General features: G+C 57.1%; 46 protein-coding genes (1 of these 46 only partly in view). 24 read left to right on the top strand and 22 right to left on the bottom strand.

Features of this window, described 5'->3' with window-relative positions; genetic code table 11:
- The 3 genes in view from fabF to JNL86_10520 are tightly spaced (at most 31 nt apart) and all read left to right on the top strand, a layout consistent with a single transcriptional unit that may run on beyond the window.
- Window positions 1-307, top strand: the end of a protein-coding gene (gene fabF / locus JNL86_10530) for a beta-ketoacyl-ACP synthase II (protein ID MBL8043339.1). It extends 944 nt beyond the left edge of the window; 307 of the gene's 1,251 nt are visible here — the last part of the coding sequence; its start codon lies off the left edge, out of view; its stop codon occupies window positions 305-307.
- Window positions 308-333: 26 nt separating this feature from the next.
- Complete coding sequence (gene rnc, locus JNL86_10525) at window positions 334-1,041, top strand: ribonuclease III (protein ID MBL8043338.1); 708 nt, start codon at window positions 334-336, stop codon at window positions 1,039-1,041.
- A 31-nt stretch (window positions 1,042-1,072) separates the two neighbouring features.
- Window positions 1,073-1,729, top strand: coding sequence for a peptidylprolyl isomerase (locus JNL86_10520; protein MBL8043337.1), 657 nt, complete (start codon window positions 1,073-1,075; stop codon window positions 1,727-1,729).
- A 67-nt stretch (window positions 1,730-1,796) separates the two neighbouring features.
- On the opposite strand, the gene JNL86_10515 is transcribed toward JNL86_10520, so the two are convergent.
- The 8 genes from JNL86_10515 to JNL86_10480 form a co-directional block, all read right to left on the bottom strand.
- A complete protein-coding gene (locus JNL86_10515) occupies window positions 1,797-2,375 on the bottom strand; it encodes a hypothetical protein (GenBank protein ID MBL8043336.1) in 579 nt (192 codons plus the stop codon).
- Between the two features lie 143 nt (window positions 2,376-2,518).
- Complete coding sequence (locus JNL86_10510; protein MBL8043335.1) at window positions 2,519-3,412, bottom strand: DUF3473 domain-containing protein; 894 nt, start codon at window positions 3,410-3,412, stop codon at window positions 2,519-2,521.
- 314 nt (window positions 3,413-3,726) lie between these two features.
- The gene (locus tag JNL86_10505) at window positions 3,727-4,974 is read right to left on the bottom strand and encodes a response regulator (GenBank protein MBL8043334.1); all 1,248 of its coding nucleotides are present in this window, start codon (window positions 4,972-4,974) and stop codon (window positions 3,727-3,729) included.
- The gene (locus JNL86_10500) at window positions 4,971-8,609 is read right to left on the bottom strand and encodes a PAS domain S-box protein (GenBank protein ID MBL8043333.1); all 3,639 of its coding nucleotides are present in this window, start codon (window positions 8,607-8,609) and stop codon (window positions 4,971-4,973) included. Before JNL86_10500 ends, JNL86_10505 begins: the two co-directional genes overlap by 4 nt.
- A 5-nt stretch (window positions 8,610-8,614) precedes the next feature.
- Window positions 8,615-9,763, bottom strand: a complete 1,149-nt coding sequence (locus tag JNL86_10495; protein ID MBL8043332.1) for an FIST C-terminal domain-containing protein — start codon at window positions 9,761-9,763, stop codon at window positions 8,615-8,617.
- Window positions 9,764-9,777: 14 nt separating this feature from the next.
- Complete coding sequence (locus tag JNL86_10490; GenBank protein ID MBL8043331.1) at window positions 9,778-11,514, bottom strand: PAS domain S-box protein; 1,737 nt, start codon at window positions 11,512-11,514, stop codon at window positions 9,778-9,780.
- A 193-nt stretch (window positions 11,515-11,707) separates the two neighbouring features.
- Window positions 11,708-12,409, bottom strand: coding sequence for a hypothetical protein (locus JNL86_10485; GenBank protein ID MBL8043330.1), 702 nt, complete (start codon window positions 12,407-12,409; stop codon window positions 11,708-11,710).
- Complete coding sequence (locus JNL86_10480; GenBank protein ID MBL8043329.1) at window positions 12,406-13,428, bottom strand: hypothetical protein; 1,023 nt, start codon at window positions 13,426-13,428, stop codon at window positions 12,406-12,408. The genes JNL86_10485 and JNL86_10480 overlap by 4 nt, the downstream gene beginning before the upstream one ends.
- 278 nt (window positions 13,429-13,706) lie before the next feature.
- On the opposite strand from JNL86_10480, the gene folD reads away from it, so the two are divergent.
- From folD to panB, 3 genes are all read left to right on the top strand, one after another.
- On the top strand, window positions 13,707-14,555 hold the full coding sequence (gene folD, locus JNL86_10475; GenBank protein MBL8043328.1) for a bifunctional methylenetetrahydrofolate dehydrogenase/methenyltetrahydrofolate cyclohydrolase FolD: 849 nt from the start codon (window positions 13,707-13,709) through the stop codon (window positions 14,553-14,555).
- 142 nt (window positions 14,556-14,697) lie between these two features.
- A complete protein-coding gene (locus JNL86_10470) occupies window positions 14,698-15,588 on the top strand; it encodes a methylenetetrahydrofolate reductase (GenBank protein ID MBL8043327.1) in 891 nt (296 codons plus the stop codon).
- Window positions 15,588-16,376 (top strand): 3-methyl-2-oxobutanoate hydroxymethyltransferase, encoded by a 789-nt coding sequence (gene panB / locus JNL86_10465; GenBank protein MBL8043326.1) that lies wholly within the window; start codon window positions 15,588-15,590, stop codon window positions 16,374-16,376. Before JNL86_10470 ends, panB begins: the two co-directional genes overlap by 1 nt.
- A gap of 22 nt (window positions 16,377-16,398) precedes the next feature.
- Here panB and JNL86_10460 read toward each other — a convergent pair whose 3' ends face one another.
- The 12 genes from JNL86_10460 to JNL86_10405 all read right to left on the bottom strand — a co-directional run bounded on the left by JNL86_10460 (window position 16,399) and on the right by JNL86_10405 (window position 33,594).
- The gene (locus tag JNL86_10460; protein ID MBL8043325.1) at window positions 16,399-16,758 is read right to left on the bottom strand and encodes a DUF309 domain-containing protein; all 360 of its coding nucleotides are present in this window, start codon (window positions 16,756-16,758) and stop codon (window positions 16,399-16,401) included.
- Window positions 16,759-16,915: 157 nt separating this feature from the next.
- Window positions 16,916-17,734: a symmetrical bis(5'-nucleosyl)-tetraphosphatase gene (locus JNL86_10455; protein MBL8043324.1), complete on the bottom strand. Its 819-nt coding sequence runs from the start codon at window positions 17,732-17,734 to the stop codon at window positions 16,916-16,918.
- Between the two features lie 66 nt (window positions 17,735-17,800).
- The gene (locus JNL86_10450) at window positions 17,801-20,638 is read right to left on the bottom strand and encodes a response regulator (protein MBL8043323.1); all 2,838 of its coding nucleotides are present in this window, start codon (window positions 20,636-20,638) and stop codon (window positions 17,801-17,803) included.
- A 21-nt stretch (window positions 20,639-20,659) separates the two neighbouring features.
- Window positions 20,660-21,187 carry a YfiR family protein gene (locus JNL86_10445; protein ID MBL8043322.1) on the bottom strand — a complete coding sequence of 176 codons (528 nt, stop codon included), beginning with the start codon at window positions 21,185-21,187 and terminating at the stop codon, window positions 20,660-20,662.
- 242 nt (window positions 21,188-21,429) lie between these two features.
- Complete coding sequence (locus JNL86_10440) at window positions 21,430-23,454, bottom strand: TonB-dependent receptor (GenBank protein ID MBL8043321.1); 2,025 nt, start codon at window positions 23,452-23,454, stop codon at window positions 21,430-21,432.
- A 358-nt stretch (window positions 23,455-23,812) separates the two neighbouring features.
- Window positions 23,813-26,746, bottom strand: a complete 2,934-nt coding sequence (locus tag JNL86_10435) for a response regulator (protein MBL8043320.1) — start codon at window positions 26,744-26,746, stop codon at window positions 23,813-23,815.
- The gene (locus JNL86_10430; protein MBL8043319.1) at window positions 26,743-29,691 is read right to left on the bottom strand and encodes a response regulator; all 2,949 of its coding nucleotides are present in this window, start codon (window positions 29,689-29,691) and stop codon (window positions 26,743-26,745) included. Before JNL86_10430 ends, JNL86_10435 begins: the two co-directional genes overlap by 4 nt.
- Window positions 29,669-30,388, bottom strand: coding sequence for a hypothetical protein (locus tag JNL86_10425; GenBank protein ID MBL8043318.1), 720 nt, complete (start codon window positions 30,386-30,388; stop codon window positions 29,669-29,671). The genes JNL86_10430 and JNL86_10425 overlap by 23 nt, the downstream gene beginning before the upstream one ends.
- A gap of 78 nt (window positions 30,389-30,466) precedes the next feature.
- Window positions 30,467-31,240 (bottom strand): c-type cytochrome, encoded by a 774-nt coding sequence (locus JNL86_10420; protein ID MBL8043317.1) that lies wholly within the window; start codon window positions 31,238-31,240, stop codon window positions 30,467-30,469.
- A 21-nt stretch (window positions 31,241-31,261) separates the two neighbouring features.
- Window positions 31,262-32,599 (bottom strand): hypothetical protein, encoded by a 1,338-nt coding sequence (locus JNL86_10415; GenBank protein MBL8043316.1) that lies wholly within the window; start codon window positions 32,597-32,599, stop codon window positions 31,262-31,264.
- Between the two features lie 290 nt (window positions 32,600-32,889).
- Window positions 32,890-33,309, bottom strand: a complete 420-nt coding sequence (gene queF / locus JNL86_10410; protein MBL8043315.1) for an NADPH-dependent 7-cyano-7-deazaguanine reductase QueF — start codon at window positions 33,307-33,309, stop codon at window positions 32,890-32,892.
- A gap of 36 nt (window positions 33,310-33,345) precedes the next feature.
- A complete protein-coding gene (locus JNL86_10405) occupies window positions 33,346-33,594 on the bottom strand; it encodes a methylenetetrahydrofolate reductase C-terminal domain-containing protein (GenBank protein MBL8043314.1) in 249 nt (82 codons plus the stop codon).
- Between the two features lie 465 nt (window positions 33,595-34,059).
- On the opposite strand from JNL86_10405, the gene JNL86_10400 reads away from it, so the two are divergent.
- Genes JNL86_10400 through JNL86_10380 form a run of 5 tightly spaced genes read left to right on the top strand, consistent with a single transcriptional unit; the run spans window position 34,060 to window position 38,220 of the window.
- A complete protein-coding gene (locus JNL86_10400; GenBank protein MBL8043313.1) occupies window positions 34,060-34,959 on the top strand; it encodes a ferredoxin oxidoreductase in 900 nt (299 codons plus the stop codon).
- A 27-nt stretch (window positions 34,960-34,986) separates the two neighbouring features.
- The gene (locus JNL86_10395; protein ID MBL8043312.1) at window positions 34,987-35,706 is read left to right on the top strand and encodes a 2-oxoacid:acceptor oxidoreductase family protein; all 720 of its coding nucleotides are present in this window, start codon (window positions 34,987-34,989) and stop codon (window positions 35,704-35,706) included.
- Window positions 35,707-35,726: 20 nt separating this feature from the next.
- The gene (locus JNL86_10390; protein ID MBL8043311.1) at window positions 35,727-36,050 is read left to right on the top strand and encodes a hypothetical protein; all 324 of its coding nucleotides are present in this window, start codon (window positions 35,727-35,729) and stop codon (window positions 36,048-36,050) included.
- A 21-nt stretch (window positions 36,051-36,071) separates the two neighbouring features.
- The gene (locus JNL86_10385) at window positions 36,072-36,836 is read left to right on the top strand and encodes a 2-oxoglutarate:ferredoxin oxidoreductase (protein MBL8043310.1); all 765 of its coding nucleotides are present in this window, start codon (window positions 36,072-36,074) and stop codon (window positions 36,834-36,836) included.
- 37 nt (window positions 36,837-36,873) lie between these two features.
- Entirely contained in the window at window positions 36,874-38,220 is a 1,347-nt protein-coding gene (locus JNL86_10380; protein MBL8043309.1) for a ferredoxin oxidoreductase, read from the top strand.
- Window positions 38,221-38,302: 82 nt separating this feature from the next.
- Here the strand turns inward: JNL86_10380 and JNL86_10375 are convergent, their stop codons facing one another.
- The gene (locus JNL86_10375; GenBank protein ID MBL8043308.1) at window positions 38,303-38,551 is read right to left on the bottom strand and encodes a hypothetical protein; all 249 of its coding nucleotides are present in this window, start codon (window positions 38,549-38,551) and stop codon (window positions 38,303-38,305) included.
- A gap of 70 nt (window positions 38,552-38,621) precedes the next feature.
- Between JNL86_10375 and JNL86_10370 the strand changes: the two genes are divergently transcribed.
- On the top strand, window positions 38,622-39,827 hold the full coding sequence (locus tag JNL86_10370) for a hypothetical protein (GenBank protein MBL8043307.1): 1,206 nt from the start codon (window positions 38,622-38,624) through the stop codon (window positions 39,825-39,827).
- Between the two features lie 235 nt (window positions 39,828-40,062).
- Here the strand turns inward: JNL86_10370 and JNL86_10365 are convergent, their stop codons facing one another.
- Window positions 40,063-40,422 (bottom strand): hypothetical protein, encoded by a 360-nt coding sequence (locus tag JNL86_10365; protein MBL8043306.1) that lies wholly within the window; start codon window positions 40,420-40,422, stop codon window positions 40,063-40,065.
- A 128-nt stretch (window positions 40,423-40,550) separates the two neighbouring features.
- On the opposite strand from JNL86_10365, the gene JNL86_10360 reads away from it, so the two are divergent.
- From JNL86_10360 to JNL86_10305, 12 genes are all read left to right on the top strand, one after another.
- Entirely contained in the window at window positions 40,551-40,982 is a 432-nt protein-coding gene (locus JNL86_10360) for a dual specificity protein phosphatase family protein (protein ID MBL8043305.1), read from the top strand.
- A gap of 183 nt (window positions 40,983-41,165) precedes the next feature.
- Window positions 41,166-42,011 (top strand): bifunctional DNA-formamidopyrimidine glycosylase/DNA-(apurinic or apyrimidinic site) lyase, encoded by an 846-nt coding sequence (mutM, locus tag JNL86_10355; protein MBL8043304.1) that lies wholly within the window; start codon window positions 41,166-41,168, stop codon window positions 42,009-42,011.
- A 200-nt stretch (window positions 42,012-42,211) separates the two neighbouring features.
- Entirely contained in the window at window positions 42,212-43,411 is a 1,200-nt protein-coding gene (locus JNL86_10350; protein MBL8043303.1) for an ATP citrate lyase, read from the top strand.
- A 106-nt stretch (window positions 43,412-43,517) separates the two neighbouring features.
- On the top strand, window positions 43,518-45,338 hold the full coding sequence (locus tag JNL86_10345) for an ATP citrate lyase (GenBank protein MBL8043302.1): 1,821 nt from the start codon (window positions 43,518-43,520) through the stop codon (window positions 45,336-45,338).
- 106 nt (window positions 45,339-45,444) lie between these two features.
- Complete coding sequence (locus JNL86_10340) at window positions 45,445-47,688, top strand: aconitate hydratase (GenBank protein ID MBL8043301.1); 2,244 nt, start codon at window positions 45,445-45,447, stop codon at window positions 47,686-47,688.
- A gap of 28 nt (window positions 47,689-47,716) precedes the next feature.
- A complete protein-coding gene (locus tag JNL86_10335; GenBank protein ID MBL8043300.1) occupies window positions 47,717-49,945 on the top strand; it encodes an NADP-dependent isocitrate dehydrogenase in 2,229 nt (742 codons plus the stop codon).
- Between the two features lie 84 nt (window positions 49,946-50,029).
- Window positions 50,030-50,740, top strand: coding sequence for a (2Fe-2S)-binding protein (locus JNL86_10330; GenBank protein ID MBL8043299.1), 711 nt, complete (start codon window positions 50,030-50,032; stop codon window positions 50,738-50,740).
- Window positions 50,741-50,808: 68 nt separating this feature from the next.
- Window positions 50,809-52,410, top strand: a complete 1,602-nt coding sequence (locus JNL86_10325) for an FAD-binding protein (GenBank protein ID MBL8043298.1) — start codon at window positions 50,809-50,811, stop codon at window positions 52,408-52,410.
- An 87-nt stretch (window positions 52,411-52,497) separates the two neighbouring features.
- A complete protein-coding gene (gene sucC / locus JNL86_10320) occupies window positions 52,498-53,676 on the top strand; it encodes an ADP-forming succinate--CoA ligase subunit beta (protein MBL8043297.1) in 1,179 nt (392 codons plus the stop codon).
- A gap of 157 nt (window positions 53,677-53,833) precedes the next feature.
- Entirely contained in the window at window positions 53,834-54,706 is an 873-nt protein-coding gene (gene sucD / locus JNL86_10315) for a succinate--CoA ligase subunit alpha (protein ID MBL8043296.1), read from the top strand.
- A gap of 137 nt (window positions 54,707-54,843) precedes the next feature.
- Window positions 54,844-55,701, top strand: a complete 858-nt coding sequence (locus JNL86_10310) for a metal-dependent hydrolase (protein MBL8043295.1) — start codon at window positions 54,844-54,846, stop codon at window positions 55,699-55,701.
- 129 nt (window positions 55,702-55,830) lie between these two features.
- On the top strand, window positions 55,831-57,465 hold the full coding sequence (locus tag JNL86_10305; protein ID MBL8043294.1) for a B12-binding domain-containing radical SAM protein: 1,635 nt from the start codon (window positions 55,831-55,833) through the stop codon (window positions 57,463-57,465).
- Window positions 57,466-57,671 lie beyond the last annotated feature (206 nt).

Here is a 57,671-nt window from a genome sequence, read left to right as displayed (position 1 = left end):
CATTGAGACGAAGGCCATTAAGCATGTGTTTGGGGAGCAGGCCTACCGTATTCCCGTCAGTTCGACGAAGTCCATGACCGGGCATTTACTCGGTGCCGCCGGCGGAATTGAGGCTGTGTTCAGCATTCTTGCATTGCACCATGGCATCCTGCCTCCGACCATCAACCTTGATCATCCTGATCCCGCCTGCGATCTTGATTACGTGCCCAATCAGGCTCGTCCAGCTCAGGTCCAGGTGGCCCTTTCGAATTCGTTCGGTTTCGGCGGGGTCAATGCCTGCCTGATCTTTCGCAGGTGTGATCAGTAATCCTTCCAGGGTGTGAGCCAGGTGGTATGACGCCCGCAACGTCAATTGAGGCGGTCCAGCGCCTGTTGGGCTACCATTTCCATCAGCCGCGGCTCTTGGAAGAAGCCCTGACCCACAAATCGTATTCCAACGAGCGGCGCACTAAAGAGCGCACCCAGAACGAGCGTCTCGAGTTTCTCGGGGATGCCGTCCTATCTCTGGTCATGAGCGAATATCTCGCGACGGAATTCCCGGGGAGCAATGAAGGGGGGCTTTCCAAGCTGAAAGCGCATCTCGTCAGTGAGGCTTCGCTGGCTAAGGCCGCCAGACGCATGAAGCTGGGCCGACTCTTGCGCTTGGGAAAAGGCGAAGAGCTGTCGAAGGGACGAGAAAAACATTCCTTGTTGGCCGATGCGCTCGAAGCATTGATCGCGGCCGTCTATCTCGACGGGGGGCTCGAGGCGAGCCGAGCCTTCACCTTGCGGGTGTTGGAAGAAGAGTTGCTGGCAGCGCGTGCGGAACGGGCTCGCCCGGGGATGGACGATTACAAAACGCAGCTGCAGGAGTTGTGTCAAAAGCGCTTCGATAGTCTGCCGCAGTACGCGACGGTGCGGGAATCGGGGCCGGACCACGAAAAGGTGTTTGAAGTTGAGCTGACGATTTTGGGCGTGATGCGGGGAATTGGCTGTGGGCATAGCAAAAAAGAGGCAGAACAGATGGCCGCGAAGGAAGCGCTGGCACAGTTAACGGCCTAGCACGGCCGGCCGTGGATGGTTGAAAGGAGGCATGATGGCACGAGGACAATGGTGCAACCGGTTGAGACTTGCGGGAATGTTCGGTGTGGTGCTGGCAGTCGGCCTAGGGGGGAACGGTTGGGCCGCCGACCCTGCCCCGTCATCGGGTGGCGAAGTCACAAATGCGGGTAACATGCGTGCGGTGATCAAGACCAAGTTTGGAGACATTGAGATCAAGTTCCTGCCCGATGTGGCGCCGAAGCATGTTGACAACTTCATCAAGTTGGCCAAAACCGGATTCTACAACGGTACGATTTTTCACCGTGTGATCCCGGGGTTCATGATTCAGGGGGGAGATCCGAACACCAAGGATTCCCTGAAAAAGGGGGCCTATGGTCAAGGCGGTCCTGGGCAGAACGTCAAAGCCGAGTTCAGCGATCTGCCGCACAAACGAGGTGTGGTGTCGATGGCACGCGCGCAAGACCCGGATAGTGCGGGATCACAATTCTTTATCGTCGTGGAAGACTCACGATTTTTAGACCGGAAATATACGATTTTCGGAGAAGTCGTCAAAGGTATCGGCGTGGCCGACAAAATCGTGGCCTTGCCCAGAGTTATGTGTCAGGCCGGAGCACCGAGTCCTGCAGACAAAGGACCCTGTGACAATCCGATTGATCGGGTTGAGATGACGGTGACGCTTCTCGAATGAAGTGGTGGGGCAACAGTTCGAGTCGATCGTGTGAGGATCGGCCGACTCGGACTCATCGACAATCAATTTAGAATGGTTGATTCTGCTGTTGTGCTCGCACCAGACTGAGAAGGTGGGAGAGTGCTTTGGTCATGCGTTCCGCATGGGACGCAGAACGGAACAGCAATGTATCTTCCGCGAATTGCGCCTCAAGCGAAGCCACGGCGCCAGTGCAAAAGGTGGCTTTCATGATGCAGGGGCCGGTACTCGTGCAGGCGAGCCGTACGCCGTAGAGGACCAGATTGTTGTCCCGCGTGTCCTGACCTTGATACTCGATCGTTTGGATATCGTGCAGATCGAAATGGGTGAAGCCGGTGTTGACCTCATCATGCCCATGATTCAGTTCGACGGTACCGAGTCTTGTGCCAGTGGGAATTACGCTGTATATCTCAGTGATTTTCGTCGGTTTCCCTGCTTTGGGATTCCGACAACTGAGACTGCGGACAAAGCCGTGCGTATTCGCCATGTCGCTGATGAACTGCACGGTGTCCTCGAGCGTCTGGCTCAGACTCGGCGAAGGGAAGAGAAGTAGCGCCGTGGATACGAAGGCCAGACCGGCCATGAGCAACAGGTGCCGTTGAAGAATAGTCCGTTGCGTTTCCATCATGTGCCCCCCTCACCTCCCGCGTCGATCCTACCGTACTAAAATCGTCCAGTCACTACACGCATACTCGTTCGGCTCAACGTGTTGCCGATATGGCGTACCATATTTCGTGAACGATGGAGGCGCAGGCTTGCCGGGGAGCAGGGTCAAGCCACGTCCTGAGCGATCTCCGCCGGGGGGACGGCCGGAAAGGCTGTTGGCTCGAGGGGGAGAATCGGGGAGAGGTCAATCTGTTCGGAAATAGGACCAAACCGGAAGCTCGTGAGGAGGGTGGTAATCCGCGATTCCATCTTGTCCAGGTTCAGGTAGTGCGCGAGTTGTGAGAAAAATGGTCCTTCCATTCGAGGCTGCTGAGGGTCAAGCTCCCACGGATGGAAATACATCACCAACGGGCGGCCTTTGGCTTCGATGCGGCGCATCTGCCCGCAGAGCGCCGCAAAGGGGAGCAGCCGGAAGTAGCTTCCCCCCGCGATGGGAATACGAACTCCTCCAAGATTGACGGTGGAGGGAGGCACTTCCCAAATGGGGCCGGACGAAGTCTGCTTCAAATGGTGCCAGGGGTCGGATCCAGGGAGTCCACAGTGCTCGTGCCGGATGGGAACAAGGCTGGAGTCGTACGTGTACCCTTCTTCCGCAAGAATCGGAAGCGCCCAAAGCGTTTCTCGAGTGATCGTGAAGCCAGGAGCACGGTACCCTAGAATCGGCGATCCTGTCAGATCTTCAAGGAGCTGCTTGGACTTCCTGACGTCGGCTCGAAATAGTTCCGGTGTTTGGGCGGTGACCAATTCATGCCCATACCCGTGGGACGCGATTTCATGACCACACTCGGCAATTTGCTTGATGAGGCCGGGGTGCCGCTCCGCTACCCAACCGAGTACGAAGAACGTCGCTCTGGTTTGATGTCTGGCAAGCAGCTCCAAGACCTTGCAGGTGTTGGCCGTCACTCGGCTTTCAAATGCTCCCCAGTGCCGACGACGGATCGGGGAATCAAATCGCGAAACCTGAAAATGTTCTTCAATATCGAATGTGAGGCAATGCAATGTCGCGTTCCTTATGTGTAGGGTTTTGCCTACAAAGCCGGAAGGGGCGAGGGTGATTGTGTTGACAGTGGAGGGAAATCCACAGCGGCTGCCCTTTTCGACGTGCTTTGTATACTATGAGCGCGCGACGAAGTAAAGCAAAGTTTGAGCCATTCACTTTGCCTTGTAATATCAGTATGATGAGGGTACTTTTGCTGTTGATTTCAGGTGACTGTATCGAAGAATTTGCCAAGATGTATCCTGCTGGATACACCCATCTGGGCGGGCCCAGATGTCAGGGGGCACGTCAAGCAGTGGCGGTGAGAAGCATGTCGTCAGGCGGCTTGTTGTTTTCCGTTGATGTCAGCTTGGGGAAGTTGGAGTGGTACGGTAAAACGAAATATCGAGCCGACACCGGGTTCGCTTTCTGCTCCGATGTGTCCCCCCATCAATTCCACGAGCTGTTTGCAGATCGCCAATCCCAGGCCAGTCCCTCCATATTTTCTGGTCGTGGAACCGTCGGCCTGGACGAACGGCTGAAACAGTTTGCTGAAGGCGCCGGGAGCAATGCCTATCCCATTATCGACGACGGAAAACCGGACATGAGTCACCGGTGACTGATCCGCCGCCGATTCATTGTACGTGGTGGCAGGAAACTCCAGGCGCTGCTCCGGAGGTCGTTGATCAAGATCGACCAGCACGGAGACCGTGCCGCGCTCACTGAATTTAATCGCGTTTGCCAGCAGATTGCTCAGGACTTGTTGCAGTCGGTTCGGGTCTCCGCACAACAGGGGTGGGACATCCTCCGCAATGCGTGAACTCAGGACCAGCCCTTTGCGTTGTGCCCGCTCACCAAACAAGGCCATGACACGATCGAGAAACACTGGAAGTTCGAAATCCAACAACTCGAGTGAGAGTTTCCCCGACTCGATCTTCGAGAAATCTAAAATATCGTTGATGATGACCATCAACGCATCTCCTGAAGACCGTATTGTTTGAGCACAATCCAGCTGCTCCGGCGTCAAATCGGTCTCTAACAGCCAATCGGCCATTCCCAGTACACCATTCATGGGCGTGCGAATTTCGTGGCTCATGGTCGCCAGGAATTCCGATTTGAGTCTGGTGCCCTCGATCGCGGCATCTCGGGCCTGCGTAAGTGTCGCCTGGCTGGACCGGAGCTCTTGCAGGACCTGGTTTGCCCGAACCATATAACGGATACGATGAGTCAGAAGCATTGCGTTCAGCGGTTTGACGATAAAATCCGTCGCGCCCGCATCGTAGGCCTTCGTGATGGATTCGAAGTCATCAAGTCCGGTCATAATCAGAATGGGGGTATGTTCCCCGCCCGGGAGACGTCGCAGTGCCGCACAGGTAGCGAAGCCATCCATCTCCGGCATCATCACGTCCAGCAACACCACGTCGGGTGTCCGCTTCTCGAATGCGATGCAGGCTTCTCGTCCATTCTCCGCCTCTTCCACCTCCCATCCCACTTGCTCCAGGGCTTCGCGGGCAAACATGCGGATGATGATGTCGTCATCCGTGATCAAGGCATAGGGCGATTGACCGGGTAAGAGAGTGTTCATGCTTGTTTCTCCTTGGCGATCTCATTTCGAAAGACCGTACAGGCGTTGGCATACTCACTTTGCAATGCTGCAAGCGTTCGATCGGCATCGACGAGATTCTTGGTGGCCCCCATCAACTCCAGTTCTTTGCAGCGGGCGGCAAGGGCAATGGCACCTAGCTGCGCGCTGCTTGATTTGAGTCGGTGCGCGACAGCTTGAAGTCCGGCCGGATCATTGGCACGGAGGGCGTCGCGGAGTGCGTCGACACTGTCTCGGGAATTGTCCAGGTATTTGCGAAGCACGGAGGCCAGCACGGCCGGCCTATTGGGACGCTGTAACGCACGAATGGCGTCCAAGGCTTTGAGGTCGATGGTATGTCCGGTGCCTGTAGTGGCTGACTCGGAAGTGGCCTGCGCGACGTGCGTGGCGACCCCGGGGTCAGTTGCTGCCTGGTTGTTTGTGACTGATGCGGGCACGAGGGGGTTCCGTTTGCTCAGCCATTTCTGGATGATCTCGCGCAGTTGCATTTGCGTATACGGCTTCGTGAGGTAGTCATCCATCCCGGCCGAGAGGCACAGTTCGCGATCACCCTGCATGGCATTGGCCGTGAGCGCGATGATGGGCAATCTGCTTCGCCCGGCCTCGGTTTCACGTTGGCGAATTTCTGAGGTGGCGGTGAGACCGTCCATCTCAGGCATCTGACAATCCATGAGTATCAGATCGAAATGAGCATGCTCCGTCGCCAGGAGCGCCTGCCGTCCGTTCTCGGCGATTTCCACCTGATAGCCGAGTTGTTCGAGCATGCCGACGGCCACTTCTCGGTTCACCGGACTGTCTTCTGCCAACAAAATGCATCCGGCGGCTTGTCCGTCCGGCTGAGCATCCGCTTGAGAGGGTGAGCCGAGTGGATGCGTCGAGCCCCCGGCGTGGTCAGGCACAAGGTACGAATGAGGAGGCGGCGAATAGCATGCGACGGTTGTGTCGGATCCTGTGCTTAGTGGTTGCAACTCGAATTGGGCGGAAAATGCGAACGTGGAGCCTCGCCCCGGTTCGCTTTCTACGGTGATCGCTCCACCCATCAGTGCGACCAGCTGCTTGGCGATGGACAGGCCGAGTCCGGTCCCACCGAATCGCCTGGTGGTCGACCCGTCCGCCTGGGAAAAGGCGTCGAATATGCGCAACTTGGCTGCGGCAGGAATTCCGATTCCGGTATCGGAGACGGCAAAGCGCAACAGTGCGTGGGTGGTCGTGCCACTCAAGAATTCAGCGACTAGGGTGATGCCGCCGGTCTCCGTGAACTTGATGGCATTGCTCAGAAGATTCATGAGAATCTGGCGAAAGCGCACCGGGTCGCCTTTCAGGTAGCGTGGAACCCGCTCATCGATCTGTTGGGTGAGTTCAAGCTTCTTGCGTCGGCCCGCCTCCATGAACAGTTCGAGTGATTCTTCGAGCACCTGTAGCAGGTCGAAACCGACACACTCCAGATCGAGTTTGCCCGCCTCGATTTTTGAAAAATCCAGAATGTCATTGATGATCGCAAGCAGTGTACGACCCGACCGATGCACCGTCGAAGCCAGATGGCGCTGTTTGTCCGTCAGCGCGCTATTGAGCAGAAGTTCGGTCGTGCCCAGCACGCCGTTCATGGGGGTGCGAATTTCATGGCTCATATTGGCCAGGAATTCGCTCTTGGCCTTGCTGGCCGCTTCGGCCGATTCCTTGGCCGCGCGGAGTTCTTCCTCGCTTCGCTTTCGTTCGGTGGTATCGATATGGATGCCGACCATGCGCGACGCCACGCCGTAGACGTCCCGGATGACGCTGCCGCGAGAGAGGATCCACCGGTAGTTGCCGTCTTGATGGTGCAGACGGTGTTCGATCTCGAAGTGCGACTGGTCGCCATCAAGGCAGGATTGAATGGTCTTATGAACAAATGGCTGGTCCTCCGGATGAATGCGCATTCGCCATTCCTCGAATGCGTTGGTGAGTGTGTGGTCGTCATGGCCGAGCTGGCTTTTCCATTGCGGAGAGAAATAGATCGAGCCGGTCGTGAGGTTCCAGTCCCAGATCCCGATGTGAGATCCCTGCACCGTCATCATGAGGCGGGCTTCGCTGGTGCGCAAGGCTTCTTCCGCTTGTTTGCGCTCTGAAATATCCACGACGAAAGCCGTGAACGAATACGCATTTTCTAGACGAAGCGGAGTGACGGCCAACTCAATGGGAAATTCTGTGCCGTCGCGGCGCAAGGCAGTGGTTTCGATCCGTTTGTTCATGACCTGGCCCTCACCGGTCTTGATGAACCGCTCAAGCCCTTGTTGATGGGCTTCGCGATGAGCGTACGGAATGATGGTCTCTGTCATCATCCGGCCGATCGCTTCCCGGCGAGTCCACCCGAATGTCTGTTCGGCCTGCGCATTCCATCCGATAATGCGTCCCTGCTCATCCATGCTGATGACCGCACTCAGCGCCGTGTCGATGATCAGCCTGGTTCGGCCTTCGCTTTTGCGCAATGCACCTTCAGCATGGAGGCGCTCGACGGCTTCGAGCGCCAGTGAGACTTGCGAGCCGATTGCGTGACCGAACTGCTGTTCCTCCAGCATCCACGCGCGAGGCGGTCCCACATGCTCATTGCAGAGCACCCCGACCAGTTTCCCTTTGAAACGAATCGGAATATCGAGCATGGCGCCGATACCCAGCGGGGTTAGGTAGGCGTCGGTGAATTCGGACGTGCGGGGATCGGTCCGCGCGTCGGTCGCGTCGATGACGCGTTCGGAGAGAACCTCGCCGAAATAGCTCGGGAAGTCCCGTGCAAGGAGCTCCATTCCTGAAGAATGGAGCTGGTTGTCTGCATCATAGAGATCTTTGCAGTGCAGGGCGGCAGAGGCTTCTTGTAGCAGCCAGACGCTGCACCGGCGCACCTTCAGTGTCGCCGCTGCGACGCGGGTGATCTCACGAAGGGCTGGCTCGAGTACACCGCTCTGGATGACGCTGTTGCTCGTCAACTCGAATAGGGCGGTTTGCTGTTGTCGGAGCAGGTGTTCGGTTTCTCGACGACGATCTTCAATGTGTTTGCGTTCGGTGATATCGCGAAAGACCAGGACGGCACCGACTGGGTGATTGTCTCGCACGATGGGGGCGAGGACGCAGGCGACGGGAAACGATCGGCCGGTGGTCGCGGTGAGAACGCCGTCGTCGGTACGGAAGGATTGTCCCTGTGTCGATGCGCTCTGAAGTAGCTCGGCGAACAGTGTCTCCCCGGAATGTGTTCTTGACGACACCGAAATTGTGTCATGAAGCCGTCGACCGACAACCTCGTGTTCGGACAGGCCGCAGAGTCGCGCGGCTTCGGGATTAAGCAACACGATGTCCCAGTTGGCATCCACCACGCAGAGTCCGTCTCCCATCGAGCGAAGCACGGTCTGAAGCTTATCCCGTTCCTCAGTCAGCCGGCTCTCCGAGGTGCGACGCAATTGTTCGTTCAACGCCTGCATTTCCGTGGCGGACAGCGCGATCGAACGTTCGAGGAGTTCGCGGCCCTGGTCGGATTCCAGATAGCTGCGGCTCACCCGTTCGAGCAGCTGTTGCCAGATCTCGGGGGAGTGAGGGGCGGAGACGTCGTCCAGCCCCAGTCGCTTCAGTTGTCGTTTCAGCAGCGGATGCATCGGTGTTAGTGTTCGGTAATGGTCGTCAACGTCATGGTTTGGTTATGGAGATCGCAGGCACCGCTCTTATACGGCGAGATTTCGCCATAGGAGTAGAATCCGACCTGACTGCTGCCCTTTGGCAGAATATCCAACGCGGCTTCGATTTCCTCTTCCGTCCGTTCCCCGAGGACCAGTCGTCGCCCCACGCAACTGATGGCAATAGAGAGTGTGGGCGAGGGGCTGGACGTATCGTCCCGGCCGTTGACCGCAAGCGTGGCTGCATCTGATGCGCCCTGCACCAATCGATCAAAATTCGCGCGCATCAATTGGGCGAGGACACCTTCCGGCAGATCACCCGCGAAGGTCATGGATTGAGCAGCCTCGTCGACGGCCAGGATGGTGCGAACCAGGATTTTCCCGTCCGTGTTCGAGCTTCTGATCGCGAGGGGGAAAAGTAGGCCTGTGGCCGGAAGACCGGCGGCGCGGTCACCGAGATATTCTTTGTACAACTGCAGTGCAGGGCGACCGTCCAACTCGTACAGGATGTTCCCCTTGGACTTGGTGACCAACCGCTCCGGTCCGAACTTATCCCATCCGCCCTTGGAGCCGTGTCCGAGCTTAACGTGGTCACCATAGAAGCCGATGGCCGTGACATAGCCGCCGATCGGCATCCGATCTTTGATGACCCATGTCCGCTTGAAGTCGGTCCCGTCTCCGGCCAGGCCACCGGTGACCACGACCGCTCCTCCCAGCGTATCGTTGAGGCCCTTCACGAGCTCGCTCCCGTTGACGTTCAGTCCGTCCGAGAGCACAAACACGCCTCGAAGTGAGGAGTGTGTGAGTTGCTCGGCGATGGTACATCCCGCGGTATAGGAGTCCGTTGGCGCCTGGACGGTGGCTTGGGCGGTGCGAAGAGCGGTGTGGTCGAACCGTGCGGCCGCCACGACCAGACTGTCGTCCGAGATCTCGCATCCGTGAATTTCTCCGGCGGTGGAGCAGCCCATCACATGGCTGCGAGGACATGCGTCCAACACCTGCTGGATGAGCGCCGGACGGTCAATCAAGCGTGAGCCTCCGAACAGCAACAGGAGGCTGGTCTCCGAATCCAGGGCGGTCAGTTCAGCAGGTATTCCGGACTGGCCGGTTTTGAGACAGGTGGTCGCGACATGCATGAGGTCATCTCCTTTTAGGAATGTGGGCGCGGCAGCGTCTCCGTGGAAGCCATGGATTGGTCCGAAGCAGTCGATCCTGTTGCGGTGGCATACGCGGAGATCGTAAACCAGAAGGTGGAACCCTCTCCGGACACACTGTTCAGCCCCATGTGCCCGCCCATCAGGCCGACTAATTGCTTCACAATGGCGAGGCCAAGGCCGGTCCCGCCGTATTTTCTCGTGGTTGATCCGTCGGCCTGCGCAAAGCAATCGAAGATTCGATCCTGCGCGTCGCGCGGGATGCCGATCCCCGTGTCGGCCACGTCGATGCGCACGTGACCGGGGTGGTCCTCCTCCATGGCGGCTGAGACTGTAATACGTCCGGTGGCCGTGAATTTGAGGGCATTGCTGATGAGGTTGGTCAGGATCTGGCGGAGTCGGTGAGGGTCTCCGTAGAGGCTGACGGGAATGTCGTGGGCGACGGTGACGGTGAACGTCAGACCTTTTTTGAGCGCCTGTTCCTGAAAAATTGTTGAGGTCTCGGTCAGGAGCGTCCGGAAGTCGAAAGGGATGTGTTCCAGGACTAAACGGCCGGCTTCGATCTTCGAAAAATCCAGGATGTCATTGATGATGTGCAGGAGGTTGGTTCCGGACGTGTGGACGGTATCGGCATAGCGTCGTTGTCTGTCGTTGAGCGGGGTCGCCAGGAGCAGTTCCGTCATGCCGAGCACACCGTTCATCGGGGTTCTGATCTCGTGACTCATGTTGGCCAGGAATTGGGACTTGGCCTGACTGGCCGCTTCGGCGGCGTCCTTGGCCTGGCGAAGGGCTTGTTCATGCTGCTTGCGCTCGGAAATGTCCTGTATGAACGTGGTGAACTGCTGAGAACCCGCGATGGCCAGGCAACTGGTGGCGATTTCGACGGGAAATTCCTGGCCGGAACCGCTCCGACCGATGCTGTCGACACGGCGGTTGAGAATCGCTCCAGGCACGAGCCCGGAACGCGCCAGGCCGGCGGCGGCCACGGAAGGAGCATGACCGCTGGTGAGGTAGGTCGTCAGGGGTTGTCCGATGGCGTCGGTGCGGGGAATGTCAAACATGATTTCCGCCTGGGTATTCCAGTCGGTAATGATTCCCGAGGCGTTGGTTGTGACCACCGCGTCGAGGGCGGTTTCGATGATCATTCGAGTGCGGGCCTCACTCTGCAGGGCTTCCTCGCGGGCCAGCTCATTCACGCGCCAAAAGTAGAGCAGGGCTGCGCATTGAGCCAAAATGAAGCTGCCGTGAATCAGTGCCCAGGTCCATGGGTGCGTCTGCCCTTCGGCATGGACGTACACCATGCTCGGCAGGAGGGTGCCTATAATCCCATGATCGATGACGATGAACAGCAGTCCGACCAGAAACGGCAGCCAATCCTGGTACAACACGATCACGGACATCATGACAAAGAAATGGAAGTGCAGCTCGATGCGTCCGCCCGAGAGATGCACCAGCAGCGCCGAGGCCATCACCAATCCATAGGTGGCAATGGCGGCTTGAATCCGACGGCCGATGGCGGGAAGCTGTGCGGCGATGGCGATGGCTCCGAGAAGGGCTCCGCTGCCGAGGTAGAGGCCTAGCTCGGCACCCATATAGGCGCCATAGAGGGGAACACCCAGTACGTGTAACCAAAGGACGTACAAAATACCCCGGTGACGGACGGCCCAGGCCGGCTCGTCCAGTGCATCTCCCTTCGGCAAAGCGGCTAAAAGATTACTGAAAAATGAGTGCATGAAATTTCAACGGGTTGCGCGTGCAGTCCGGCTTCAGCTTCTTGCGCAGGTGAAAGTCCTGACCCGCCTGTATCGGCAGAAGCGCGTTATAACTAAAGAGAAAACTGGGAAAAACGAGCGTGGAGACGAGTGGTGGACCGTCTATCGGAAGGGGTCGTGAGAGCCAGGAGGTCTTGTGGCTAGCGTCGTGAGGTCAGTGGTGGTGATGTTGGCATCCGGGGCCGTGAACATGGGGGGCCGGTTCCTGGGGGGGCGGAGTGAGCTGGCCGGGAAGCACAATTCGACCGGCTTCGTGCTGCTTGGTTAGATGTTCTGCAATTTCGGGATGGAAAGTTTTGACATAGCCGATCATGCCCAGAAGAAACCGGCGTGATTGGAATCCCTGTCCGGAGAATTCCGTCAGGATCGCCAATGCGCGATCCAGAATTTCAGGGGCCGAGCCGGCGTCGGCGATCTGCTGAGGTTGCTGTTTGACGAACGTGTCATATTCCTTCTTGAGACGTTCCGCAAAGACCGGCATCGGAGCAGCCGGCACATGGAGCGGGCTGAGCGTGCGGCGCAACGCTTGGATGGCCGCAAACACTTCGGCGTCCTGACCGTCCCGCCGGTCATGGAAATAGCCGAATGTGACGACCTCGATCAGGTTGAACAGCGCCGCCGCTTTTTCGCCGCCGGCCACGCTGAGCTGTCGGTAGAGTTCACGCCGGACGGGGGCGAATTGTTCGCCTAGGCGCTTTTGCTGGTAGTCGCTGCCGGTATCGAGATATTCGCAGTCGGGAGGGCAGGTGATGCGTGCCAGGCGATGCTCTCCGCAACATTGGCTGCAAATCAGTCCGGTTAGAGCGGGACAGGAACGTTTCCCTTTGCGTTGCTTGCAATAGACACACTGGCTCATTTTCTCGGTGATCCTTCCTTGTCAGATTTTTTCGGCTCCACAAACCCATAGTCTGCCAGCGTGCGTTTGGCGCGGTCACCCGTCGAGACGGTGGGAGACTCAAGGCCGTTGACTTCGGCGGCGTTGGAGTCCTGGTAGGGAACCAGAATCAGATGGTTCACACGGTCAATGCCCAGGTCCGAGGGGCCTGGGAGGTATTCTGCGATCACCTGGAACTTGTTATTGGGGAGCATCCGCCAGATTTTCCCCTTCGTCACATCGGAGACATACATGCTGCCCCATCGGTCGAAATCCACCCCGCTGAGGTTTTGGAAACGTCCGGTAAAAAATCCGTTGGAGGCCAGCTCGGTGAGCGCTCCTTCCGGAGTGATGTCGAAGATCTTCCCCGAGTCATAACTGACCACGGCCAAGTGCCCCGTCTTAGGATTCACGGCGATACCCGACGGTCCCGCCAACTGCGCTCCGGAAAGCACGAGCGCAAGGGTCGGCGTCGGTGTGAGATCGACCCGGTAAATTGCGTTGCCGCCTTGGTCGGCCAGATAGAGACGGCCTTGCCCGTCCGGTGCGACGTCCACGAGCGACTGGGTGGTCTTGCCGTCGGCGGGGCGGGGAAGCAGCAGGCTTGTGAGAAGTTTTCCACTCGTCTTGTCGAAAGCGTGCAGCGTATCCAAGTCTGTGACGTACAGGACCTGATCGACGACGGCCATGCCCTTGGGGGCATGGAGGGTGACGCCATCCCGGCCCCCTTCGATGAACTTGAAGGCGGTGATCCGGCCATCGTCGCTGAGTTTGGTGATGAAGCCATTATTGTCGCGGGCGTCGGTTTCGCCATTGATGTTCGAAATAAAATACGACCGTGACGCGGGATCGGCCAGAAAGCTGTGCGGCGATTCTAATCCGCTGACTTGCAGGGCCCAGGCCCATGACGAGGTCAGCGACAGCCCTACGGCCCAGGCGAGAGCCAGTCCAAGGTTGCCGCGGCGTTGCAGCCGCTCGGGGAAGAAGGACAAGATGGTCATGGAAATCATCAACGAAGATGTCGCACAGAAGATTGTTCTGGTGCATCGTAGCCAAGGGTCTCGAAGACTGTCAAGGAAGCCGCCGAATCACACGCGAGAGGCGGCCAACAGACCTGATACATAAGCAGCCGGATGATCGTGTGAGGACCCTCTTGCGTCGAGGGCTTCCAGCAGGAGTTTCTCACCGCCTCCAGCGTTGACTTGTTGAAAAATTGCCTGCTATGGTGCCCTCACTTTTCGCTTCTATTCAGGCCAGGGAGGATATTGTGGCGGCACGAATGATCGATGGGAAAGCGTTAGCACAGCAGGTCCGGGAACGGCTGGCCGTAGACTCGGCCGCGGTGCTGGCCAAAACGGGAGTCAAACCGGGACTGGCGACGATTTTGGTGGGAGACGATCCTGCGTCGCACGTCTACGTCAGGAATAAACAGAAGGCCTGCGAATTGGCAGGGATTTATGTCGACGATCACAAGCTGCCGGCCAGCACAACACAGGCGGAGCTGTTGGCGTTGATCGAAAAGAAAAATGCGGATCCGAAGATTCATGGCATTTTGGTTCAGCTGCCGCTGCCCAAACACATCGAGAGTCGCGTGGTGTTGGAGGCGGTGTCGCCGAATAAGGATGCCGACGGGTTTCACCCCTATAATTTCGGCCGGTTGGTCGAAGGCAACCCGGTCTTCGAAGCCTGTACGCCGAAAGGGGTCATCAAGATGATCGAATCGGCAGGCGTGTCCATCGAGGGCAAGCGCGCCGTGGTCGTCGGGAGGAGTAATATCGTGGGCAAGCCGCTGGCCTTGATGCTGCTTCAGCGGAATGCGACCGTCACGATTTGTCACTCGAAGACCAAGGACCTCGCGGCCGTCTGCCGTGAGGCCGATCTCTTGTTGGTGGCGATCGGAAAGGCGAAGTTTGTGACGGCAGATATGGTTCGAGAGGGTGCGGTGGTCATCGATGTGGGCACCAACAAGGGGCCGGACGGCAAGCTGTGCGGCGATGTGGATTTTGAACCGGTGAGCCACAAGGCCGGATGGATCAGCCCGGTGCCGGGCGGAGTCGGGCCGATGACGATTGCGATGTTGCTCGACAATACCGTTGAATCTGCTAAGAGAATGGCAGGGATGAAGTAACAGCGTCAGGCGGCATCCTCCTGTTGCTCGCGCAACGCGCGGCCTCCGAAGGCCCTCGTTGGACGCGCGCAGTCAGGAGCACGCCGCCTGACCGCTGCAATTCATGGGGGTGAGAGAGGATGGACAGAAAGAGGAGACTCGTATGAGCCGGGAGCCGCGGCGACTGAAGGATGTGCTGGCGCAGGGGCAGTTCGCCGTGACGGTGGAGTATAACCCGCCGAAGGGCACGAACCTCACCCATGTGGTCGAGAGCGCAAAATCGCTCGTGGGCCGTGTGCATGGGGTCAACGTCACGGATAACACTGCGGCGATCGTGCGGGCCGGATCCTTGCCCGTGTGCCGGGTCTTGTATGAACTGGGCCATGATCCGGTCATGCAGTTGACCTGCCGGGACCGCAATCGTATCGCGATGCAATCCGACCTCATGGGCGCACACATGCTGGGCATCCGGAACATTCTTTGCCTGACCGGCGACTATCCCACGGTTGGCGACCATAAGGACGCAAAGCCGGTGTATGACCTGGATTCCGTGCAAGTCATGCAGCTGGTGACGGGGTTGAACGGCGGCAAGGACTATGCGGGGAACAAGCTCGACGGATCGACCGACTTCACGATCGGCGGCGCCGTCACGCCGGAGGCGGATCCGCTGGGGCCGATGCTGGTCAAGTTCGAAGTCAAGGTGCGCGCCGGGGCGCAGTTTTTCCAAACCCAAGCGATTTATCAGCCGGACCAGTTCAAGACGTTCATGGAAGCGGTGCGTCCGTTAAAGGTGAAGGTGCTCGCGGGGATTCTGCTGCTGCGCAATGCCAAGATGGCCGAGTTCATGAACGCCAACATCCCCGGCGTCTGTGTGCCGCAGGAGATGATCGACGAGATGCGTGCGGCCGGTGACAAACGCGCGCTCGATGCGGGCGTCGAGATTGCGGTACGGACGATCAAGGCGGTGCGTCCCTACTGCGACGGGGTCCACATCATGGCCATCAAATCCACGGAACGGCTGCCGGAAATTCTCACGAAAGCCGAGCTCGGGTGATGACGGTCCCGGACTTGCAGAAGTGCAAGCGCGATGGACGGAAGATTGCGGTGGCGACGGCCTACGATGCGCTGTTTGCGCGTATCGTGGAGCAGGCAGGGATCGACGTTATCTTGGTGGGCGATTCGTTGGGCGTGGTGGTGCAAGGCAAGCCGAATACGCTCGCCGTCACCATGGAGGACATGCTCTACCACACCAAGCTCGTGGCAGGCGCAGTCCAGCGCTCATTGGTCATCGGCGACATGCCGTTTCTCTCCTATCAGGTCAGCCAGGAAGAGGCGCTTCGCAATGCCGGGCGCTTCCTTCAAGTCGGAGCCCATGCGGTGAAGCTGGAAGGGGGCGCGGCGATGGTCGACCGTGTGACGGCGATGGCGAACGTCGGCATTCCTGTCATCGGCCATCTCGGCATGACCCCTCAATCAGTCCAGCAGTACGGCGGTTACAAGGTTCAGGGAAAGGGCAAGGACCGGGCGCAACAGGTGTTGGAGGATGCTCGTGCACTAGAAGGCGCCGGTGCTGCCGCCATCGTCTTGGAGGCGATTCCTGCGGGATTGGCCAAGACGGTCAGCGAGAGCATCGCGATTCCGACCATCGGCATTGGCGCGGGCCCGCACTGTGACGGGCAAGTGCTGGTGCTCTACGATCTTCTGGGATTGTTCGATGATTTTGTCCCGAAGTTTGTGAAGCCCTACGGGCATCTCAAGGTCGATGCCCTTCAGGCGCTTCGTCGGTACAAAGAGGACGTGGAGAAAGGTGTGTTCCCCTCCGATTCCGAAAGCTACCACTGATCAGCCTCGACACTTCCCTGGTTCAGCCGTCACCAGTCTCACGTTCGTTCGATAGCTCGAACAACACCTGCGTGTTCCCCTTGCTCCGGCTCAGCCAATATGTGAGCTGTTCGCAGATGGCGGCAGTGTTCAGGCCCATGTACAGATCGGGGCTCAGGCGTAGGCGGCCGAGCGCATGTGAAACGAGGTTCCTGGTCGCCTGCTCGTTGCCAAGCTCGCGTTTGAGATGGGCAGCGGCACAGTGAATGAGCGCTTGGAAGAAGTTGCCTGCCTGCGTGTCGCGTCCGTAGGCATGCCAGAACCCCTCGAAGATTTCGTGCGCTTCCCACCAATAGGTCCAGTTGTAGAGGTCGATGCCGTACAGATAATCCTCGGAGTTCATCCATCGCCCTGGCTCGAACGGGCGTGGTTCGGGTTCGGGTTGTGCAAACGAATGGCCCTTCGGATTCCGACGGGGATGCGGGCTGTGCCCGGGAAGAAATCGGTAGGTGGGAAATGTTCTGTTCGTGTACCGCGGCCGATCGGCTCTGGTCGTCCGGTCACCCTCCGCCACGAGTTTCCTCGCACCGTACCTGGAACACCTTCCGATCTTCCAGTCGTACCGCCGTCAGTTGTCTGCCATACACGCAGCCGCTATCCAGGGCCAACATGTTCGGCGTGAGCCTCAACCCCATGGCCGCCCAATGTCCGCAGACGATGGTGGTGTTCGTGCTGCGTCTACCGGATACGTCGAACCAGGGTTGAAACCCTTCCGGGGTCCGGTCCGGTGGCCCCGAGAAGGAAGATTCCATGATGCCTTCGCTTGAGCAGGCTCTCAGTCTGGTCAGTACCTTGATGATGGTGGCCAGGCGAACCGGGCCTGTCAGGTCCGGGTGCCATTGCAAAGCGCCGCTGGGGTGGAGCGCGCGCAAGGTGGGCAAGCACTGGTCTCCCCGCATCGCCGTGTGGGCCTCACCGGCCAGTTCCTCGGCCTGTTCCACTGTCCAGCCAGGCAGCAGTCCCGCATGGACCAACAGAAAGTCGCCCTCCCGATACAGTAGCGGTTGCTGCCGTAGCCAATCCATCAATTCATCGCGATCCGGGGCGTCTAGGATCTGCGTCAAGGTATCACTGGGACGAAGATTCGCGAGGCCCGCGGCGACGGCGAGGAGAAAGACATCGTGATTGCCGAGGACTGCGACGGCCGACGGGCCGAGTTCACGAATGTAGCGCAGCACCTTGAGGGAGTCGGGTCCACGGTTGACGAGGTCGCCGACAAACCAGAGGCGGTCCTGCTTCGGATTGAATTGAACGGTCTTCGTGAGCTGCGTCAGAGATTTGAAGCAGCCTTGGACGTCACCGATTGCATAGGTGCCCATGACTGCGCCAAGACTAGCGCGGACCGGCCTGGTTCGCAAGTCATGTGCGGAGCACCGAACGAAGAATCATGTCGCCGTGCGTTGCAAGAGCTCGCTGGTGATCTCGGCGCAGGCCGCTTGATGAGCATCCGTGAGCTGTGCCAGCAGTGCGGCCGCACCGTCGAGGCGTGCGAGGCGTCCCAGACTTTCCAGTTCCTTGCAGTGGGCCGACGTGGCCAAGGCCCCAAGCTGTGCGCTACTGGACTTTAAACGATGCGCTGCCTTGGCAAGGGCCACCGCATCCTGACTCTGGACGGCCGCGCGGATCTCCTCAACCAGAGTGCGGGAATCATTCAGATAAGCCGTCAGAACCTTCGCGAGGATATCAGGACGTCCCGGCCGTTGAAGTGCCAGGATCGCTTCCCAGGCCGCCTTATCGATTTCGGCAGGGGCTGGAGAGAATGCTTGATCAGCAGGGGATTCTTCCTGGTCGGCCGAAGGGGAGGATGCGGGCTTCGTCGTGTCACCATTCGTCGGTACTGGCACCCATTTCTTCAGCATCTCGCTGAGCTGTGTCAGGGTAAAGGGTTTTGCCAGGTAATCGTCCATCCCGGCGGCCAGACAGCGGGCGCGGTCACCCTCCATCGCATTGGCCGTGAGGGCGATGATGGGCACGTGGCGGTGGTCTGCTGCGTCCCCTTCCTGTTGCCGTATCGTGGCGGTGGCGGTGAAGCCGTCCATCTCCGGCATTTGGCAATCCATTAGAATCAAGTCGAACCGTTCCCGCATCACCGCTTCGACAGCGAGCCGGCCGTTTTCGACGGCTTGCGTGATGTGTCCCAGCATGTCCAGCATGCCGAGAGCCACCTCCCGGTTGACGGGCGTATCTTCGACCAGGAGGAGGCGAGCGGCTTGAAAGGGTATTGGGCCAGGGGTCGAGGGGGGCGGCGCCGGGACATGAACCGGCACGCGAGGCCTGGATTGAAGCAGGCCGAGCAGGGCTTGGCGGAACAGCATGCTCCGGATGGGTTTGGTGACCCATGCGTTCACATGAGGCGCGTCCGGTGCACTGGCATCATATCCCACCGACGTGAGCATCAGAAGCGGCAAGCCTGCCAGGCGTGGATCAGTTCGGATAGCCTTCGCCAGGGCCAGCCCGTCCATGTCCGGCATATGCAGATCCAGGATGGCCAGGTCGAACGGCTGGGGCGAGTCGAGAGTGGTTCCGAGCAACAGCAAGGCCTCTTGTGCCGAGGCGGCTACGGTCGGAAGCGCGCCCCAGGTGCGGAGATGTTCGTCCAGGATCTCGCGGTTGGCGGGTGTGTCGTCGACGACCAGGATTCGCTTGTTCAGCAGCGCTTGCTCAGTGGCCGGTTCCTGGCCCGGAGCCGCCGCGGGTTGCCGTTCGAAGTCCGCCGTGAACCAAAAGGTGGAGCCTTGTCCCACTTGGCTCTCCACGCCGATCTGTCCCTGCATGAGCGCGACCAGTTCCTTGACGATCGTGAGGCCGAGACCGGTTCCACCGAAACGTCTGGTGGTGGTGCCGTCGGCCTGGGAGAAGGCCTCGAAAATGCGCTGATGGGCTTCAGCCGGAATGCCGACGCCGGAATCTTTCACCTCGAATCGAAGGGTGACGGTCTGGTTCGTCTCAGTCAACGCAAAGACTCGCACGTTGATCTCGCCTGTTGCGGTGAACTTTAAGGCGTTACTGATCAGATTGAGCAATGCCTGCCGAAGCCGGATGGGGTCACCCCGGAGGGCACGCGGAAACGGGCCGAGTAGCTGACAGGTCAATTCCACCTGTTTCCGCTGGGCAGGTCCGGCAAAGAGCTCCACGGCGCTTTCGACGGTTTCCTGCACATTGAAATCCAATTGCTCCAGATGGAGTTTCCCCGCTTCGATTTTGGAGAAGTCGAGAATATCGTTGATGATGGACAGAAGGGCTTCGCCGGATTGTTGAATGGTCCTGGTCAGATGACGTTGCCGGGTGTCGAGCGTGGTCGTGAGCAAGAGCTCGGTCATGCCCAGGACGCCATTCATCGGCGTCCGGATCTCATGGCTCATGTTGGCCAAAAATTGAGATTTCGCACTGTTGGCTGCTTCGGCAGAGTCTTTGGCCTGCTGCAGGGCTTGAACGGTCTGAAACAATTCTTGTGTTTGTTGGATGACCTCCTCTTCCAATCGTTCTCCATAGCGTTGCAACTGATCATCACGCTCTCTGATTTGGCCGATCATCATATTGAATTGCTCGATGAGCATTCCAATTTCGTCTCGACTGTCGGAGGTCGGTGCGCGGACATGATAATTCCGTGTGAGCGAGACATGCGTCACGGTTTGGACGAGGTCTGTGAGTGGTTTGGAGACGATGCGTTGGAGTTGAGACGTGAGTACATAGGCCAAAAGCCCGACAATAAAGAGGAACGTGCCGGCGATCCCGAGAAATGCGCGAATGGCGTCGTCCAATTCCGTGAGATCCGAGCGGATGTGAATCCATCCGATGATCTCACCGCGCAGATGAATCGGTGTGGTGAGATCAAGAGAGTCGTCGGTGAAGACGAACGCGATCTCTGGAGGAAAAGAATATGGGAATGAAGGTGTGCGCTCGGACACGCGGAGAGGATGCGAGCGGATATACTGCGCAAAGAGCGAGTGGTCTTTCGTGAAAAGGTCGGCGCTGACAATGTGCGGTTCTTGTTCCAGTGCCGCGAGTGTTTCCGTCGCCACCTCATGGTCGTTGAAACTGAGCGCGGCTGCGCTATGCAGGCCGACCACATTGGCCAGGGTTGTCACTCGATGCATCAAGCTTTGACGAAGAATCCGTGTGTCATTCACGACAAACGTCAGTGAGGAGAAAATCAAGACCAACCCGCTGATGAGCATCGTGATAGCGGTCAGTTTTCGCTGAATGGCCCAATCACGAAACATAGGTCTCTGCTCCTTTGATGGTCATGGCTGCTTGATGACTGTGGCCAGGCGCAGTAACTGAGAACTGATATGTAGCGAAGCGTGCTGCGCAGCTTCGAGATTCACATCCATGTGTATTTTGTTTCCGACCAGCCGCAGGCCGATCATTGCGCCCTGCTCGATACAGGATGCCAGATCGCAGACGGTGAGGGTCGGCAGTCCTTTCAATGACGAGACGATCGTCTCGAGATGGGCACGTTCCGATGCACTGATGAACGTGATGTGGCAAGTGTGAAGCGTCTCGGAGGATCGCAGGCGTCTGATGGCGATCGGATGGCCGTTGACGGTTTTCTTTCCGATCGCATCCAGGGCATCGCCGAAGGGATCGGTGCCGACCATGCAAATCACGAAGTGGTGTTCCCTGTCGTGGCTTGCGCCGTCAGGCCATTCCACGAATTTTGAAAAGTTATAGAGAAACGCCGCTTTGAGTATGTATTCTCCGCTGCTCTCATCGCTATGAGCCGTCTGCGTCACGGCGGCAAGTTGTAACGCCAGGGCAAGAGTGGCCATGAGGAGCGTGTGGAGTCTATACGTAAGGGCAGATCTCTTCCTTCGCGTTGATCGTGCGAGCGAGCGTGTCGTCGCTCGCGATGGTACCGCTATGTCCATATGCAATGAATGCGAGATCATTCGTATCGGTTACGTACCCATTATGAGAATTGCTGTGCGTCGCATGGACGCCGCGATCAAGCCTCCGCCGATGGCCGGTGTGCTGTCGCGCAGCCTCGGTATGCCGATCAGAGACGTGCGAGCTAGAAATGCCATGTGACTTTCCCATAGACGGATCGTTGAATTTCCGTCGGTGCGGTTGAAATAAGCGCCTCTCTATATTCCGGTCGATGCGAATCGAGCAAAGTTTGCCCCACCAAGGATAGCTCCAATTGTTTGCTTGGCCGCCAGCCGATACGAACATCGAGGTTGAAGTAGGAAGGAATTTGTGGCGTTGTCAGCCTGTCGACATAGCGTCCCCACAGATCGATCTCGAAATTGTGAGGAAGCGACATCAATGAGCGGAGCGATGCTTGATGGGTTGGGCTTTGCCCCGTTGCCGCGTTGGCTGTTCGATCGGTCGTGCGATCCGTATAGAGGTTCATATGCAAATAGGTATAGGACGGTTGAATGCGCCACCACTCGACCGGCCGCCATTCCACGGCAACCTCAATGCCGTACGTTTCGGCGCGAAGCCGGTTGGCGATGTTGAACGGTGCGAGCAGATGGACCGGTGTTGGACTTGTTTCAAGCCTGATCGGCCCCTGTTCAAACGTGCGGAGATCTTTAACGGAATTGTAGTAGGTCGCAATATCGAGCGAGAGTGTTTCGGTCAGTTGGGTGCGATAGCCTGCTTCATAGGCGAGGGTGTTCTCGTTGCCATACGCCCTATTGCCGAACACGGAAGCAAGGACCGGCAAACCCGATGTCGCCGGGCTTGGCGGCTGCGTTGCCTGATTGATACGCATATCGTCTTCAGCCCGTGAGGGGGTACGGACGGCTCGAGAAACGGCTGTCCACAAAGTTTGGCGGGGCGTCGGCGTCCACCGAAGACGCGCATTCGGTTGCACGACGAAACCGGTCAGATCGTTGTGCTCCACTTTGGTTCCGATCGTGAGTGCTACGGTTTTCGGCACGAGCGTGATTTCGTCCTGGATGAAGCTGCTCCACAGATTGAGAAGGCGGCTATACGGCGTCACCACAATGGTTGAGCTGCTGACGAGCTGGTCGTTCGTAAACCGGTACCCCAACCCCCACAGGAGATGGTGTCGATCGCCCAGGGAGAAGTTATATTGAAAGTCGATGTCGGCGATGTCTCGTTTCTCAGCCAATTGCACCGCGTTCCGCTCACTGCGATCATAATAGAGCTGGAGCGTATAGCTGGAGGTTGGAGAGAGGGTGTGGGTCCAGCGGCCCAATAAATTGCCTCCGGTCACTTGCCCACTGTTGTCCGAAGTATTGAAAAACGGCGCCGTCAGCGTGGGGGTCGTCAAGCGATCATGGATTCGCCCAGTGTAATAATCGCCCTGCAGGGTGAATTGATTGCCGCGATCGGTGGTGTGGTCGATTCGCATGCCGCTTCTGGCCTGATTCCAATGGTCGGTTGCAGGATCGCCGGTGGGCGTCGCCTGATCATCACGCGCAAAGAATTTTCCATAGACGCGCATATGGGTGTTGCGTGAGAGTTCCATGCCGTAGCGCATGCCGACGGACCCGCGTTCTTCGGTTCCTGCCCCCGCAACGAGCAGCGCGCCCTGCGTGTCTTTTACTTTTTTCGTGATAATGTTGATGACCCCGTTGACGGCATTGGCGCCCCAGAGTGTCGCCCCAGGACCTCGAATCACCTCGATGCGATCGACGTCCTCCAGCAAGGTGTCTTGCACGTCCCAGTACACACCGGAAAACAGCGGGGTGTAGACGGTCCGACCGTCGATCAGTACCAACAGCTTGTTGGCAAAGCGCTCATTGAATCCACGTGCACTGATGGCCCATTTGTTCGCGTCGAGTCGAGCCACTTGCAGCCCTGGAACCATTCGGAGTGTTTCTGGAATCGAGGTGGCGCCGGAGCGGCGGATGTCTTCTTGTGAGATGACGAAGATGGCTGCGGCGGCTTGTGACAATGGCTGTGCTTGCTTGGCGACAGAGGTGACTTCGATTGACATGAGTTGTTCAAGCGGCAGGTCCGTCAAGTCTGTTGATGGTTCCAAGGTCGGATCGATGTTTGCCCCAAGCGCCATCGTGACCGACAGGCAATAACTCGCAACGACAAAGGCGCTCCGGGTGCTCATATCAATTTTCATGGGTTGCAGGACATCTCCGTCGAAGGTGAATGAAGGGTGAGGCAGGCAGTGAACATGCACAAGGCACTCGCCGAGTGCGTAACTGTCCGGGCTCAATATCGGCAGTTGATGGCCTCAACTTGAGGAAGCGGGTGTGGGCAGGCACGAGACGTTGAGCGTGGAATGCGCCGGTAATACAGGGAATTGCGTATGTGCTCGGAGGCAGAAACAGTGGGGGGCGATCAACGACGACGTAGTGCAAGCGACCTGCTTCGATTCGCCCGGAAAGTCCTCTTCTTGTCGGTGAAGGCGCCTGTGGCGCGAGCTTAAACGGGGGCAAGCACGTACGACGTTGAGAAATGAGCGATCAGTGTTCTGTGTGTTGCTGCAGCTCTTCGGTGATGGTGGAGCAGGCCAGTTGATGGGTCTCGACAAGTTGAGCCAGCAGGCGGGCGGCGTTCTCGAGATGCGCAAGGCGTCCGAGGGCTTCCAGCTCTTTGCAGTGAGCTGCTGTAGCCACGAAGCCGAGTTGCGCGCTGCTGGATTTTAATCGATGCGCGGCTTTGGCGAGGGACTCGGCGTCTTGGGTTTCCAGTGCGGCGCGAATCTCCTCCACCAGGACACGGGAATCGTTCAGATAGGTCGTGAGCACCTTGGCAAGAAAATCGGGGCGTCCCGGCCGTTGAAGCGAGCGAATCGCCTTCCACGCAGCTTTGTCGATGGCCGGCTCCTGGGCCGCGTGGTCTTTCGCAGGCGTCGGGCCCTGCGCTGCAGTATGTGGCGCTGTGGAGGAACCTGTGCTGTCAGCCGTGACCGGCGTCAACCATTGCGCGAGGACCGCGTTGAGTTGCGCGACGGTAAACGGCTTGGCCAGATAATCGTCCATCCCGGCAGCCAGACAGCGGGTGCGATCGCCCTCCATTGCATTTGCGGTCAGGGCGATGACCGGCACGCGGTGGACCGCTTCCGTCTCACTCTCCTGCCGGCGAATGGCGGCGGTGGCGGTAAAGCCGTCCATTTCGGGCATTTGGCAATCCATCAGAACGAGATCGAATCGCTCCCTCGCGAGGGCCTCAAGGGCGAGCCGCCCATTCTCGACGGCGTGCACGGAGTACCCCAAGATGCTCAACATCCCAGTGGCTACCTCCCGGTTGACCGGTGTGTCTTCGACGAGGAGGAGACGGGCGGAGTGGGCCGCTGTTACCGTAGACGCTGACGCGACGGGGTCTGGGCGGCGAGCAGGGGGACGATGTCCCGTCCGGAGCAGGCCGAGGACGGCTTGTTGTAGTAACGATTTCCGTACGGGCTTGGTGACCCAGCCGTCGACGGCGGGTACGCCCGGCGCTCCGGCGTCATACCCGACCGAGGTGAGTATCAACAGAGGTAGCGCGGCCACTTGTGGGTCAGCCCGGATCGCCTGCGCCAGTTGCATCCCGTCCATGTCGGGCATCTGAAAATCCAGAATGGCCAACTCGAACGGTTGGTGCACGGCGGCGGCTCGAAGCTGTGCGAGCGCATCGCTCGCAGAGGCGGCGAGCGCAGGGATTGCTCCCCAGGAGCGGAGATGATCGTCCAAAATTTCGCGATTGGCGGGGGTATCGTCGACGACCAGAATCCGTCGTTGGAGCAGCGCATATTCCGGATGCGAGTCCTGGCCAAGTCGTGGTTGTCGCTCAAAGACGGCGGTAAACCAAAAGGTAGACCCTTGGCCGACCTGACTTTCCACGCCGACCTGGCCCCGCATGAGTGCCACGAGTTCCTTGACGATGGTGAGGCCGAGGCCTGTTCCGCCGAAACGGCGGGTCGTTGTCCCGTCGGCTTGTGAGAAGGCTTCGAAGATGCGTTGTTGGGCCTCGACCGGAATGCCGACGCCGGAATCCTTGACCGCGAATCGCAGGGTGACGCGGCTGTCCTTCTCCGCCACCGCGTCGATGCGCACGTTGATTTCCCCGGCCGCCGTGAACTTGAGCGCATTGCTGATCAGGTTCAGCAGTGCCTGCCGAAGCCTGATCGGGTCGCCGCGGAGGGTGCGTGGAATCGAACTCGGCATGTGGCAGGTGAGTTCCAAGCCTTTACGCTGAGCCGGAGTGGCAAAGAGTTCCACGGCGTTATCCACCGTGTCTTGCAGATCGAAGTCCAGTTGCTCCAGTTGGAGCTTGCCGGCTTCGATTTTGGAGAAGTCGAGGATGTCATTGATGATCGCCAGGAGCGATTCGCCCGATTGCTGAATGGTCCGTGTCAGGTGGCGTTGGCGGGTATCGAGCGCGGTGGTGAGCAGGAGCTCGGTCATGCCGAGGACGCCGTTCATCGGGGTTCGGATTTCATGGCTCATGTTGGCGAGGAATTGTGACTTCGTGCGGCTGGCGGCCTCCGCGGCTTCCTTCGCCAGCAGGAGTTCCTGGGCGGTGCGTTTGAGTGGGGTGATGTCGGAGGCGACGGCGAGGTATCCCGTGATCTTGCCGTCGGCGTCCCGCAGCGCCGTGACATTTAACAACACCGTTCGTCTGGTGCCGTCTTTTCTGATGTAGGTCCACTCATGTTCATTGGGTAGATTGCGCCGGGATTTTTCAATAAAGACGTCGAACCCGGGTGCAATGGTGCAGCCGAACTCCTCGGAGAGTTGTTTGGCCCGTTCCACGATTTCCTCGCGAACGTGGAAGATGCCCGGATGTTGGCGGCCGATCAGTTCATCGGCTGTGTAGCCGAGCAGGGCTTCTGCTGCCGGATTAAACAGTTGAATGATACCGTCGGGGTGGCAGGAGATAATGGCGGAGCCGGCGTTGTCCAGTATGGCCCGTTGAAAGGTCGCATAGGCGCGGAGTTCGGTTTCGGCCCGGCGTTGTTCGGTAATGTCGCGAACGGTCGCCTGCAGCCCCTCGACGCCTTGGAGGGAGATGCGGGTCAATTGTACGCTTGCCAAAAAGGCGGTCCCACCGACGCGTTGGTGCATCCATTCGAACAGGTGAAAGCCTTCACGCATGGCTGCTTCAATGGCCTTGGGCGCCTTGACCATGGATAACTCACCGTCCGGTTGATATTCGGGGGACACATCGCCGGGGCCGAGGGAGGTGAAGTGCGCCTCGTCTCGTGCTCCGAACAGTTCTACCGTGGCCGGGTTGCAGGCGATAAAATTCCAGTTGGGCGGATACAAAATCATGATCGCGTCGCGCGAGGACTCGAAGAGGCGCCGGTACTTCTCTTCGCTCTCGTGCAGGCTCGACTCGAATTGCTGCCGGTCGATTGTTTGTCTGGTGTCGGCACGGACCGGGAGCAGCCCATTTTGTTCGCGTGGTTCCGTCATGCGGCAGACCGTCCTGATCGGGTGAGCTCTTCCTGCATGAGGGCGCAGACGGCGTTGTGCTCCGGGCGGAGACGTTGGGAGAGCGCGGGAAGCTCACGGGCTTTTCCGGCACGTCCGGCAGACTCAACTTCCGCATAGAGGCCGGCGAGACGGTGCGCGCCGAGTTGTGCAGAGGAAGATTTTAGGGTATGCGCGATGGTCGTGAGTGCTTTGATGTCACCGCTGTTCAGGTGTTTTTCGAGTTGGGTCAGCTGCGCCTCGGCATGCGGAATATAGAGGGCGAGCGCTTTGAGCAAGAAGTCTGGTTGTCCCGGCCGTTGGTGGGCACGGATGGCCTGCCAGGCGCTGACGTCAAGGTGTTCATCGATGGTTGTCGGTCTTGGCACAACGGAGGCAGGTTGCTCAACGGGACGCGTCGTGCTCCCCGGTTGCGACGAAGGAGGTGCCGCGGTCGAAGCGGCTACAGGGGTGGCCCCAGGAGCGGTTGGCAGCCAACGCTGGAGCAATGCGGTGAGCTGGGCCAGCGTAAACGGTTTGGTGAGATAGTCATCCATGCCGGCGGCGAGACACCGTTGACGGTCGCCTTCCAGCGCATTGGCGGTGAGGGCGACGATGGTGGTGTGGCTGGGGTGTTCTTGCTTCCCTTCATGAGTGCGGATCACGCTTGTGGCGGTCATACCGTCCATCTCTGGCATATGGCAATCCATGAGGACGAGATCAAACGAACCGCGCTCGACTGCGGACACCGCTTCTTTGCCGTTCTCCGCGATGGCCGTGGTGCAGCCGAGGAGTTCGAGCATGGTGCAGGCTACTTCTCGATTCACGGGATTATCTTCCGCCAGCAGAACATGGCCGACGAACGTTTGCGCCTGACTTTGTGGTTGGACCGGTGTCTGTGGCTCATCCTCCGGAGCGTTCCGGCAGACCCGTAAGAGACAGTCTTTCAGCAACGATTGGTGGACCGGCTTCCTCAACCAGGCATTAAACAGTGTCGGTGAAAGGCGGGGATCCTGGTTTGAATGGCTGACAGAGCTCAATGCCACCAACAGAAGGTCGTGCAGTCCAGGGGCGTTCCTGATGGCCTGGGCGAGATCAATGCCGTCCATGTCCGGCATATGAATATCCAAGACGGCGAGTCGGACTTTGGGATGCGAGGGTTCTTGTCCCTCAAGGAAGTGCAAGGCCTCCCTGGCGGAACTTGCCGAGTGCACGTTGGCGCCCCAGCTGGTCAGGTGCGCTTCGAGAATGTACCGATTCGTGGGATTGTCGTCGACGATCAGGACGGACATGCCCGACAACGTCGCCGGCTGAGTCTCTGCCGTGGACTCGGTTGCGGCGACGGTTTCCAGTGTTGCCGTAAACCAGAAGGTCGAACCCTGCCCGGGAATGCTGTCGACCCCTACGTCGCCCTTCATCAAGTGGGTGAGTTGCTTCACGATCGCAAGGCCGAGTCCGGTGCCGCCGAACTGTCTGGTGGTGGACCCATCCGCCTGGGAGAACGCCTGAAAGAGTCGCGCCCGGGCGGATTCGGAAATGCCGACGCCGGTGTCGCGGACGGCACATTTCAGCGTCACGTTGGCGGAGTCTCGCGCCAGGAGCGCGAGGGTGACCGAGACCTCCCCCGTCCGTGTGAACTTGATGGCGTTGCCGACCAGATTCAGCACGATCTGGCGGAGTCGCACCGGGTCGCCGACCACGGCATCCGGAATTTCGTCCGGCACGAAGCAGGTCAGTTCCAGGTGCTTGCGGTTCGCGGACTCTGCCAGGAGGTCGACGGCGTCCTCGATGGTTTGTCGCAATCCGAATTCAATGCGTTCAAGGTGCAACTTTCCGGCTTCGATTTTGGAGAAATCCAGAATCTCGTTTATGATGTCCAGGAGACCGGTGCCGGACCGGTGAAGCGTTTCAGTCAGGGAGCGTTGTTTGGGTGTCAGTGCTGTCGTCAGCAGCAGTTCGGCCATTCCCAAGACGCCGTTCATGGGGGTTCGAATCTCATGGCTCATATTGGCGAGAAATTGTGATTTCGCCTGATTGGCCGTCTCAGCGGCTTCCACCGCATGGCGAAGTTCGACTGTTCGCTCCCGCACAGCTTGTTCCAGGGAGTGGGTGAACAATTGGAGCCGTTGGGCCTGGGTGGTGAGCAGTGTCGTGGTGGTTTCCACGAGGGATACCATCTGTTCGAGTTCACCTTCATGGGGCGCCGTGGCGCCTGAGTCGGCGGAGCCTCCCACTTCATTCATGGGCTGCTCTTGCTCCGACGGGTGGTGCAGGGACTGCAACGTGTCTTGCAGTGTTTTGGCCGTGTCGCGAAACAGTGCCGACATGCGTCGGATGCCCAGCTGGCTGACGAGAATCGCCATGGCCATCAGCAGGGCGGAGAATATGAGCAACTGACGAAATTCTCGCGCCACCTCCTGCTTCATCGTCGCGAGCGAGAACTCCAATCGGACCCAGGCCGCAATCGTCTGTTCGTCCAAGAGTGGCGTGGCGACTACCAGTGTCGGCGTTCCATCCGGCTGTACGTTCTGGGTGATGGTTTCCGCTCCCGTCTCCCGCGCTTGCGACAGCGTGTGATCTGCCAGTTGGCCACCGATCTTGCTGGGATCGGTGGCCGCTACGATCATATTGTCGGGATCAACGAGCATAATGCTGACGATGTCGGCGTCCTGGGCGTAGCGAACCAGGGCCTCTTGAATGCGGAATAGATTGTCCAAGACAGCCGCCGCTCCCATCATGGCGAACGTCCGACTGACCGCCAGCGCGCGCGTCTGCGCGGCATCTTGGACGACGCGCTGGATCTCAATCAGTCGGAGCGTCGCGAAGAGGGCCATGCCCAGAGTGATCATCACCGCCATCCCGACGCTGAGACGGAGACGAAGACTCCCTTGCCACATGGCCCGGGGGCGGCTTAGCCAAGACGGCTTATTTTTTTCTGGCGTCGGCATGATTCGGATACTCGAGCGTGATGCTGGTTTCCCCTTGTGCTGAAACGGTCACGGTTTGTTGGAATGCTCCCAATGTGTCATGCCAAATGGTCACCTGATGTTCGCCTGCCGAGAGATTGGGGATCCGGAACGCGCCGGTCTCGTCCGTTACACTGAAAAAGGGGTGTGCGAATGCGAGCACGTGCGCCTGCATGAATTTGTGCGCGTCGCACTTGACCGTGTAGATCCCCGGCTGTTTGAGAGGCTTTCCGACCGGTCGGCTGGAGGGGATCATCGCGACATTCACGAAGGTGCGTGGCCCCATCGAGATGTGGGTGTTATGCATGACCGGGTCGTCGTTGCGGATTTCTACCTGTTGCCCAACCATGCCGACGGCAATGCGCGGGGTGAAGGTACAATGGGTATTCGTCAATACGAGCGGTGGAAGCGAAGGCTCGGATATGGGCAGGGCGACACCGTCGATGCTGACGACTGCGCCTTCGAGGCCGCGCGTTTTCACATGAACCGCGACGCTCTTAATTGTGGCCTGTGTCCCGCAGAAAGCTGAGTCGCGGCTCACCTCGATCACTTGGTCTGGAATGGCTTGGCCGATATACAGGACTCGACCGACCAATGCGCCGGTAGGTGGTTCCGCGTGCACGAGCGAGGCTCCTTGAATGGCCACCAACGCGGTGGCGAGGATCAGGATGGTGTTCATCGGAGAGAGTCCTTTTTTATGGCGATGCGCCGAGTCCGACTGTCCGAAAGCGTTCCGTGAGCTGCGCATGGCCATGAGTTATCTCCCCTGGTGATCAGATAACGATTGGAGGTACCAGACCAAATCCCACAGCGCCTCCGCCTGTCCGGCAAATTCATTGGCATAGGATGGCATCGGTGTACCGTCCAGCCCGGTCATCAGTGTGCGGAAGAGATCCTGCGAGGAAGCCCCGTTTTTCCATGACGACGGTGCGGTGAGATTCGTGGCTCGGATGGGGAGGGTGTCCGCATCGCGTAAGTGACCAGCGATTGACTCCGGCCCGTCTCCCTCGCCATTGTCTCCGTGACAGGCCCGACAGTCGTATTTCACGTAGAGCTTACGGCCGTTGTCTATGCTGGCCTCGCTCGGCGAAGCGGACGGTGAAGGAAATGTGAGCGGAACGGGCGTCTCTTCTTCGAATGCGGTATTCCATGATTTGAGGTAGGCAATGACTTGCCAGCGGTCCCGTTCGCTGAGTGAGGAATAGGCGGGCATGACACCAGGAATGCCGTGGGTGATGGTTCTGAAGAGGTCCTGATCCGTTGGAAGGTCGCCTGACGCTGTGCTGCGCAGCTTGTACCCGTCTTTTACGAAGTTGCGGGGGCGTGGACTGGAATAGCGGCCGATGAACCAACCGGCTGGCCCATCTCCTTCGCCCTTGATGCCATGACACCAAGCGCAGGCTTGTTCGTAGACTCGTCGTCCTTCCAGCAGAGAGTCCCGGTTGATGGCGGGTTTGACGGCTTGTGCGGTGGATGCGCAGAGCCCTGTGACAACCAGTAGGACTAGGTATTTCAAGCCGTTCGCATGCATCGTGTTCTGTGCCTCGGTCCCCTAGTACGCGATGTCGATCCCCACGAAAAAGGCGTGTCGTAAATTACGGGCTGCCGCGTTGCCGTCTTCTGCCCGTCGCAAGTTGAGATCGTTTCGAGCGAACAGGGCCACGTTGGACCGCAGGTACTGTTTGACCTGCATTCCCAAGAAGCTTTGGGATGTGCGCTGACTGAGATCACCCCCGGCATCCATATTGTCGTATCGCAAAGACAGGAGGGTGTGGGTGGTCACATACGTATCCAACGCCACGGACAATCCGCTGGCGCTTTTGTCAAAGTTGGCCAAGGTCGCAGTCGGCACGTGGGCAATGCGGTCGAGGGTGTACATGCCGTGGAGGTCGAACATTTTGTAGCGCAAGTGCGCCGCGATGCCGTAGCGATTCCAGTTCACGTCTGCCAGGCCGCTTCCAGTGAGGACGGTTGCATTGCTGTTGCCGAGGTACGCAAATCCGGACAGACTTGCGGAAAAGTTTGCGGACCGGGCGTAATCGAACCGCACGGCTCCGTAGAAATCTTTGCCCTTATTCGAGTCGCCAAATGCTTCGTTGGCACCGTTCAGGATGCCGACCTGATACATGAACCAATCGCCGAAGGGGCGTCCCCGCACCTCAATGCCTGTTTCTGCGACCGCGTTGTAGAGCGAGGGGGCGTAGGGTGAGATAGCAGTGCCCGACCGATTGTACAGGCCGTAAACCTTGGCTGATGCTGCAAGCGGAAACAGTCCGGCACGTTGGACTGTGTTGGTGGAGGAGTTGGTGCGTTCTCCGACAAAATCCAATTGCTGTCGAAGAGTGGAAAACGAGAACGTTGCCGAGGGGTCGATTCTTCCCACGCGAATATTGGCGAGATTGTTCCCGCCGAGATTGTTGAACGTCATGAAGGCCCGCTCGATGCCTGTCGACGACTCTTCCAAGTTGGATTCGAGCTCGACAAAGAAGCCGATGTTTTTCGTGACGGTGCCTGCGGTGAAGAGGCTGAATACCTCCGGGAACCCCAGCTCGCTATTGTTGTGGACGGTTCCCGCTTCTGCGGTGGGCGGATTCTGTTGCTTAAAGTGGTGAGAGCGCAGCACATTGCCCCGGAGCCGGACCCCGGTATAGTTGGCGAAATCGTCCAAGCTCAGACTGCCGAAGCCTTTCTTGCCGGTCGTGGCACCATCTTCGGTTCCAGGCAGCTGATACCCGTTTTCGAGAAAACGTTCTCCGAATGTATTCAGCCGAGGGGGCGCCGTGTGGCAGGCGGCGCAATCGAGCGTGTACTTCCTTGCGAAGGCAGGAATAGCCTCCGCCGTTGGTACGGACACCGCATGGGTTCCCGACACGAGGGCGAGTACCGTCATTGCAATTCGGGCAATTGCCGCTCCCCGCGACTGTGTGATCAAAACAGTACCCTCTGCTTACCGGTGTGCGGTCACGCGACGACGCGGGCGAACCCAGGACCCGGTGGTCATGTAGTTCGACAGTCTGATGTCGGTGAATTTGGTGCAGGACTTTAGGCAAGCTTAGGGGGCGGCGCTTGATCGGAGAGCCGCTCAGACCCCTAGGTACTAGCTAGTGGCGAAAGATGTGATGAGGAAATAACCCGGTTTGACGTGGCTGTTTCGTGCTGTGGGGCAGGGGGCAGGGCCTTCTATTCCGGATATCTGGCTTCAATGACGCTCCGAAGCCCGCCACGGGCAGCAAACTCGCCTGTGACTTTGGCCCAGATCGGACGGCAGGATGCGACAACGTCATGAAGAATGCGGTTTACGGCATTTTCGTAGAAAATCCCAACATTTCGATAGGCGTGGATATACATTTTCAGCGCTTTGAGCTCAAGGCAGGCTTTATTTGGCTTGTAGTGGAGGGTAATGGTGCCGAAGTCCGGGAGATTGGTCTTAGGGCAGATGGCTGTGTACTCCGGGATGACAATCGTAATCTCATACCCCTTGTATTGATTGGGAAACGTTTCGATTGTGGGCAGTGCCGTGGTAATCCCGCTCTTTGCATGACGCTCATTGTAGCCAAGCCTGGTGGTTGTTCCTTTACGTGTCGGTTTCTTGCGGCCCATTTCGCTCACACCATCACCTCTCGCAGACTTGCACAATTAGACTTGTTTCATCCATTCCAATTGCCCTAGCTCTTGAAGCTTGTGGTAGAGGGTCACCCAGGGGCACGTCATATCTGGGTAGACTTCGCAAAAGCCCCCTCGGCGGACCCCCCCACATGGGCCGTGACTCATGAATTTTGGACATTCGGCCTTGAGGGCGCCGTCCGGGATCGGTGGCCGCTTATGGACACCTCCCATATGCTGATCGCCATGTTCTTCGCCCGGGACTAGGACTCGTATCGGCATGATGTCGTGGCTATCCAATGACGTTAAGCGATAATCTTTACCCGCTTCGCCGTCGAACTGCAACTGAATTGAGCCTTGTCTTCCAGTGGTCGTCGGCGCAAAAACTTCGCGTTCAAGCGCATTTAGGGCCATGGACCTAGAGGGCCTGCGCGTAGTAGGCCTTCTTTCGTCTGGTGTGGGCCTTCTGAAAAGTTGCAATGCTTTTGCGCAGTCGATTACGATGCCCTTCGAGTTGGAATGACGTGCTGTTCTGATTTTGCTGTGCTGATGCGATTGACAGATTTTTTCGTGCTTTGTTACACTCGGCACCGGTTCGAATTCAGAAGCACTCGAACATTCCTTTCCGTTTCAGAAACGCAGTTCAGTACTCAGGCCCAACAACGTCGATATAATCTGCACCTGGCTTTTCCGGTCGTGCGCATGGGCCGGACCAGAGCCGCCAGCGCATAATAAGGAGGGAATCCTATGAGCCTTGATTACGTCAAGTTTTCAAACGGCTTTGAGAAGTTTATGCCGAAAGAATATCGGGATATGGTCGAGCACGGTCCCTTCGGGAAAAAGGTCTCTGTGTCGCAGATGGGATCCTTTAAGGAGGTGCTCGAGGAGCATCCCATGTGCGCTGGTTGCGCCATGACCCTCTTTATTCGCCTTGCCATGATCGCATTCCCCAACCCTGAAGATACCATCACTGTCGGAACGGCCGGTTGCGGACGCTTGGCGATTTCGCAGGCCGCTATCCCGTTTGTGTACGGGAACTATGGTGACCAAAACGGCGTGGCGAGCGGTCTGTCTCGCGGCCTGCGGCTCCGTTTCGGTGACAAGCCGAAGGACGTGGTTGTGATGGCCGGCGATGGCGGCACGGCTGACATTGGGTTCCAGCAAGTGCTTCACTCCTGGTTCCGTAAGGAGCGGTTCACGACAATCATGCTGGATAACGAAGTTTATGGAAACACCGGTGGGCAGGAAAGCGGCATGACAAATCGCGGTGCCGTATTGAAAATGGCTCCGTTGGGCAAGAAGTTTGAAAAGATGGATATGTTGCAGATGGCCAAGGTTGCGGGGTGTGCATACGTTGCCACCGTGGTCCCTAATAATCCTCGCCGGGTAGAGAGCGTGATTAAGAAAGCTGTGCTGATCGCCAGAGAGGTTGGCTCGACCTATATTCAAGCCTACACCTCCTGCAACATCGAGTACGCGATTCCGACCGACAAGGTTATGGAAGACGCGAAGAATGTGGAAAACGATCGGTATCAGTTCACGGAGTACATCAGCGACGAAGCGAAGCAGTATCTGACTGAACGGTACGGCTACAAAGAGTTCTTGCCGAAGCCGGCGGCCCAGACCCAGAGCCTTCCGAAGGCATAGGGCGGATTTCCTTAAGGAGGATCGAGCATGGCGAAACGATTCAACATCCGTATGGCCGGGGTGGGTGGTCAGGGCGTGGTCACCGGCTCACACATTCTGAGTACGGCGGTGATCAACGCGGGCGGAGAAAGCACCATTGTTCCGTTCTACGGATCAGAGAAGCGGATGGCTCCGGTCGAAAGTTATGTGCGGGTTTCCGATGAGCCAATTTATGAAATTGGTGAGATCACCTTTCCGCACATTATCATTATTTTCCATCCTCAGGTCATTACTCACGGCAAGTCGTACACGATGCCTTTCTATTTCGGTCTAAAGGAAGACGGCATTGCGCTGATCAACAACGATGGGCCGATGAAATTGCATAAGGATCAGGCCCGTGAGCTCGAAGAGCGGCGCGCCAAGCTGTACTACTTCCCGGCTACCAAGATCTCCCTTGATGTTGCCGGGATGGACCTTGCCACTAATATGGCGCTCATGGGCTGTATTGGCGCTATCACTGGTTTGACGAACATGGCTGGGTTGGAGCAGGCAGTTAAGGACCGCTTCCTAGGCAAAGGATTCGTGGTGTCAGGCGGTACTGCGGCATTGGACAGTGTCGTCGAGCGGAAGTTCAAGAAGAAGCAAGAACTGATCGAGAAGAACGTCGCTGTTATGCGGGCTGGTTGGAACTACGCGGTAGACCACGGTTGGGCTGCTTCGGAAGTGAAGCGTGCGGAAGAGCCGGTGGCAGCGGCCGCCGCGAAATAGGTAATGCGGAAGGAGCGTTCATGTATCTCGTAGCCGATATCAATATTGAGATTTGCGCCGCGAAAAGTTGCAAGCTGTGTACACAGTACTGTCCTGAAGCCAATACCATTCTATATAGCGACGAAATGGGGAAGGACAAAGGTTTCAAGTACGGTTCGGCCTATGTAGCGGTAGATCGGTGCAAGGGCTGTGCACAGTGCGTGTGGGTCTGTGACAACATGGCCAAGAATAACGCCATTAAGATGATCATGATCGACCAGTTGCCAGTAGCGGCATTGACAGACAACATTACCTATGGGGAAAAGAGCACGACGGCGACATTGGTCAGCCCTGTCGTTGGGTAATCGTACGAAAGGGGAACGGGCGTGGGAACGACACAAGATACGAGAGAACGGATTATCGTGCCGGGGCCGGCAGGGTTCCATCCGCCGTCAGCGGCCCAGTTGGGCGTGTCGCTGCCTGATCCCGGGCAGGGCCTGTATTATGGACTTTTGGAGACGAATGAAGACGTCGTCATCGAAGAGATGGCTCGAAAAATGCTGACGAGCCCCAACGCAACGATATTCCCGGGCCCTCTCGTCCTGTGGGCATGGAACAACCATGCTGTCGAAAAGGCGCAGGCTGTGTTGGAGATTGCCGCTCAGATTCCCGACGTCATGATTATCCCGATGCCGGACTATCGTCCTAAGTATCCGAAAATCGATCCGGAAGAGGTCATCAATCCTAATCACCCCAATCTCACGATCTGGGGGAACAAGATCGAAGCGTGCATCTTTATCGGTGTGCATTGCCACTATGCCAATCTCACCCTCAAGATGATCCGTGCGGGAACCAATTGCTGCACCATGGCCATTTGCGCCGAGCAAGGGCACGAAGATGCCATGCTGACAATCCGCGATTCGGACACCCTGAAGTTGAAGAAGACTGCTCAAATATTCAAGAAGGTTCGTGAGGAATTGGGCATTAAGTTGCCGGATAACGGCGAAAACGTCCGTTTTACTGGTACTCAATCAAAGGTCCACAGCGGCAAGACGCATACTAATCCTATGACTTTCATGCCTTCAGCCGGCGGTATGGGCAGCGCTGCGGTTTTTGGTCATTCTGCTGATCAAATGAAGCGTGAAGGCTAAGTTTTAGGCTACAGCGATACAGGCAAGAGGTGCAACCATGAGTGAAGCATTGGACCCCAAGCAAAAGACCGGTACCCAGGCTGAACCAGCCACGGGTGTGTCGGCCCCCAAGGCACAAGTGAAGCAAGACCCACATGCGGCGGCGAAGCAGCAAAAAGTCGTCACTCCGGAATATCTGTTCTTGGAGGCTCCCCGGACTAAGGAGTTCATTACCGGGAGCGAGGCAGCCAAGGAGGCTATTCGTCGGTCTAACGTAGACCTTGCGATTGCATACCCTATCACCCCGCAAAGCGAAACCATGCAGTTAGTCGGTGTCCTGTATGGCGAAGGGTATGTGAAGGAATACTACCGTGGTGAGGAAGAAGTCGGCGTCATGGCAGCAATTGCAGGTGGCTCGCGAGCCGGCGTTCGTTGTTATACGGCGACTGCCGGTCCTGGAACCTTAAGGGGCTTGGAGGGAATTGCTTCCTGGCCAGGGCATCGGCTCCCAGTGGTGGCGATGTTCACATGCCGAGTCGTGAATGCACCATTGGCCATTCAGCCCGATAACATCGAAGTCTCCTATCTCTTGAACTGTGGCATGATTGTGTTCCACGCTGAGAACCAGCAAGACATGTTCGATTTTACTCTGGCTGGGTTCACCATCAGCGAAAAAAATGACGTGACCTTGCCGGTTGGAGTGTGTTGCGACGGATTTTTTGTAACCCACGCCCGCGGTTATGTGCGGATGCAGGATCGCAGCATGAAACTGCCGCCCCGTGAGCCGTGGCGTGGAGCTGTGCCAGTTCTGGATGCTGAGAATCCTCCGGCTCGTCTCTCTCGTGACGCCCCCGTCCAAAAGTCAAATTTCATGGCCTACAACATTCACGCTGTCTGGCAACAGGAAGTGTGGGCAGCCGTCGAACGTTCTCGGAAGTACATCAATCAGTACATGGGGGGGCTGCTTACCGCTGAAAATGTTGAGGATGCCGAGGCGATCATTATCGCTTCAGGTAGCGCAGCGGCCCAATCTCGCGAAGCCGTTCGTATTTGCGCGGAAAAGGGTATCAAGATTGGCTTGATTAAGGTGAGATCCCTGCGGCCATTCCCGACTCAAGAGTTACGCAAACTCTGCGGAAAAGCCAAGTTGATCGTTGTGCCAGAGTTTAACTATGTCGGATGGTTGGCGAAAGAAGTTGCCACCGCCATTTACGGCTTTTCTAATGCCAAGATTATTGGCGGACCGCGTGTTTATGGCGGGCAATCGATGCCTGTGGAATTGATCGTTGATGAAGTCGAATCCGGATTGACTGGTAAGAAGTCAACGAATGTGGCCATTTCTCAGGTTATGGGCGCGTCGGCTTCGGACCATGACGCCATGGGCCACTTTATGCGCAGCATCTAATTTAAGACGTTCGCTCATGAAGCAAAGAGGGCCCGTTCGGCATAACCGAACGGGCCCTCTGCATTTTGGCGGGTGGCACCTGTCAACCTTGGAGGTCGTCCTCCACCAGATCTGGGCTTTCAGGCATGCCGCAGGCAATAAATTTTGCATATGACAAATAGATGAGGCTGCTGTCACGCATGGCCTTCGCTCCGTGGGTCATGCGTTCCAGGCGTTCTTGGTCGATCGGCTCCGTGCTTTGCAGAGCAGCAACATGCTCATCCAAGACCATGGTATATCGCTCCATGGCCATTTCCACCTCACGGTAAGCTTGCAAAATATGATCGGTCATGTGAAGTACTCCTCTCCTCGGTCAGGATACCTCAGCTCAGATTTTAGGGTCAACAAAGGGGCAGCGCGTTATGTACCAAGTATCTTCGCGGATTTCACAGCTCATTGCGTCGGCCACACATCTCGATACGGCTGGACTGCGGGAATGTACGTTGCGGGACATAGCTGCTGGCGTGAGTCGCCTTTCGGAAATGTTTACGCGTGGCGGTTCAGGGATTGGCACCAGCTATCTGGAGGATGCCCAATTACGTCAAGCCTATCTCGCTTACTATGTTCCGGTAAATCTTGCGAAAGTGCAGATCCTTTTATCCGAGGTGGAGCCGCTGCTCAAAGGCCAGACATGGAAGGAGTTCCGAGTCCTGGACGTAGGCGGTGGACCCGGTACCGGGTCCCTTGCGCTACTGGATTGGGTCTCTTCCACGTCGACCCCAGCTCTCGAGGCATTGCGTATGACAGTGGTGGACCGGTCGCCAGCTGTGTTGAAGGCATGCACCGAACTGTGGCATGGGTACCTTGCGCAAGTGTTAGCGGGTCAGAAACTTCCATTGCAGACGGTCGAGTGCAATCTCGAACGCACGTTTCCCATCCGCGTTGAAACAGGAGTCGACGGGGGAGGATTTCACTTGATCGTCGTCCAGAATGTGCTTTCAGAGCTCTACTGCGGGAGTTCCGAGGCGGTGGTGAAACGAACGGCTCTAGTGGGAAAACTTCTGAGTGCCTTGGCAGAGGACGGCTGTTTGATGCTGATTGAGCCAGCCCTTCGGGCGACCTCCAGGGCGCTGCATGAGGTGCGAAACAACCTTCTGGCGAACTATGCCTGTTCCGTCTACAGCCCCTGCCTTCATGATCAGACCTGCCCCGCATTAGCGCGGCCGGATGATTGGTGCCATGAAGAAAGGAACTGGGCACGTCCTGTCTGGATTGAGCAAATCGATAAAGCGGCGGGGCTCATTAAGGATGCCCTCAAGTTTTCTTATGCCATCATACGCAAAGATGGGAGAACGATAGTGCCAAGAAATGAGCCGTACCATCGGGTCGTGAGCGAATTGCGGGTGATGAAGGGAGAAAAGCGAGTGTGGTTGTGTGAGGCAGGCGGGAGGTCAGAACTCGGGCGTCAGGACAAGGATCGCTCCGCGTCGAATGCGGCGTTTGAGCAGTTCCACCGAGGTGCGATTATCAAGATCAGTGAGATTGTCAGAAAGGAACGCAAAGGCAAGCTTTCCACTGTGGGACGAATTCCCCCGCAAGCCACCGCAGAAATTATTCGTTCAGCGTAGGGTTAGTCAGCTTCTGGCTCGGATGAGCCGTGCTGATGGGACACCCGATCTTCATCAAAAAGCTCCGCCATCTCGGCGGCGATCATGTCGCGATCGTTAGGCACGGAAATGAGGGGAATCTCCTTCCGGGGCTTAGGTGTTGGCTCCGAAGCGGAGGTCTGTGACACTGGTTCTTTTGGGGTTGGTATGTCATTCATAGCAATTATCAGTATACACCAAAATGCTGAGAAAAAGCCTATTCAAATGCCTCCAGGGAGGATCGTTCGGCAAACTGAGTCTGACAGGCGGTGCAGGTCACGAAATAGACCGCCTCACGGACGGACATGGTAATGCGGAAGTCGAGTGATACGCCACGATGCTGACAGGATGGACACGAGATCTCTTTCAATCGATAGGGGATATCCGGCTGAGTTCTCAGATAAAACTCCATATCCGTATAGACCGGAAAATTATACCGGCATTTTAAGCACACCCCCCGACATTCCCCATCCGACTGAAGGGTCCGTCGATCGATGCCGAAGATGCTGCCCTTACAAATGGCGCAGTGCACGCTTGATAGCCGCTTTTCTACTTGTTCGAGTGAGATACGAGGCATTCCTGCTCCCCTATGTTGAACGATCAGAGTATACGCAGCGTATGAAAAGATCTTCAACCGTATGTCCAGAAATCGTGGGAATTCCTTGACCCCCAGCCGGTGCCTTCTATACTAACAACACTATGCATATGATTAATAAGCGACTACTCGTGGGTAATGCCGATGATGCGCGGAATCCGCCGCCCCAGGTGGGCGCCGTTCTCATGGTTGCCGAGGAACAAAATGTGGCGGTTCCCGATCGTGTGCTCTTTGCCAAAATTCCGCTCAAAGAATTCGGGGAGCCAACGGCTGCGGCGATTTCCCAGGCTGTGGAATGGATTGCAGCGAACCTGCCGGACCAGCGGTTGATGGTGTGTTGTCGGGCTGGGATGGGACGGTCGGTCTCTGTGGTGATTGCGTATCTGTGTTGCGTAGAGGGAATGGCTTATGCCGATGCCGTCAAGCTTGTCCTCACCAGACGGCCTGGTGGAATGCCGTTGCCCCGTCTACAGGAAGTGATTGATGTGGTGAGTGGCTATCGGCGAAACCGATCGGTCTCGCCAACGGGCAACATCGACTAGTATCCCGGGCAAGCAGTCCTGTCCGACAGTCCCTCCGTTTCCTTCGACATGTACTACAGAGCTGATCTCTTGTGCAGGAGCCGCTTGAGCGCGCCGCGCCAGGGTTGCATTTTGTGTTTGGCTCGTGGCGTAATCTCGTTCGATTGATGTTGTTAGATCCAGTTTCCTGAGGAATCTATTTCAATGCCTGAATTGCCGGAAGCAGAAGTTGCTGCCTGCCAGCTCCGCGCTCGCGTGACGGGGGCTACCGTGCGAGATTGTTGGGTTGGACGTGGAGATATTGTACGGGAGGGACTTGCGTCGCTCGGGTGGTATCATGGGGCGAAAATAGCAGGGGTGGAGCGCCGCGGGAAAAGTGTGATTCTAACGTTTACTCGTGCGAAGCAAGCCCGATTCCTTGCGGCAGAATTGGGCATGACGGGATTACTTCTTTTCCGAGGGGCTCACACCAAGCACCCGCAACATACGCATTGTATTCTGCGGCTAGAGGGCGTGGATGAGCCGGAAGTTCGCTATTGGAATCCACGTCGATTCGGACGGCTGTCTTTCTTAGACCAATCAGGCTTGGATGAGTATACCTCGCGTCGCTTCGGCTACGATCCCCTCACGATCAGTCGAGACCAATTTGTTCAGATTCTCGCTTCTACGCGAAGCAGGCTCAAGACACTTCTGATGCACCAACAAGTCATTGCGGGAATCGGCAATATTTACGCGAACGAGATTTTGTTTCGTCTCAAGCTTCACCCCGACCAGCCAGCAAATCAGATAGCGGATGTGGTAGCGATGCGTCTCCACGAGGTGATGGGAGAGGTCTTACAAGAAGCCATTCTAATGGGCGGCTCCAGCGTACGCGACTATTTTTCCCCCGATGGCACGGAGGGGCGGTATAAACAGAAACATTTAGTCTACGGTAAGACTGGCGAGCGCTGTCCGAATGCTTGTGGCGCGACCATTCAACGATCCGTTGGCGAACGAAGTTCCTTCTATTGCCCGCTTTGCCAGAAGATGAGGCGTCAACGTCCTGCATAGTCGCGTGGGTTGCCCTGCGGGGTTCTTTTCGATGACAATTTAATATTATCAATAATTTATGCTGATGAATCTTCGGTGCCGATTGTGGTAGGACTTCTGTGCTCATAGTTTAGGCCCTTTGGCGGATTGAGCTCATCGTCAGAATTCGGTACTCTGTCCATCCTTTTCTCTGCCCGTTCACATACAAGGAGTCCTCAACCATGGCAAAAGTGCTCGAAGGCCCCGGCATGGGGCTGATGAAGAAGTGGGGGATCCACGTTCCGAACTATGTGGTGGTGACCTCTGCGGATGAATTGACCAAGCTTGGACAGGCTAATGACTGGATGAAAGCATCCAAGTTGGTGGCCAAGGCGCATGAAGCATTGGGTTCACGATTCAAGCTTGGCCTGGTCAAGGTCGGCTTGGATTTGCAAGGTGCCATTGCCGCGACCAAGGAAATGATCGGTCGCCAGGTCGGAAGCATCACGGTGTCTCAAGTCATCGTGTCCGAGATGGTGCCGCACAAGGAAGAATACTACTGTGCGGTAAAGTCGACGCGGGAAGGCAGTGAAATCCTCGTCGCCAACTGCGGCGGCATTGAGGTGGAGTCGAACTGGGAGCGTGTGAAACGTTTGTGTTTGGACGTGGGGCAGCAGCCGACGCCCGAGGGATTGGAGAAGCTGGCCAAGGAGGCTGGATTCACAGGAGCCTTGGCCAAAAAAATGGCTGAGTTCGCAGGGAAGATGTTCACCTGCTTCGACAGCGAGGATGCCCAGTATCTCGAAGTGAATCCGGTCGTCACCCGCGAGGGCGACGGTGAATTGGTCGCGCTCGATGCCGTGACGCTGCTTGACGGTGACGCCAAATTCCGTCATCCGGACTGGAATTTTGCCTTTGCGGCCGAATTCGGAAGAGCCTACTCCAAAGATGAAGTTGAAGTCATGGCGGTGGACAGCAAAATCAAGGGCTCGGTGAAATTCATCGAAATCCCTGGTGGTGATACGGCAATGCTGCCTGCCGGCGGCGGAGCCAGTGTGTACTACTCGGACGCGGTGGTCGCGCGTGGTGGAAAATTGGCGAACTATGCCGAATATTCAGGCGATCCGCCTGACTGGGCGGTAGAGGTATTGACGGAGAAGGTCTGCTCATTGCCTGGCATCAAGAACATCATCGTTGGCGGTGCGATCGCAAACTTCACTGACGTGAAGAAGACATTCGGCGGCATCATCAACGGTTTCCGCAAGGCTAAGACGGATGGCAAGTTGAAGGGCGTGAAGATTTGGGTCCGCCGCGGCGGGCCGCGCGAGAAGGAAGGTCTGGACGCGATGCGAACCTTGAAGGAAGAAGGCTTCGACATTCATGTCTTCGACCGGAACACGCCGCTGACCGACATTGTTGACAAGGCGCTCCAAACGAAATGATGCGTACCGAGTGACGCGTTACGTGTGACAGGACTGCAGGGGCGCTGGCTCCTTCTCGTCACTTGTCACCCGTCACTCTTCACGGCCTTTTAAGAGGGAGACCCCGATGAGTATTCTGGCAAACAAAGACACCCGCGTAGTGATTCAGGGTGGTCAGGCAGGTGTCAACGCGGCGCGCCGGATGGCGGAGTTTTGCTATCTGATCAAGCGGCCTTTGAATGTGGAAGCCTTCGTCTATCCGCCGGACGCCGGCAAAGCGAACGAAATTCCCTACGGCAGCGGATTGATCGCCATTCCCATCTACAAGAGCATCGCGGAAGCGACCAAGCACCATCCTGCCATCAACACCAGCCTTGTCTACATCGGTGCCGATCGCGCCATGAAGGGCGGGATGGAGGCCCTGGACGATTCCCATATCAAGGTGGTCTCGATGATCACCGAGGGTGTGCCAGAAAAGGATGCCAAGTTACTGGGTGCCCATGCCCGTAAGCTTGGTAAGGTGTTCAATGGTCCGTCCTCCATCGGCATCATCTCAGCCGGCGCCTGTCGGTTGGGCGTCATTGGTGGTGCCTTCGACAACCTCGTTCTTTCCAAGCTGTATCGAGAAGGCTCGTTCGGTGTTATTACGAAGTCGGGTGGTCTCTCCAACGAGATCATCTGGATCTGCTCCCAGTTCGCCGACGGTATCACCACGGCCATCGGTATTGGCGGTGATGCCTATCCCGGGACTGACTATGTCAGCTACTTGGAGATGTTTGAAAACGATCCGCAGACCAAGGCGGTCGTCATTGTGGGCGAAATGGGCGGGGACTTGGAGGAGCGCGCGGCCGAGTGGTATGGCGCGAAGAAGCGCCGGGTTAAGTTGATCGGCGTCGTGTCCGGATTCTGTCAGGAAAGCTTGCCGAAAGGTATGAAGTTTGGGCATGCGGGCGCCAAGGAAGGCATGAAGGGCGAAGGATCGGCCCGCTCCAAATCAGATGCGCTCAAGAAGGCGGGCGCGATTGTTCCGCCGACGTTCGGGGCGTTAGGCCCGGTCATCAAGGAAACGTACGAAGAGTTGCTCAAGTCCGGCCAAGTGAAACCGGTGGTTGAGCCGGTGACCCTGCCAAAGCTCCCGAAGTCCATCGAAGAAGCGATGAAGGCCGACGAAGTCATGGTGGCTCCGCTGATCCGTACCACGATCAGCGATGACCGCGGCGACGAACCTTGCTACGACGGATACCCAGCTTCCGAACTCATCAATAAGGGCTACGAGATTCCGCACGTCATCGGGTTGCTGTGGGACAAGCGGCTCATTTCCAAGCAGGAAGCGGAAATCATCAAGCGTATCATGATGCTCTCTGCCGATCACGGTCCCTGCGTGAGTGGCGCCTATGCCACCATTTTGGCAGCCTGTGCTGGTATCGGCCTGTCGCAGGCGGTGGCTGCCGGTCTGATCATGATCGGTCCTCGATTCGGCGGCGCCGTCACGGACGCCGGTCGGTTCTTCAAGTATGCTGTCGATAACAAGATGGCGGTGGATGAATTTCTGGCCTACATGAAAAAGAATCATGGGCCAGTCCCAGGTATCGGCCATCGGGTAAAGAGCTTGCGTAACCCTGACAAGCGTGTAAAGGAACTGGTTGGGTACGTGAAGAGCCTGAATCTCAAGACTCCGTGTCTCGACTTTGCGTTGGAGGTCGAGAAAGTCACGGCGGTCAAGAAAGACAATCTGATTCTGAATGTCGACGGCACCATGGCAGCCGTCCTGGTCGATATCGGATTCCCGGTCGACAGCTTGAACGGTTTCTTTATCCTCTCCCGGACGATCGGTTTGATCGGGCACTGGGTGGATCAGAAGCGCCAGGAAAGCCGTTTGATTCGGTTGTTTGATTATCTGGTGAACTATGCGGCGCCCAAGCGTCGTGAGGTACCGCCGCTGAAGTAGCACAACCCGTGATGCATCGTCCGTGAGGCGATGAGCCCTGCAAGGGCGCCTCACGGACGATGGGTCGCGCACCCCATAGATCGTACTAACAGACGGAGAACCCACTATGTCGATGGATCTCGCCAAAGCACTGTATGCCAAGATGCCGGATGTCTTTGCCAAGGCCAGAAAGAAGTTCGGCCGTGGCCTGACGCTTGCGGAAAAAATTCTTGTCTCACACGCGGATAACTTTGATAGCCAGAGCTGGGAACGGGGCAAGGCGATGTTGGCGCTCCGTCCGGATCGTGTGGCGATGCAGGATGCAACAGCTCAGATGGCGGTGCTGCAATTCATGCAAGCCAATAAGAAAAAAGCAGCGGTGCCGAGCACGATTCACTGTGATCACTTGATCCGTGCCGAAATGGGATCACAAAAGGACCTTCTTCGGGCGCTCGATGAGAACAAGGAAGTCTATAATTTTCTTGCCTCTGCCGCGAAGAAGTATGGCATCGGCTTTTGGAAGCCGGGTGCCGGTATCATTCACCAAGTTGTGCTCGAGAATTACGCATTTCCCGGTTGTTTGATTATCGGAACCGATTCGCATACGCCGAATGGCGGCGGCTTGGGTGGGTTGGCGATCGGTGTCGGTGGGGCGGATGCCGGTGAAGTCATGGCAGGCCTCCCCTGGGAAGTCCTGCATCCGAAACTGATCGGTGTACGATTGACGGGAAAGCTCAATGGTTGGGCCTCTCCGAAAGACGTGATTCTCTACCTGTGCGGACTGCTTACCGTGAAAGGTGGCACGAACAAGATCGTTGAGTACTTTGGCCCTGGTGCCGAAACCATCAGCGCGACCGGCAAGGGCACGATCTGCAATATGGGCGCGGAGTTGGGCGCCACAACCTCCGTCTTCCCGTTCGACGAGAAGATGGTGGCCTACATGAAGATCACCGACCGGGCTGATCTGGCAAGCTTTGCGCAATCGCACAAAGACTTGTTGGTGGCCGATCCCGAAATCGCTCAATCACCAGAGAAGTACTACGATGAAATCGTTGAGATCGATCTGTCAAAGCTGGAGCCGCATGTCGTTGGGCCTCACACGCCGGATCTGGCGCGGCCAATCTCCAAATTGAAAGCCGAAGCGAAAGAAAAGGGATATCCGGTCGAGCTGAAGGCGGCGTTGATCGGCAGCTGTACCAACTCCTCGTACGAGGACATCAGTCGTTCCGCCCATGTGGCGCAGCAGGCGCTGAAGGCGGGTCTGAAGGCGAAGGCTTCGTTCCTGGTTTCACCGGGATCCGAGCGCATTTACCATACCATGAAGCGCGACGGTTTCCTTGAGACGTTCGAGAAACTTGGCGGCACTGTGTTGTCAAATTCCTGCGGTCCCTGCATCGGGCAGTGGAAGCGGGCAGATGGTGTCAAGGGACGTGCGGACTCCATTGTCAGCTCGTTCAATCGCAATTTCCCCGGACGGAATGATGGGATCAGTGAAACGCTGTCGTTCCTCGCCAGTCCGGAAGTCGTGACCGCCTACGCTATCACCGGCGATTTAGGATTTGACCCAGTCAACCAGTCGGTTAAGGGGGCGGACGGGAAGGAATTCAAGCTTCAGCCGCCGGTTGGAGAGGAATTGCCCGCTAAGGGTTTTGCCAAAGGTGAAGAAGGTTTCGTGGCACCGGCAGAAGATGGTTCGAATCTGACGGTCGACATTCCTTCAACCAGCGAGCGATTGCAACTACTGCAGCCGTTCCCGAAATGGGATGGCAAAGACTTCGAGAAATTGCCCCTTTTGATTAAGACCAAAGGCAAAACGACGACAGACCATATTTCTCCAGCTGGGCCGTGGCTCAAATTCCGTGGTCACTTGGACAAGATCAGCGACAATATGTTCCTTGGGGCCAACAATAGCTTCTCCTCAGAGCCGGGAAAGGGAACTAACGTACTGACCGGTGAATCCAACCTCACCATGGCTCAGATCGCGCGGGCCTACAAGGCCAAAGGCATTGGGTCCATTGTTGTGGGAGACGAGAACTACGGCGAAGGTAGCAGTCGCGAGCACGCCGCAATGTCTCCTCGCTTCTTGAATGTGCGGGCGGTCATCACCAAGAGTTTCGCCCGCATCCATGAGACGAATCTGAAGAAACAGGGCATCCTCCCGCTCACCTTTGCCGATCCAAAGGATTACGAGAAGATCGAACAGAACGATCGTATCAGCGTCGTGGATCTGGCCAATTTGGCACCGGGCAAGCCTGTGACAGTGGTCATTCATAAGACTGGCGGGGATGTGAAGATTCAGACGAATCACAGCATGACCGCTCAGCAAATCACCTGGTTCAAGGCCGGATCAGCGTTGAATGCTTTGAACTAAACCAATACAGCAAAAGGGGAGAAGTACAATGGCAAAAGCAGACAAAATTATTTATACGAAGACCGACGAAGCGCCAATGCTGGCGACCTATTCATTCCTGCCGATCATCAACGCCTTCACGAAAGCGGCGGGCGTAACTGTGGAGTTACGCGACATTTCGCTCGCAGGCCGTGTAATCGCGGTGTTTCCTGAATACCTTACTGCGGAGCAGAAGCAGCACGACGCCCTTGCCGAATTAGGCGAGATGGCAAAGACGCCGGAAGCCAACATTATCAAGCTGCCGAACATCAGTGCGTCTATCCCGCAGCTCGTCGCGACCATTAAGGAGTTGCAGAGCCAGGGATACAAGTTGCCGGATTATCCTGAGAATCCGAAGGACGACAAAGAAAAGGACATCAAAACCCGCTACGACAAAGTCAAAGGTAGCGCGGTCAATCCTGTGCTTCGCGAGGGCAACTCGGACCGTCGTGCGCCGCTGTCCGTCAAGGCCTATGCGCGGAAGCACCCGCACAAGATGTCCCCCTGGAGCACCGACTCCAAGACCCACGTGTCCCACATGAAAGGCGGGGATTTCCGTTCTAACGAAAAGTCGATGACGATCCCTGCGGCGACGACTGCCAAGATTGAGTTCGTCGGTGCGGACGGCAAGACGACCGTGCTGAAGGAGAAAGTTGCCTTACAGGCCGGTGAAGTGCTTGACGCCACGTTCATGAGCGTCAAGGCGTTACGCACGTTCCTGGAGCAGCAGATCGAAGAGGCCAAGAAACAGGGTGTCCTCTGGTCACTCCACATGAAGGCGACCATGATGAAGGTCTCCGATCCGAAAATCTTCGGCCATGGCGTGACCGTCTACTACAAAGACGTGTTTGAGAAGCACGCCGAGACGTTCAAGAAGCTGGGCATCGATCCGGACAATGGCCTCGGCGACGTATATGCGAAAATCAAGTCCCTGCCGGACGATCAGCGCAAGGCGATTGAAGCCGACATCCAGGCGGTCTATCAGAAGCGCCCGCCGATGGCGATGGTGAACAGCGACAAGGGCATCACTAATCTTCACGTGCCGAGCGACATCATCATCGACGCGTCTATGCCGCCGGTCATCCGTGATGGCGGCAAAATGTGGGGGCCAGACGGCAAAGCGGCGGATGTGAAGTGTGTGATTCCGGATTCCAGCTATGCGCCGGTCTATCATGAAGTCGTCGAATTCTGTAAGCAGAAGGGCCAGTTTGATCCCCGTACGATGGGCACGATCCCGAATGTTGGGTTGATGGCTCAGGCGGCGGAGGAGTATGGCTCCCACGACAAGACCTTCAAGGCGCCGAGCAATGGCACGATTCGTATTGTCGATGCGAACGGAACGGTCCTACACCAGCACCAGGTGGAAACCGGGGACATCTGGCGTGCGTGCCAAGTAAAGGATGCCCCGATTCAAGACTGGGTCAAGTTGGCCGTTACGCGCGCCCGTGCGACCGGTGCGCCGGCCGTATTCTGGTTGGACAAGACCCGCGCCCATGACGCGGAATTGATCAAGAAGGTGAATGCCTATTTGCCGAAGCACGACACGAACGGTCTGGAGATTAAGATCATGTCGCCGGCCGAGGCCTGCCGCTTCTCAATCGAGCGGATGAAAGAAGGCAAGGATACGATCTCTGTGACCGGTAACGTGCTCCGCGATTATCTCACCGATCTGTTCCCGATTCTTGAAATCGGCACTAGCGCCAAGATGCTCTCGATCGTCCCGTTGCTCAACGGCGGCGGCTTGTTCGAAACCGGCGCGGGCGGATCAGCTCCGAAGCATGTGCAGCAGTTCCAGGAAGAAGGGTATCTGCGTTGGGATTCCCTCGGTGAATTCCTTGCGCTGGCCGCGTCGCTTGAACATCTGGCGAAGGTGGGCAACAATCCGGTGGCGAAGATTTTGGCGGATACGCTGGACCAAGCCAACGCGAAGTTCCTTGAGAGCAATAAGTCCCCCGCGCGTAAAGTCGGCGAGATCGACAACCGTGGCAGCCACTTCTACCTCGCGCTGTATTGGGCGCAGGCGTTGGCGGCGCAAACCGCAGATAAGAAGATCGCTGAGCGATTTGCGAAAATTGCAAAGGATCTGAGCGACAACGAGAAGAAGATCGACGGCGAACTGCTCGCCGCGCAGGGTAAGCCGCAGGACGTCGGGGGGTATTTTCACCCGAACGATACGAAGGCCGCTAAAGCCTTGCGGCCTAGCGCAACGCTGAACGCAATCATTGACGCGATTGCTTAAGCGGTCATGATTTGATCCGGTCAGGCGCAAGGAAGACTTTTGGTCTTCTTTGCGCCGCACCTTTTCACGATTCACGAGAGAGCCATGGCACAAGAAGACACCAATGTGATTGATCAGCCGGAAGTGTTGCGCCACAAAATGGTGACGATAGAAATTTCCGGTAAGAAGTATGAAGTGCCGGAAGGTATTACGGTGATCAAGGCGTTGTGGCATACCGGCCAAGAGGTGGTGCGAGGTGCTGGATGTCTCGGGGGATTCTGCGGCGCCTGTGCCACATATTATCGCACCAAGGACGACCCGAAGGTTCGAACCTGTTTGGCCTGTCAGATGGCTGTTGGAGACGGCATGTCCTTTACCATCATGCCTCCGTTTCCAGCGCGTAAAGCCCTGTATGACATTCAGTCGCTGAAAGATCCCAAGCAAGATCTCTTCAATTTGTACCCGGAGGCGCCGCTGTGCAGGAACTGTAACGCCTGTACGGAAGCCTGCCCGCAGAAAATCGACGTACGGGAAGGCGTATGGAAAGCCGTCTTCGGAGACTTCAAAAGCGTCTCCGAGATGTTCATGGACTGTGTAATGTGTGGCATGTGCACGCCGGTCTGTATTGCGGATATTGCTCCTAATCTGGTCGCCTTGTATGTCAGCCGGGCGCAAGGTGCGTATTTTACGGAAAAACCGCAGGGCCTCGATATCCGCATCAAGGAAATTCAAGAAGGTCGCTATAACGACGAGTGGAAGAAGGTGCTCGGCATGAGTGAACAGGAATTGGCCGACCACTGCGCAACAGTGAAATAACGCATTGTGCCCTCCGCCGGTCACGGACACGTTGTTCGGGGATTGAGCGCTGCACCGAAAGCGAAACCATGGATATTCACGCACTCCAGCAGATTGTTCATCAAACGCGGGACGCTCGCCGCAAGCAGACGATCCAGAAGTTCTCCCCCGCAGACCGAGATCAACTCATTCATAAGTATCACCCGGACTATCGGGCCAGTGCCTATCGACCAATTCGATTTGGTCCAAATGCCAATGACAAAACCGTTGTGGAATTGGCTGCCCTGCTGGAAGGTGATAGCTCAATTCCTGAGAATCTCGACGTGACTCCGCAGTATACGACGGACGTCCTTGTTATCGGCGGCGGTGGTGCCGGGTGCGCAGCAGCGCTTCACGCCCACGCCAGCGGAGCCAAGGTCATCCTAGCCACGAAACTTCGCCTGGGCGACTCGAACAGCGTGATGGCGCAAGGCGGGATGCAAATTTCAGTGGCTCCGGAAGACTCCCCGGTCACCCACTTTCTTGACACCCTCAAGGGTGGTCACATGCAAAATGACCACGAACTGCTGAAGGTCATGGTCGAGGAGGGGCCGTCCATTGCCAAGTGGCTCATTGAGCTCGGCGTGCTCTTTGATCGCCAGGTTGACGGCAATCTGCATGTGAAAAAGGGCGGCGGAAGTTCCAAGCCGCGCCTTCTCACCTGCTCTGACTACACCGGCCTCGAGATTATGCGTGTATTGAAGGACGAGGTCCTGAATCAAAAGATACAGCTGCTCGAGTTTTGTGCAGCGGTAGAGCTGCTGAGTGATGACCAAGGTCACTGCAGCGGTGCGATCTTTAAAGATCTCGACAATCAGCGTCATGTCGTCGTTGCAGCGAAATCTGTGATCCTGGCGACTGGCGGAATCGGGCGGTTACACATTCAGGGGTTCCCAACAAGCAATCACTATGGTGCCACCGGCGATGGTTTGTGCCTGTCCTATCGGATGGGCGCGAAGCTCGATCATATCGATACATTTCAGTACCATCCTTCCGGCGCGGTGTATCCCGAGCAATTGATTGGGGCGCTGGTGACCGAAGGTATTCGCTCCGAGGGCGGACACTTGGTGAACGCCAAGGGCGAGCGATTCGTCAACGAATTGGACACGCGGGATGTCGTGTCCTCCTCCATCATCCGAGAATGCGAGGAAGGACGGGGGATTCGTACGATGTCCGGACGGGTCGGGGTCTGGCTGGACACTCCACTGCTCGATGCCGAACATGGTCCGGGCACTGTGGAGAAGCACTTCCCTGCCATGATGATGCAATTCGAGCGATTTGGAATCGATATCAGTAAAGACCCCGTGCTCATCTATCCCACGTTGCACTATCAGAACGGCGGGGTGAAGATCGACGCGAATTCAGAAACCAACGTCAAAAATCTATTTGTCGCGGGAGAAGCATCCGGAGGATTACACGGGCGGAATCGATTGATGGGCAATTCTCTGCTCGATCTCATGGTGTTCGGCAAGCGGTCAGGGTTGACGGCTGCCGCTCGAGCGAGCTCCATGCAGCAAGGGAAATTGACGCTCAACCACCTGCAACGGTTCAGAGCTGAAGCCAAGAGGCATGGCAACTCCAGCGGTGTGATTTCCCCGATGATTCTTCCTGCGTATACGCGTAAAGAAGCAGACCGTGTCGTGACGACGTGAAAGCGCAAGGTTGCGGCCGCGCAACCACGTTGACGTCTGCACGGGTTACGTTATTTGTCATGAGCCACTAGCTCCTAAGAGGAATCAATGAACGTTCATGAATTTCAAGCCAAGTCGTTGTTCGCGCAATTCGGCGTACCAGTCCCGCGCGGGAAGGAAATCACGTCTCCTGAGGCGGCCACCACCTGGGCTAATGAACTGAATACACCGGTGCTTGTCGTCAAGGCACAGATTCACGCTGGTGGACGGGGTAAGGCCGGAGGCGTCAAGATTACCAAGGACAAGGCAGCGGTCGCCGGTTTGGCCAAAGAACTCATCGGGAAGACGCTGGTCACTCATCAGACGGGACCGAAGGGTCGCACGGTCCATCGCCTCCTTATGGAAGAGGGAGCTAATATTGCCAAGGAGCTGTATCTCAGCATCCTGGTTGATCGAGACACCGGGTGGGCCACCTTTATCGCGAGCACTGAAGGTGGCATGGAAATCGAAGAGGTCGCCGAGAAATCCCCAGAGAAGATCATCAAGGAGGCCGTTGATCCTGCGGTTGGATTTCAGGGCCACAATGGTCGGAATGTTGCGTTTGCGCTTGGGCTGCAACACATCGAACCGGCAGTCATCAACCCCTTTGTCCAGTTGCTGGGGAATCTTTACCGTCTCTTTATGGAGAAGAATGCGGCATTGGTAGAGATCAACCCCCTGATCATCACGAAAGAAAAAACGTTGGTGGCATTGGACGGCAAGGTCTCGTTTGATGACAATGGTATTTTCAAGCACGCGGACGTGCAGAGCATGCGCGACTTGAACGAAGAGGATCCTTTGGAGATCGAGGCAACGGCGAACAATCTCAATTACGTGAAGCTCGATGGCAACATTGGCTGTATGGTGAATGGAGCCGGGTTGGCCATGGCCACAATGGACGTGATTAAGCTTGCCGGCAGTGAGCCTGCAAATTTTCTTGATGTGGGTGGCGGCGCCACTAAGGATACCGTCGCAGCCGGCTTTCGGATTCTGTTGAAGGACCCGAACGTCAAAGGCATCTTCATCAACATCTTTGGTGGAATTGTTCGTTGTGAACGTATCGCCAACGGTGTGATCGAAGCCGCGAAGGAAGTGAAAATCAATGTGCCGCTTGTGGTCCGCCTGCAAGGTACGAATGCGCCCGAAGGGAGAACACTGCTCGCGGAATCAGGATTGAAAGTGGACGTTGCCGATGACCTCTGGGAGGCGGCGCAAAAAATTGTGAAGTTGACTGGAAAAGCCGCCTGAGGTTGATGAGGCCGGGGTTGGGGCTGACTCTGCGCTCGTTGCGGGAATCGGCGGCAGCCTGGGTTGATCCGCGCAGTACAGCGTTCACAGCGCCGCACGTCATTGATTGCGCGCCTGCCCGGTGCTCCGGGGGAGGCGGGAAAGAGAAGAGGATATCGTGAGCATCTTGGTGAATAAGAACACGCGGGTGGTTGTACAAGGAATCACGGGAAAGGAAGGTTCCTTCCACGCGACCCAGTGCAAAGCCTATGGGACGCAGGTCGTTGCAGGCGTGACGCCTGGCAAGGCCGGGCAGGAGGTCGAGGGCATTCCAGTTTTCAATACTGTGCGCGACGCCGTGAAGAAGACGGAATGCGACACTTCATTGATCTTTGTGCCGCCGCCTTTTTGTGCGGATGCGATTCTCGAAGCCGCTGATGCAGGCGTCAAGCTCGTGATCTGTATCACGGAAGGAATCCCTGTCAACGACATGGTCCGGGTCAAGCGAGCCCTGCGTGGGCGGGATGTCAGGCTCGTCGGCCCCAATTGTCCTGGTGTCATCACGGTCGATGAAGCCAAAATTGGGATCATGCCTGGATTCATTCATAAGAAAGGTGTGGTCGGGGTGGTTTCCCGCAGCGGCACCCTCACGTACGAAGCCGTCCATCAGCTATCGACCTTGGGGCTTGGGGAGACGACCTGTGTCGGTATCGGTGGTGACCCGGTCAATGGAACCGGGTTTGTGGATGTGCTGCCGCTGTTTGAGAAAGATCCAGAAACGCAGGCCATCGTCATGATTGGCGAAATCGGCGGTGATGCGGAGGAGAAAGCGGCAGAGTTTATCAAGAAACAGGTAAAGAAGCCTGTGGTGAGTTTTATCGCCGGGATCACTGCCCCCCCTGGGCGTCGAATGGGACATGCTGGTGCCATCATTTCAGGCGGCAAGGGCACGGCTTCCGAAAAGATGAAGGCCCTTGAAGCAGCCGGTGTGCGTGTGGTGAAGAATCCTGCAGAGATTGGTCATGCCGTGAAGGCTGCATTGGGCCGATAAACGTAGCTCAAGATGTATCCGAGCGGGGGCGTCGGGCAATCCGGCGCCCCCGCTGTATTTTCGGGGTTGAGTTTCGCGCGCGGCTTGGGCATGCTGCAGAGAAACAGGGCGCACGTACTGACGATCGTGGAGGGGCTATGAAGATTCGTGTTCTAGCGGTGCTGTTGGCGGTCACATGGTGGGGCTCTGTTGCAGTGGCTGCCGAACGTGGCACAACCCTGACGTGGCATGGACATGCCGCGTTTGAGATCACCACGCCTAAAGGCGCGATCATTCTGATCGACCCCTGGTTGCAGAACCCACTCAATCCACTGGTCAAGGATAAGCAAAACCCGGTCGACCATATGACGAAGGCGGATTATATTCTCATCACGCACGGGCATTTTGATCACGTCGGGGATGCCGTTGCCATTGCGAAGAAGACCGGGGCCAAACTCGTGGCCAATTTTGAGTTGGCGGCCACGTTGTCCAAACTTCACGGATACCCAAAAGAGCAGATCGGATTTCCCACGTTCATGAATCCCGGGGGGGAAATCCGAATCGCTGACGGCGAAGTGCAGGTGGCGATGACACCCGCCGTGCATTCCAGCGGTTTGGGAAACCCTTTCGCCAAGGAACAGGAATCGGATTTTGTGTATGGCGGAAACCCGGCCGGTTTTGTTCTAACGATCCAGCAGGGGCCGACGTTCTATCACTCCGGAGACACGGCATACTTCAAGGATATGGAGGTTATCGGGGAGCAGTACGGACCTGATATCGCCTTGTTGAACATCGGGGGACATTTCGGGATGGAGTCGGCCATGGCGGCTAGGGCGGCGGCCAGCGTCAAGGCCAAGTATGCGATTCCTCATCATTACGGCACCTTCCCAGTACTGACTCAGGATGCCCGTGAGTTTGGCGAGGAAGTGAAGCGCCGGCACATCGGATTTCTCCCGATGCAACCAGGGGAAACCTTGATGTTTGAAGGGGCTCAGCCCATCAAGCCGCAGCACTGAGTGCCGAGATTCTTTCTTTTCCCCTGTGTGCTAGTCGTGATAGGCTGCAGGCCCTGTGAGTTGCCATCGGTTTCATAGGGGGCGCCGCTCGTCTCTCATCAACCCTTCTCCAAGAATAGGGACGCTGACATGTTGGTCTTTCTGATACACGTTCGCGATCCCCAGTTTTATGCATTGCCCGCAAAGACTCGGGCGAAGAACGGTCGCATTCGAGTCATGGGTTTTCCGCCGATCGGCATCATGTCGCTGTCCGCCGTACTAAAACAGGCCGGACATGAGTGCGTGATGTTCGACCAAGCCAACCCGGAAACTCCCAACGACTTCATCATCGAACAGATTAAAACCCGGAAGCCGGTGCTTGTCGGGCTAAGCTTCCTAAGTACGACGAGCTACCCCTACGCCAAGATTTTAGCTAGGCAGATCCGAGCCGAGGATGCCAAGGTCAAGTTGGCGTTTGGGGGGGTGTTTGCCAGTCTGAATGCGGGATTGGTCAAGTTGCAGTGTCCCGAAGTGGATTTTGTTTGTCGTGGGGATGGAGAGCAGCTCCTGTTGGACCTACTCAAGAACATGGACGATCCCAGTTCCGTCGGCGGCGTGACGTGGGCGAAGGACGGGCGTGTGGTGAACAACCCGAATCGTTCTGTGGAACGTCATCTCGATCAGTGGGCGTTTCCTGATCGGGAAAGCCTCGAATTGGATTTTGTGGAATCGATGCCGCTGGATGTGCCGGCGGTTCTTTCCATGGAACGATTTACGACCATGCAGACCTCAAGGGGGTGCCCCTGGCCCTGCGTGTTCTGCGATATCCCGATCTTTAATGAGGGAAAGTGGCGCGCCAGGAGCGCCGATCACGTGGTGGCGGAGCTCAAATATCTTGAGGCCAACGGGTATGGGTCTGTCTATTTCGTCGACGACCATTTCCTGCTTCAACCCAAGCGCATCGAAGCGATCTGTCAAGGGGTCATTGATGCCAAGCTCTCAATTCAGTGGGGAATCGAAGGACGGGTGGATTCCGTCGCGCAACATCTCTTCCCCATTATGGCGCAGGCCCACTGTCGGACGGTCATGTTTGGAATCGAAAGCGGAAGCCAAAAAATTTTGGATCGACTGCAAAAGGAACAGACGTTGGAGGAAGTGGAGACCGCCGTCAAGAATGCGAAGAAGGCGGGCATTGAAATCGTTCACGGGTTCTTCACAGTCGGAAATCCAGATGAAACCGTCGAGGATATGGAGAAGACGTTCGAGTTCGCCTCACGGCTTCCGTTGGATACGTTCGGCTTCAATCGTCTCTGTGTCTACCGGGGCACGCCTCTGTGGCAGGAATACGTCAAACGTGGTCTGGTGAGTGACGCCAAGGATTGGTACAAGTACTTCAAATGCTCCGAGATTGATCCCACGTGCCTTCCTGGGGAAGTGATCAATCAAGTCCGCCAGGAAGGTTTGAAGAAACTGTTTCTCTACAAGTTGACTCGGTATCCCATTCAAACCTTCAAATTGCTTCGCCGCTTCCTCCGTTATATGCCGTTCCGTGACGTTGCCTATCTCATCATGAAGCCCTTCCTCGGTCAGAAAAAAGGTGCGACTAAGGCGGAGGTTCTTTCGCGTGCCGTGGAGCATGCCGAAATGAAGGATGCTGCAGCCCAGCTCACCCAGCTGAGCGACGAGTTACTGCACAATGTCATGGAAGAATCCAAAGCTGAACGGCAGCGGATTCAGCAGGAAGCAGAAGGAACTCGAGAACTGCCGATGGTGCAGACACGCTAAAGCGGCGTGTTCACTCGGTCGGCTGGTTGTGATCCGCCTGAGCCCCAGAAACCCCGTTGTTCCCCAGGAGCCTTGCTGAGCCTCTTCGCAGAGTTTGGTATGACGTTCATCTAGAGATGTGTCTACCGGTCCATTGCCTATGTGGTTGTATCGCGCCATTGATCGCATGTGACGTCTGACGCATGCCGGTGTTGATACGAGGTTCT

Origin of the sequence: Nitrospira sp. (assembly GCA_016788885.1) — a bacterium.
In the GTDB taxonomy this organism is placed as follows: domain Bacteria; phylum Nitrospirota; class Nitrospiria; order Nitrospirales; family Nitrospiraceae; genus Nitrospira_A.
This window is presented reverse-complemented; position numbering and strand designations above follow the sequence as displayed.

Bases quoted from the DNA above. Each gene is read 5' to 3' on its own strand.
- rnc (MBL8043338.1), top strand. From the start codon at position 334: ATGACGCCCGCAACGTCAATTGAGGCGGTCCAGCGCCTGTTGGGCTAC.
- JNL86_10520 (MBL8043337.1), top strand. From the start codon at position 1,073: ATGATGGCACGAGGACAATGGTGCAACCGGTTGAGACTTGCGGGAATG.
- JNL86_10515 (MBL8043336.1), bottom strand. From the start codon at position 2,375: ATGATGGAAACGCAACGGACTATTCTTCAACGGCACCTGTTGCTCATG.
- JNL86_10505 (MBL8043334.1), bottom strand. From the start codon at position 4,974: ATGAACACTCTCTTACCCGGTCAATCGCCCTATGCCTTGATCACGGAT.
- JNL86_10500 (MBL8043333.1), bottom strand. From the start codon at position 8,609: ATGCATCCGCTGCTGAAACGACAACTGAAGCGACTGGGGCTGGACGAC.
- JNL86_10495 (MBL8043332.1), bottom strand. From the start codon at position 9,763: ATGCATGTCGCGACCACCTGTCTCAAAACCGGCCAGTCCGGAATACCT.
- JNL86_10490 (MBL8043331.1), bottom strand. From the start codon at position 11,514: ATGCACTCATTTTTCAGTAATCTTTTAGCCGCTTTGCCGAAGGGAGAT.
- JNL86_10485 (MBL8043330.1), bottom strand. From the start codon at position 12,409: ATGAGCCAGTGTGTCTATTGCAAGCAACGCAAAGGGAAACGTTCCTGT.
- JNL86_10480 (MBL8043329.1), bottom strand. From the start codon at position 13,428: ATGACCATCTTGTCCTTCTTCCCCGAGCGGCTGCAACGCCGCGGCAAC.
- folD (MBL8043328.1), top strand. From the start codon at position 13,707: ATGATCGATGGGAAAGCGTTAGCACAGCAGGTCCGGGAACGGCTGGCC.
- JNL86_10470 (MBL8043327.1), top strand. From the start codon at position 14,698: ATGAGCCGGGAGCCGCGGCGACTGAAGGATGTGCTGGCGCAGGGGCAG.
- panB (MBL8043326.1), top strand. From the start codon at position 15,588: ATGACGGTCCCGGACTTGCAGAAGTGCAAGCGCGATGGACGGAAGATT.
- JNL86_10460 (MBL8043325.1), bottom strand. From the start codon at position 16,758: ATGAACTCCGAGGATTATCTGTACGGCATCGACCTCTACAACTGGACC.
- JNL86_10455 (MBL8043324.1), bottom strand. From the start codon at position 17,734: ATGGGCACCTATGCAATCGGTGACGTCCAAGGCTGCTTCAAATCTCTG.
- JNL86_10450 (MBL8043323.1), bottom strand. From the start codon at position 20,638: ATGTTTCGTGATTGGGCCATTCAGCGAAAACTGACCGCTATCACGATG.
- JNL86_10445 (MBL8043322.1), bottom strand. From the start codon at position 21,187: ATGGCCACTCTTGCCCTGGCGTTACAACTTGCCGCCGTGACGCAGACG.
- JNL86_10440 (MBL8043321.1), bottom strand. From the start codon at position 23,454: ATGAGCACCCGGAGCGCCTTTGTCGTTGCGAGTTATTGCCTGTCGGTC.
- JNL86_10435 (MBL8043320.1), bottom strand. From the start codon at position 26,746: ATGACGGAACCACGCGAACAAAATGGGCTGCTCCCGGTCCGTGCCGAC.
- JNL86_10430 (MBL8043319.1), bottom strand. From the start codon at position 29,691: ATGCCGACGCCAGAAAAAAATAAGCCGTCTTGGCTAAGCCGCCCCCGG.
- JNL86_10425 (MBL8043318.1), bottom strand. From the start codon at position 30,388: ATGAACACCATCCTGATCCTCGCCACCGCGTTGGTGGCCATTCAAGGA.
- JNL86_10420 (MBL8043317.1), bottom strand. From the start codon at position 31,240: ATGCATGCGAACGGCTTGAAATACCTAGTCCTACTGGTTGTCACAGGG.
- JNL86_10415 (MBL8043316.1), bottom strand. From the start codon at position 32,599: ATGACGGTACTCGCCCTCGTGTCGGGAACCCATGCGGTGTCCGTACCA.
- queF (MBL8043315.1), bottom strand. From the start codon at position 33,309: ATGGGCCGCAAGAAACCGACACGTAAAGGAACAACCACCAGGCTTGGC.
- JNL86_10405 (MBL8043314.1), bottom strand. From the start codon at position 33,594: ATGCCGATACGAGTCCTAGTCCCGGGCGAAGAACATGGCGATCAGCAT.
- JNL86_10400 (MBL8043313.1), top strand. From the start codon at position 34,060: ATGAGCCTTGATTACGTCAAGTTTTCAAACGGCTTTGAGAAGTTTATG.
- JNL86_10395 (MBL8043312.1), top strand. From the start codon at position 34,987: ATGGCGAAACGATTCAACATCCGTATGGCCGGGGTGGGTGGTCAGGGC.
- JNL86_10390 (MBL8043311.1), top strand. From the start codon at position 35,727: ATGTATCTCGTAGCCGATATCAATATTGAGATTTGCGCCGCGAAAAGT.
- JNL86_10380 (MBL8043309.1), top strand. From the start codon at position 36,874: ATGAGTGAAGCATTGGACCCCAAGCAAAAGACCGGTACCCAGGCTGAA.
- JNL86_10375 (MBL8043308.1), bottom strand. From the start codon at position 38,551: ATGACCGATCATATTTTGCAAGCTTACCGTGAGGTGGAAATGGCCATG.
- JNL86_10370 (MBL8043307.1), top strand. From the start codon at position 38,622: ATGTACCAAGTATCTTCGCGGATTTCACAGCTCATTGCGTCGGCCACA.
- JNL86_10365 (MBL8043306.1), bottom strand. From the start codon at position 40,422: ATGCCTCGTATCTCACTCGAACAAGTAGAAAAGCGGCTATCAAGCGTG.
- JNL86_10360 (MBL8043305.1), top strand. From the start codon at position 40,551: ATGATTAATAAGCGACTACTCGTGGGTAATGCCGATGATGCGCGGAAT.
- mutM (MBL8043304.1), top strand. From the start codon at position 41,166: ATGCCTGAATTGCCGGAAGCAGAAGTTGCTGCCTGCCAGCTCCGCGCT.
- JNL86_10350 (MBL8043303.1), top strand. From the start codon at position 42,212: ATGGCAAAAGTGCTCGAAGGCCCCGGCATGGGGCTGATGAAGAAGTGG.
- JNL86_10345 (MBL8043302.1), top strand. From the start codon at position 43,518: ATGAGTATTCTGGCAAACAAAGACACCCGCGTAGTGATTCAGGGTGGT.
- JNL86_10340 (MBL8043301.1), top strand. From the start codon at position 45,445: ATGTCGATGGATCTCGCCAAAGCACTGTATGCCAAGATGCCGGATGTC.
- JNL86_10335 (MBL8043300.1), top strand. From the start codon at position 47,717: ATGGCAAAAGCAGACAAAATTATTTATACGAAGACCGACGAAGCGCCA.
- JNL86_10330 (MBL8043299.1), top strand. From the start codon at position 50,030: ATGGCACAAGAAGACACCAATGTGATTGATCAGCCGGAAGTGTTGCGC.
- JNL86_10325 (MBL8043298.1), top strand. From the start codon at position 50,809: ATGGATATTCACGCACTCCAGCAGATTGTTCATCAAACGCGGGACGCT.
- sucC (MBL8043297.1), top strand. From the start codon at position 52,498: ATGAACGTTCATGAATTTCAAGCCAAGTCGTTGTTCGCGCAATTCGGC.
- JNL86_10310 (MBL8043295.1), top strand. From the start codon at position 54,844: ATGAAGATTCGTGTTCTAGCGGTGCTGTTGGCGGTCACATGGTGGGGC.
- JNL86_10305 (MBL8043294.1), top strand. From the start codon at position 55,831: ATGTTGGTCTTTCTGATACACGTTCGCGATCCCCAGTTTTATGCATTG.